Annotated in this window: 47 protein-coding genes and 1 tRNA gene (2 of these 48 only partly in view); 29 read left to right on the forward strand and 19 right to left on the reverse strand. The window is 76.0% G+C overall.

Annotated features, from left to right (window positions below; all coding sequences use genetic code 11):
* The 5 genes from tmk to KVT14_RS03865 form a co-directional block, all read left to right on the forward strand.
* Positions 1 to 649: the 3' portion of a dTMP kinase gene (tmk, locus tag KVT14_RS03845; protein ID WP_308160874.1), read on the forward strand. Its footprint begins 35 nt before the window's first position; the window shows 649 of its 684 coding nt (coding positions 36–684); the start codon falls outside the window, past its left edge; the stop codon is at positions 647 to 649.
* Complete coding sequence (locus KVT14_RS03850; RefSeq protein WP_217614448.1) at positions 646 to 1,782, forward strand: DNA polymerase III subunit delta'; 1,137 nt, start codon at positions 646 to 648, stop codon at positions 1,780 to 1,782. Before tmk ends, KVT14_RS03850 begins: the two co-directional genes overlap by 4 nt.
* Positions 1,783 to 1,850: 68 nt before the next feature.
* Positions 1,851 to 3,371, forward strand: coding sequence for an alpha/beta hydrolase (locus KVT14_RS03855; protein WP_217614449.1), 1,521 nt, complete (start codon positions 1,851 to 1,853; stop codon positions 3,369 to 3,371).
* Positions 3,372 to 3,484: 113 nt separating this feature from the next.
* A tRNA-Thr gene (locus tag KVT14_RS03860) sits at positions 3,485 to 3,557 on the forward strand.
* 453 nt (positions 3,558 to 4,010) lie between these two features.
* Complete coding sequence (locus tag KVT14_RS03865) at positions 4,011 to 4,214, forward strand: cold-shock protein (protein ID WP_147796946.1); 204 nt, start codon at positions 4,011 to 4,013, stop codon at positions 4,212 to 4,214.
* 62 nt (positions 4,215 to 4,276) lie between these two features.
* Here the strand turns inward: KVT14_RS03865 and KVT14_RS03870 are convergent, their stop codons facing one another.
* Positions 4,277 to 5,338 (reverse strand): acyl-CoA desaturase, encoded by a 1,062-nt coding sequence (locus KVT14_RS03870; protein ID WP_308160879.1) that lies wholly within the window; start codon positions 5,336 to 5,338, stop codon positions 4,277 to 4,279.
* Positions 5,339 to 5,533: 195 nt separating this feature from the next.
* On the opposite strand from KVT14_RS03870, the gene KVT14_RS03875 reads away from it, so the two are divergent.
* Both KVT14_RS03875 and KVT14_RS03880 read left to right on the forward strand, forming a co-directional pair.
* On the forward strand, positions 5,534 to 5,923 hold the full coding sequence (locus tag KVT14_RS03875; RefSeq protein WP_217614451.1) for a VOC family protein: 390 nt from the start codon (positions 5,534 to 5,536) through the stop codon (positions 5,921 to 5,923).
* Between the two features lie 85 nt (positions 5,924 to 6,008).
* Positions 6,009 to 6,308, forward strand: coding sequence for a hypothetical protein (locus KVT14_RS03880; RefSeq protein ID WP_217614452.1), 300 nt, complete (start codon positions 6,009 to 6,011; stop codon positions 6,306 to 6,308).
* 50 nt (positions 6,309 to 6,358) lie between these two features.
* Here the strand turns inward: KVT14_RS03880 and KVT14_RS03885 are convergent, their stop codons facing one another.
* Genes KVT14_RS03885 through KVT14_RS03895 form a run of 3 tightly spaced genes read right to left on the reverse strand, consistent with a single transcriptional unit; the run spans position 6,359 to position 11,060 of the window.
* Positions 6,359 to 7,351 (reverse strand): NAD(P)-dependent oxidoreductase, encoded by a 993-nt coding sequence (locus KVT14_RS03885; protein WP_217614453.1) that lies wholly within the window; start codon positions 7,349 to 7,351, stop codon positions 6,359 to 6,361.
* Positions 7,348 to 10,041, reverse strand: coding sequence for an alpha/beta fold hydrolase (locus tag KVT14_RS03890; RefSeq protein ID WP_217614454.1), 2,694 nt, complete (start codon positions 10,039 to 10,041; stop codon positions 7,348 to 7,350). The genes KVT14_RS03885 and KVT14_RS03890 overlap by 4 nt, the downstream gene beginning before the upstream one ends.
* On the reverse strand, positions 10,038 to 11,060 hold the full coding sequence (locus KVT14_RS03895) for a 3-oxoacyl-ACP synthase III (protein ID WP_217614455.1): 1,023 nt from the start codon (positions 11,058 to 11,060) through the stop codon (positions 10,038 to 10,040). Before KVT14_RS03895 ends, KVT14_RS03890 begins: the two co-directional genes overlap by 4 nt.
* 275 nt (positions 11,061 to 11,335) lie before the next feature.
* Between KVT14_RS03895 and KVT14_RS03900 the strand changes: the two genes are divergently transcribed.
* Complete coding sequence (locus KVT14_RS03900; protein WP_217614456.1) at positions 11,336 to 12,169, forward strand: sulfurtransferase; 834 nt, start codon at positions 11,336 to 11,338, stop codon at positions 12,167 to 12,169.
* 25 nt (positions 12,170 to 12,194) lie between these two features.
* Here KVT14_RS03900 and KVT14_RS03905 read toward each other — a convergent pair whose 3' ends face one another.
* From KVT14_RS03905 to tkt, 4 genes are all read right to left on the reverse strand, one after another.
* Complete coding sequence (locus KVT14_RS03905; RefSeq protein WP_217614457.1) at positions 12,195 to 12,911, reverse strand: DUF5701 family protein; 717 nt, start codon at positions 12,909 to 12,911, stop codon at positions 12,195 to 12,197.
* Positions 12,912 to 12,986: 75 nt separating this feature from the next.
* A complete protein-coding gene (gene ligD, locus KVT14_RS03910) occupies positions 12,987 to 14,096 on the reverse strand; it encodes a non-homologous end-joining DNA ligase (protein ID WP_217614458.1) in 1,110 nt (369 codons plus the stop codon).
* A 70-nt stretch (positions 14,097 to 14,166) separates the two neighbouring features.
* Positions 14,167 to 14,601, reverse strand: a complete 435-nt coding sequence (nrdI, locus tag KVT14_RS03915; RefSeq protein WP_217614492.1) for a class Ib ribonucleoside-diphosphate reductase assembly flavoprotein NrdI — start codon at positions 14,599 to 14,601, stop codon at positions 14,167 to 14,169.
* 224 nt (positions 14,602 to 14,825) lie between these two features.
* Positions 14,826 to 16,991, reverse strand: a complete 2,166-nt coding sequence (gene tkt / locus KVT14_RS03920) for a transketolase (protein WP_217614459.1) — start codon at positions 16,989 to 16,991, stop codon at positions 14,826 to 14,828.
* Between the two features lie 211 nt (positions 16,992 to 17,202).
* Between tkt and KVT14_RS03925 the strand changes: the two genes are divergently transcribed.
* Positions 17,203 to 19,878: a phosphoenolpyruvate carboxylase gene (locus tag KVT14_RS03925; protein WP_308160875.1), complete on the forward strand. Its 2,676-nt coding sequence runs from the start codon at positions 17,203 to 17,205 to the stop codon at positions 19,876 to 19,878.
* Between the two features lie 71 nt (positions 19,879 to 19,949).
* Here KVT14_RS03925 and KVT14_RS03930 read toward each other — a convergent pair whose 3' ends face one another.
* The 4 genes from KVT14_RS03930 to KVT14_RS03945 form a co-directional block, all read right to left on the reverse strand.
* Positions 19,950 to 21,158, reverse strand: coding sequence for a cobalamin-independent methionine synthase II family protein (locus KVT14_RS03930; protein WP_217614460.1), 1,209 nt, complete (start codon positions 21,156 to 21,158; stop codon positions 19,950 to 19,952).
* Positions 21,159 to 21,282: 124 nt separating this feature from the next.
* Entirely contained in the window at positions 21,283 to 22,977 is a 1,695-nt protein-coding gene (locus KVT14_RS03935; protein WP_217614461.1) for a long-chain-fatty-acid--CoA ligase, read from the reverse strand.
* Positions 22,978 to 22,995: 18 nt separating this feature from the next.
* Positions 22,996 to 23,682 (reverse strand): alpha/beta fold hydrolase, encoded by a 687-nt coding sequence (locus tag KVT14_RS03940; RefSeq protein ID WP_217614462.1) that lies wholly within the window; start codon positions 23,680 to 23,682, stop codon positions 22,996 to 22,998.
* Positions 23,683 to 23,854: 172 nt separating this feature from the next.
* Positions 23,855 to 26,848 carry an AAA family ATPase gene (locus KVT14_RS03945; RefSeq protein ID WP_308160876.1) on the reverse strand — a complete coding sequence of 998 codons (2,994 nt, stop codon included), beginning with the start codon at positions 26,846 to 26,848 and terminating at the stop codon, positions 23,855 to 23,857.
* Positions 26,849 to 27,234: 386 nt separating this feature from the next.
* Between KVT14_RS03945 and KVT14_RS03950 the strand changes: the two genes are divergently transcribed.
* Entirely contained in the window at positions 27,235 to 27,954 is a 720-nt protein-coding gene (locus KVT14_RS03950; RefSeq protein ID WP_217614463.1) for an HAD-IA family hydrolase, read from the forward strand.
* A gap of 157 nt (positions 27,955 to 28,111) precedes the next feature.
* Positions 28,112 to 28,561, forward strand: coding sequence for a PspC domain-containing protein (locus KVT14_RS03955; RefSeq protein ID WP_217614464.1), 450 nt, complete (start codon positions 28,112 to 28,114; stop codon positions 28,559 to 28,561).
* A 10-nt stretch (positions 28,562 to 28,571) separates the two neighbouring features.
* Here the strand turns inward: KVT14_RS03955 and KVT14_RS03960 are convergent, their stop codons facing one another.
* Positions 28,572 to 29,333, reverse strand: coding sequence for an amino acid deaminase (locus tag KVT14_RS03960; protein ID WP_217614465.1), 762 nt, complete (start codon positions 29,331 to 29,333; stop codon positions 28,572 to 28,574).
* A gap of 200 nt (positions 29,334 to 29,533) precedes the next feature.
* On the opposite strand from KVT14_RS03960, the gene KVT14_RS03965 reads away from it, so the two are divergent.
* The 6 genes from KVT14_RS03965 to KVT14_RS03990 all read left to right on the forward strand — a co-directional run bounded on the left by KVT14_RS03965 (position 29,534) and on the right by KVT14_RS03990 (position 34,699).
* Positions 29,534 to 30,340: a hydrolase gene (locus KVT14_RS03965; RefSeq protein WP_217614466.1), complete on the forward strand. Its 807-nt coding sequence runs from the start codon at positions 29,534 to 29,536 to the stop codon at positions 30,338 to 30,340.
* Complete coding sequence (gene phnD, locus KVT14_RS03970) at positions 30,337 to 31,317, forward strand: phosphate/phosphite/phosphonate ABC transporter substrate-binding protein (protein WP_217614467.1); 981 nt, start codon at positions 30,337 to 30,339, stop codon at positions 31,315 to 31,317. The genes KVT14_RS03965 and phnD overlap by 4 nt, the downstream gene beginning before the upstream one ends.
* 80 nt (positions 31,318 to 31,397) lie before the next feature.
* The gene (phnC, locus tag KVT14_RS03975) at positions 31,398 to 32,153 is read left to right on the forward strand and encodes a phosphonate ABC transporter ATP-binding protein (RefSeq protein ID WP_217614495.1); all 756 of its coding nucleotides are present in this window, start codon (positions 31,398 to 31,400) and stop codon (positions 32,151 to 32,153) included.
* A complete protein-coding gene (gene phnE, locus KVT14_RS03980; RefSeq protein WP_308160877.1) occupies positions 32,150 to 32,989 on the forward strand; it encodes a phosphonate ABC transporter, permease protein PhnE in 840 nt (279 codons plus the stop codon). Before phnC ends, phnE (KVT14_RS03980) begins: the two co-directional genes overlap by 4 nt.
* 98 nt (positions 32,990 to 33,087) lie before the next feature.
* Entirely contained in the window at positions 33,088 to 33,858 is a 771-nt protein-coding gene (gene phnE / locus KVT14_RS03985) for a phosphonate ABC transporter, permease protein PhnE (protein ID WP_254630369.1), read from the forward strand.
* Positions 33,842 to 34,699 carry a MurR/RpiR family transcriptional regulator gene (locus tag KVT14_RS03990; protein ID WP_217614469.1) on the forward strand — a complete coding sequence of 286 codons (858 nt, stop codon included), beginning with the start codon at positions 33,842 to 33,844 and terminating at the stop codon, positions 34,697 to 34,699. The genes phnE (KVT14_RS03985) and KVT14_RS03990 overlap by 17 nt, the downstream gene beginning before the upstream one ends.
* 56 nt (positions 34,700 to 34,755) lie before the next feature.
* Here KVT14_RS03990 and KVT14_RS03995 read toward each other — a convergent pair whose 3' ends face one another.
* The 3 genes from KVT14_RS03995 to KVT14_RS04005 all read right to left on the reverse strand — a co-directional run bounded on the left by KVT14_RS03995 (position 34,756) and on the right by KVT14_RS04005 (position 38,787).
* Positions 34,756 to 35,001: a hypothetical protein gene (locus KVT14_RS03995; protein WP_217614470.1), complete on the reverse strand. Its 246-nt coding sequence runs from the start codon at positions 34,999 to 35,001 to the stop codon at positions 34,756 to 34,758.
* A 99-nt stretch (positions 35,002 to 35,100) separates the two neighbouring features.
* Complete coding sequence (locus KVT14_RS04000; protein WP_217614471.1) at positions 35,101 to 37,062, reverse strand: HNH endonuclease signature motif containing protein; 1,962 nt, start codon at positions 37,060 to 37,062, stop codon at positions 35,101 to 35,103.
* A 141-nt stretch (positions 37,063 to 37,203) separates the two neighbouring features.
* Positions 37,204 to 38,787, reverse strand: coding sequence for a DHA2 family efflux MFS transporter permease subunit (locus KVT14_RS04005; RefSeq protein WP_217614472.1), 1,584 nt, complete (start codon positions 38,785 to 38,787; stop codon positions 37,204 to 37,206).
* A gap of 179 nt (positions 38,788 to 38,966) precedes the next feature.
* Here KVT14_RS04005 and KVT14_RS04010 point away from each other — a divergent pair, with 179 nt between their 5' ends.
* A complete protein-coding gene (locus KVT14_RS04010) occupies positions 38,967 to 39,413 on the forward strand; it encodes an ATP-binding protein (protein ID WP_239198962.1) in 447 nt (148 codons plus the stop codon).
* 64 nt (positions 39,414 to 39,477) lie between these two features.
* On the opposite strand, the gene KVT14_RS04015 is transcribed toward KVT14_RS04010, so the two are convergent.
* Positions 39,478 to 40,257: an endonuclease/exonuclease/phosphatase family protein gene (locus KVT14_RS04015; RefSeq protein ID WP_217614473.1), complete on the reverse strand. Its 780-nt coding sequence runs from the start codon at positions 40,255 to 40,257 to the stop codon at positions 39,478 to 39,480.
* A 59-nt stretch (positions 40,258 to 40,316) separates the two neighbouring features.
* On the opposite strand from KVT14_RS04015, the gene KVT14_RS04020 reads away from it, so the two are divergent.
* From KVT14_RS04020 to KVT14_RS04035, 4 genes are all read left to right on the forward strand, one after another.
* Complete coding sequence (locus tag KVT14_RS04020; RefSeq protein WP_147794384.1) at positions 40,317 to 40,946, forward strand: nucleotidyltransferase family protein; 630 nt, start codon at positions 40,317 to 40,319, stop codon at positions 40,944 to 40,946.
* A 239-nt stretch (positions 40,947 to 41,185) separates the two neighbouring features.
* Positions 41,186 to 41,632 (forward strand): RNA polymerase sigma factor, encoded by a 447-nt coding sequence (locus tag KVT14_RS04025; RefSeq protein WP_254630374.1) that lies wholly within the window; start codon positions 41,186 to 41,188, stop codon positions 41,630 to 41,632.
* 124 nt (positions 41,633 to 41,756) lie between these two features.
* The gene (locus tag KVT14_RS04030) at positions 41,757 to 43,226 is read left to right on the forward strand and encodes a hypothetical protein (protein WP_217614475.1); all 1,470 of its coding nucleotides are present in this window, start codon (positions 41,757 to 41,759) and stop codon (positions 43,224 to 43,226) included.
* Between the two features lie 172 nt (positions 43,227 to 43,398).
* Positions 43,399 to 43,938, forward strand: a complete 540-nt coding sequence (locus KVT14_RS04035; RefSeq protein ID WP_217614476.1) for a hypothetical protein — start codon at positions 43,399 to 43,401, stop codon at positions 43,936 to 43,938.
* A gap of 47 nt (positions 43,939 to 43,985) precedes the next feature.
* Here the strand turns inward: KVT14_RS04035 and KVT14_RS04040 are convergent, their stop codons facing one another.
* The gene (locus KVT14_RS04040; RefSeq protein ID WP_217614477.1) at positions 43,986 to 44,885 is read right to left on the reverse strand and encodes a glycosyltransferase family A protein; all 900 of its coding nucleotides are present in this window, start codon (positions 44,883 to 44,885) and stop codon (positions 43,986 to 43,988) included.
* 207 nt (positions 44,886 to 45,092) lie between these two features.
* On the opposite strand from KVT14_RS04040, the gene KVT14_RS04045 reads away from it, so the two are divergent.
* The 7 genes from KVT14_RS04045 (at position 45,093) to KVT14_RS04075 (ending at position 53,709) form a co-directional block, all read left to right on the forward strand.
* Entirely contained in the window at positions 45,093 to 47,111 is a 2,019-nt protein-coding gene (locus KVT14_RS04045; protein ID WP_217614478.1) for a beta-galactosidase, read from the forward strand.
* Between the two features lie 160 nt (positions 47,112 to 47,271).
* Positions 47,272 to 48,516, forward strand: coding sequence for a maltose ABC transporter substrate-binding protein (locus KVT14_RS04050; protein ID WP_217614479.1), 1,245 nt, complete (start codon positions 47,272 to 47,274; stop codon positions 48,514 to 48,516).
* A gap of 113 nt (positions 48,517 to 48,629) precedes the next feature.
* Positions 48,630 to 50,273 (forward strand): ABC transporter permease subunit, encoded by a 1,644-nt coding sequence (locus KVT14_RS04055; protein WP_217614480.1) that lies wholly within the window; start codon positions 48,630 to 48,632, stop codon positions 50,271 to 50,273.
* Between the two features lies 1 nt (position 50,274).
* Positions 50,275 to 51,183, forward strand: a complete 909-nt coding sequence (locus KVT14_RS04060) for a sugar ABC transporter permease (RefSeq protein WP_217614481.1) — start codon at positions 50,275 to 50,277, stop codon at positions 51,181 to 51,183.
* A gap of 22 nt (positions 51,184 to 51,205) precedes the next feature.
* Positions 51,206 to 52,216: a LacI family DNA-binding transcriptional regulator gene (locus KVT14_RS04065; protein WP_217614482.1), complete on the forward strand. Its 1,011-nt coding sequence runs from the start codon at positions 51,206 to 51,208 to the stop codon at positions 52,214 to 52,216.
* Between the two features lie 42 nt (positions 52,217 to 52,258).
* Positions 52,259 to 52,663 (forward strand): hypothetical protein, encoded by a 405-nt coding sequence (locus KVT14_RS04070; RefSeq protein ID WP_217614483.1) that lies wholly within the window; start codon positions 52,259 to 52,261, stop codon positions 52,661 to 52,663.
* A 41-nt stretch (positions 52,664 to 52,704) separates the two neighbouring features.
* Positions 52,705 to 53,709, forward strand: a complete 1,005-nt coding sequence (locus KVT14_RS04075; protein ID WP_217614484.1) for a 5'-3' exonuclease — start codon at positions 52,705 to 52,707, stop codon at positions 53,707 to 53,709.
* 298 nt (positions 53,710 to 54,007) lie between these two features.
* Here the strand turns inward: KVT14_RS04075 and KVT14_RS04080 are convergent, their stop codons facing one another.
* Positions 54,008 to 57,671, reverse strand: partial view of a S8 family serine peptidase gene (locus KVT14_RS04080; protein ID WP_217614485.1) — the 3' portion only. It continues 533 nt past the right edge of the window; only the last 3,664 of its 4,197 coding nucleotides appear in the window; its start codon lies off the right edge, out of view — the gene reads right to left on this strand; it ends in the stop codon at positions 54,008 to 54,010.

The raw sequence follows: 57,671 nt of genomic DNA on the forward strand, positions 1-57,671 counted from the left end.
CCCGACCGTGCCCGGCGGCCTGTTCGTGTCGTTCGAGGGCGGCGACGGCGCCGGGAAGTCCACGCAGTCCCGGCTGCTCGGCGACTGGCTGACGGGGCTCGGCCTCACCGTCGTGCTGACCCGCGAGCCCGGCGGGACCGAGCTCGGCCGGGTGCTGCGCCGCGAGGTGCTGCACGGCGGGCACGTCGACCCGCGCACCGAGGCCCTGCTGTACGCCGCGGATCGCGCGCACCACGTCGCGTCGCTGGTCCGGCCGGCGCTCGCGGCCGGGGCCGTCGTCGTGACCGACCGGTACCTGGACTCGTCCGTGGCGTACCAGGGGACCGGGCGCGACCTCGGCGCCCAGGAGGTGGAGGACCTGTCCCTCTGGGCCACCGGCGGGCTGCTGCCCGCCCTCACGGTGCTGCTCGACCTCGACCCCGCTGCGGGGCTGGGCCGGCTGTCCGCGCGGCCCGACCAGCCGGACCGGCTGGAGAGCGCGGGCGACGACTTCCACCGCCGCACCCGGGAGGCGTTCCTGGCGCGAGCCGCCGCCGACCCGGGCCGGTGGCTGGTGCTGGACGCCGCGCGCCCGGTCGAGGAGATCGCCGCCGACGTGCGGGCGCGGGTGGCGGCGCTCCTGGGGCTCGCCGCGGGCGGCGCGCGATGACGACCGTGTGGGACGACGTCGTCGGCCAGGAGCCGGCCGTCGCCGTGCTGCGCGAGGCCGTCGCGGACCCGTCGAAGATGACGCACGCCTGGCTGCTCACCGGCCCGCCGGGGTCCGGCCGGTCCAACGCCGCGCGCGCCTTCGCCGCAGCGCTCCAGGACCCGTCCGGCGACCCGCGGAGCCCCGGGTGCGCCACCGTGCTCGCCGGCACCCACCCCGACGTCACGTTCGTGTCGACCGAGGGCGTCGTGATCCGCGTGGACACCGTGCGGCCGCTGGTCGAGCTCGCGCAGCGCGCGCCCTCCCAGGGCCGGTGGCGGGTCATCGTGGTCGAGGACGCGGACCGGCTCAACGAGACCTCGGGCAACGTGCTGCTCAAGGCCATCGAGGAGCCGCCGCCGCGCACCGTGTGGCTGCTGTGCGCCCCCAGCCCCCAGGACGTGCTCGTCACCCTGCGGTCGCGCAGCCGCTCGGTGGCGCTCCGGGTGCCGCCCGTCGACGCCGTCGCGGACCTGCTCGTGCGCCGGGACGGCATCGACCCCGGCGTCGCCCTGGTCGCGGCCCGGGCGGCGCAGTCGCACGTGGGCGTCGCCCGCCGGCTCGCCCGGGACCCCGAGGCGCGCGCCCGCCGGTCCGCCGTGCTGCGGATCGCCCCGCGGCTGCGCGGCGTCGGGGACGCGGTGCTGGCGGCCGCCGAGCTCGTGGAGACCGCGCAGGCGGACGCGAAGGCCGCCACCGAGGAGCGCGACGCGGCCGAGCGGCAGCAGCTCCTGCACTCGCTCGGCGCGGAGGGCCTCACGACGATCCCGCCGGCGCTGCGCGGGCAGGTCAAGCAGCTCGAGGACGAGCAGAAGCGCCGCGCCACCCGCGCGCAGCGCGACGTGCTCGACCGGGCCATGGTCGACCTGCTGTCGTTCTACCGGGACGTGCTGGTGCTCCAGCTCGGCGCCGACGTGCACCTGGTCAACGCCGAGCACGAGGAGGCGGCGCGGTCGATCGCGGAGTCGTCGACGCCCGAGCAGACCGTCCGCCGGATGGACGCCGTGGGGGAGGCCCGCACCCGGCTGGAGGGCAACGTCGCGCCGCTCCTGGCGGTCGAGGCCATGCTCATCGCGCTGCGCCCGCAGGCCTGACCTCCGGCGGGTCGGCGGGCCGTTACCGTGGTCCGGTGACTCCCGCCTCGAGAGCCCTCAGCCGACCTGTGCCCGCGACCCGCCGCCGCGGGCTCGCGCGCGCCGCCGCCCTCGTCGCGGTCGCCGCCCTCGCGCTGGCGGGCTGCACGGCCCCGAAGGAGCAGACCCAGGTCACGACCGCGCCGACCGCGGCCGACGTCCGGGGCCTCGACGCGATCTACGCGCAGGAGCTCGACTGGCAGGCCTGCGGCGAGCTGGAGTGCGCCACGCTGGTCGTGCCGCTCGACTACGCCGAGCCCGACGGCGACACCGTCGAGATCGCCGTCAGCCGGCACCCGGCCGCCGGTGACCGGCTCGGGTCGCTGCTGATCAACCCGGGCGGGCCTGGGTCGTCCGGCATCGACGCGCTGTCCTCGATCGCGCTGCCGCGGTTCGGCCAGGAGGTCGTCGACCGCTACGACCTGATCGGCTTCGACCCGCGCGGCGTCGCGTCGTCCACCCCCGTGACCTGCGTCGACGGCCCGGCGATGGACGAGATCGTCTCGACCGACTTCGACTTCGGCACCGACGCCGGCATCCAGGCGGCCGAGGACGCGTACGGCGCGTTCGGCGCGGCGTGCCTGGAGAACACCGGCCCCGTGCTGGAGCACGTGGACACGGTGTCCGCCGCCAAGGACATGGACGTGCTGCGGGCGGTCCTCGGCGACGAGACGCTGAACTACGTCGGCTACTCCTACGGCACGCAGCTCGGCGCGACCTACGCGGCGCTGTTCCCGCAGCAGGTCGGGCGCCTGGTGCTCGACGGCGCCCTCGACCCGACGCTGTCCTCCCAGGAGCTCTCCGAGGGCCAGGCGCAGGGCTTCGAGAACGCGCTGCGCGCCTACGTCGCCGACTGCCAGGCCGGCGCGGACTGCCCGCTCTCCGGCTCCGTCGACGACGGCCTCGCCCAGGTCCGCTCGGTCCTCGACCGGGCGCGGAAGTCCCCGCTGCCGACCGGCACCGAGCGGCCCCTGACCGGCGCGCTCGCGTTCAGCGGCATCGCGCTCCCGCTGTACGACGAGAGCTCGTGGAGCTACCTCACGATGGGCCTGGACGCGGCGCTGTCCGGCGACGGCTCGATCCTGCTCCAGCTCGCCGACCTGTACTACGACCGGAACGCGGACGGCACGTACTCCTCGAACTCGACCCAGGCGTTCTGGGCCATCGGCTGCGCCGACGACCGCGGCACCACCGACGTCGCCGAGATGCGCGCCCAGGCGGCCGCGATCGAGGAGGTCGCGCCGACCGTCGGGTACTTCTTCGGCTACGGCGGCGTGATCTGCGCGCAGTGGCCCGTGCCCGAGGCGGGCGGCCTGGACGACTACTCCGCGGCCGGCGCCGCGCCGATCGTCGTCGTCGGCACGACCAACGACCCGGCGACGCCGTACGCCTGGGCCGAGAGCCTCGCGGGCACCCTCGACTCCGGGCACCTGCTCATGTACGAGGGCGAGGGCCACACGGCCTACGGCCGGTCGAACGCCTGCATCGCCGACGCCGTCGACGCGTACCTGCTCGAGGGGACCGTGCCCGCCGACGGCACCCGCTGCTGACCGCGGGCGGGCCCGCGGGGCCGGTCGTCGGCGGGGTGACGAGGCTCGCTTTGGTCGAGGCGCCGTCCGCCAGGTACAGTGTCCGTGCTCGTCCGCCGGATCGGTGGGCGCGCGCCGCCTTAGCTCAGTCGGCAGAGCGTCTCACTCGTAATGAGAAGGTCAAGAGTTCGATTCTCTTAGGCGGCTCAGCTGGAGGCCCGGGATTCCTCGCGGATTCCCGGGCCTCTTGCAGCAGTCCGGACGGCACCCCACCCGGTGCCGTCGCCCCCACCCTCCGCCGACGTCGTGCGGAGTGAGAGCAGTCGTCAGATCATCACCCTCAGTACCCGCACCACCACCCCCGCCGACACCGCGCCCGTCCAGTGGCGCCAGGCGGACGAGAACCTCTGGGCCGCCACCGCCGCCGGCGAGTACGCCGGCCTCATCGCCCGCGAGCCCGACGGCCACCACGTCAGCGACCACCTGTCGCGCCCCGTGGCCGTGACCCCGACCTGGGACCAGGCCGTCGCCGCGCTCGCCGCGGCCCGCCGTCCCGCTGCGCCCGCACGCTGCGTGCGCACCCACCACCGTCCGCGCCCCTCGGGGCGCGGCACCAGGATCCGCGTCCGCGGTTCCGGTCCTCGAACGAGAGAAGACATCATGACCACCGGCACCGTGAAGTGGTTCAACGCCGAGAAGGGCTTCGGCTTCATCGCTCCCGCCGAGGGCGGCCCGGACGTGTTCGCGCACTACAGCGCGATCGCCTCCTCCGGCTACCGCTCCCTCGAGGAGAACCAGCAGGTCGAGTTCGACGTCACCGAGGGCCCGAAGGGCCCGCAGGCGGCGAACATCCGCCCGCTCTGAGCTGACGCGCGAACGCCGGCCGCCCCCTCGGGGACGGCCGGCGTTCTGCTGCCCCGGGTCGCTCAGACCTGGCGGAAGCGCTGCACCATCGGGCAGTCGAACGGGTTGCGGGCCGCGAGCCCGACGTCGTTCAGGTACCGCACCACGATCGCGTAGGACCGCAGCAGCGTCGTCTCCGTGTACGGCACCCCGTTGCGGAGGCAGTGCTCGCGCACCAGCAGCCGGGCCCGGGCCAGGTGCGGGCGCGGCATGCTCGGGAACAGGTGGTGCTCCACCTGGTAGTTCAGGCCGCCCATGAGCGTGCTCATCGCGTGCCCGCCGGTGATGTTCCGGGACGTCAGCACCTGCTTGGACAGGAAGTCCAGCCGGCTGCCCTCCGGGATCACCGCCATGCCCTTGTGGTTCGGCGCGAACGACGCGCCCATGTAGACGCCGAACACCGCGAGCTGCACGCCGAGGAACGCGAAGCCGATCCCGAGCCCCAGGAACCACAGCACCGCGGCGGTGTACACGCTCAGCCGCACGACGAGCATCGTCAGCTCCAGCGTCCGGGCACGGGACCGCTCCTGCGCGAGCAGGCTGCGGAACGCCGTCACGTGCAGGTTGAGGCCCTCCAGCGTCAGCAGCGGGAAGAACGCCCAGCCCTGCACCCGGGTCAGCGCGGCCATCACCCGGTTCTGCTTCGCGGCGTCCGCGTGCAGGAACACGATGGTGTCCGGCGCGATGTCCGGGTCCTTGCCCACGTGGTTCGGGTTCGCGTGGTGCCGCGAGTGCTTGGTCATCCACCACGAGTGGCTGATGCCGACGACGCCGTTCGCCAGAATGCGCCCGAGGCGGTCGTTGGCCGGGCCCGACGCCAGCACCTGCCGGTGCGACGCCTCGTGCGCGACGAACGCGACCTGCGTCAGCACGATCCCCAGACCGCCCGCGATCAGCAGCTGGAACCAGGACCGGCCCAGCAGCACGGAGCCCGCCACGAGCGCCGCCAGGGCGACGCCCAGGCCGACCAGCAGCAGGACGTAGAAGCCCGGCGTGCGGTTCAGCAGGCCCGCGTCGCGGATCTGGCGGGAGAGCTCCTGGTAGGAGCCGGTCGACGCGGCCTGGTTCGGCCGGGCGGGGGCCACCGGCGCGGCGGCGGGTGCGGGGGGTGTCACGAAGCGCGCTCCGAACGTGGGGGGTGGTCGACTTCCCAGCCGCGGGCGTGAGCGCGGACGCTCGTCGTTCGGATGCGGCCACGCTACGTGACCGCGGGGCCCGCGACCCGGGGGCTGTCCCCCCGATCGCGGGTGGATCTCGTGGAGGCACGGTAGGAAGGTCGCATGGAGCCGCGGATCAGCGTGGTGACGCTCGGCGTCACGGACCTCGACCGGCAGTGCGCGTTCTACGAGGCGATGGGGTGGCCCGCGCCGCGCCGGCCCGACGGGGAGGTGGCGTTCTTCCAGGCGGGCGGGTTGGTGCTCGCGCTGTGGACCGGCGTCGAGGGGCGCGGGGCGCGGGGGCTCGAGCTCGCGTACAACGTGCGGGCGGCCGCGGAGGTCGCGCCGGTGCTCGACGCGGCCGCGGCGGCGGGCGGGTCCGTCGTGCGGCCGGCGGCCCTCGCGGAGTGGGGCGGGACGTCCGGGGCGTTCGCCGACCCCGAGGGGTACGTGTGGGAGGTCGCGCACAACCCGGAGTGGTCGATCGGGGAGGACGGGTCGGTCAGGATGTGAGGCGCCGGGGCGAGCGTGGGGGTCGGCGGGCCCGGCGGGCGGCCGGAGTCCGGCGTCGTGGCGTGCCGCCGGTACGCTCGCGGCCGTGCCGTCGTACCGCGTGACCCTGGGCGTCGGGCTGCTGCTCCCCGGCGTCGACCCCGCCGCCCTGCTGCCCGCCGCCGCCGATGCCGCCCGGGCGCTGACGAAGGTCGAGGCGCAGGACGTCGCCGTGGTCGCGGGCGAGGCGCGGGTGGTCGTGCGGTACCTCGCGGGGGACGACGACGGCGCCGCGCGGATCGGGCGGCGGGTGGCGCACCGTGCCCGCGAGCTCGCGCAGGTGCACCGCGCCGCAGTCGCCCGGCGCTCCGGCCCGCGCTGGCTGCCGGTGGTCGACGACCGCTGACGCGCCGCGCCCCACCGGTGTCGCGTCGGCGCCCTGCACGCCGCGCCGCCTCAGCCCCGCGCGCCGCCGTAGTGCGCCGCCAGCCGCGCGAACCCCTCGTCCAGGCTCACGGCCGGCGTCCACCGCAGGTCGGCGCGCGTGGCGCGCTGGTCGAACCAGTGCGCGGTCGACAGCTGCTCGGCGAGGAACCGGGTCATCGGCGGCTCGTCCGTCCCGGGGCGCAGCCGCCAGACGGCCTCGACCAGGCCGCCCGCCGCGCGGGCGAGGCCGGCGGGGACGCGCCACGCCGGGGGCTGCACCCCGCCCGCGCGGCAGATGCCGGCGAGCAGGTCGGCGACGGTCCGGGGCTCGCCATTGGTGAGCACGTAGGCGTGCCCGTGGACCTCGGGCGCGCCCGCCCGGTCGAGCGCCGCGACGATGCCGTCGGCCGCGTTGTCGACGTAGGTGGTGTCGATGAGCGCGGCGCCCTGGTCGAGCAGCGGCAGCCGGCCGCGAGCGGCGCGGTCGAGCACGCGCTCGACGAGCTGGGTGTCCCCGGGGCCCCAGACGAGGTGCGGGCGCACGGCCACGACGGCCATCCCGCCCTCGCCGCCGCGGTCGCGGTCGAGCGCCAGCAGCTCGGCCGCCGCCTTCGTGCGCGCGTAGTCGCCGCGGGCGTGGGCGGGGTCCGCGGGCTCGGCCCCGACGCCGACGAGCGACGAGCCGCCGTGCGCGACCGACGGCGACGACACCTGGACGAACCGCCGGACCCCGGCGCGCTCCGCGGCGTCGAGCAGGGTGGTGGTGCCGCCGATGTTCACGGCGTCGAACTCCTCGCGCGGGCCGGCGAGCGACACCCGGGCCGCCAGGTGCACGACCGCGTCGACGCCGTCGAGCGCCGCGGCGACGGCCGCGGGGTCGGTGACCGAGCCCGCGACGTCCCGGGCGCCGGGCACCCCCGAGGGCCGGCGCTGCAGCGTGCGGACGTCGTCGCCGCGGTCGGCCAGGACGCGCGCGACGGCGCCGCCGAGCAGCCCGGACGCCCCGGTCACCAGGACGGTCACGGGGTGCCCGCCGGGCCGCCGGACAGGACGCGCGCCGCCCAGGCCGCCAGCCGGGTGCGGTCGATCTTCGAGTTGTGCCGGACGTCGGTCGGCATCCGCGGCGCGACCAGGACCGCGGCGAGCGGGACCGGGGAGGCGGCGCGCGCGGCGTCCGCCAGGTCAGACGGGGCCAGGCCGGCGCGCCGGGGCGCCTCGTCGGCGGGCGGCTCGACGACGGCCACCGCCTGCTGCACGCCCGCGGGCCCGACGCCGACGACGGCCGCCCGGCGCACGCCGGCCACCCGCTCGACGTGCTGCTCCGGCCCCACCGGCGCCAGCGGGCCGTCGGCGGTGACGAGGACGTGCGCGAGCCGGCCCTCGATCCACAGCCGGCCCACGGCGTCGAGGTGGCCGACGTCGCCGGTGCGGTGCCAGCGGCCGTCGGGCACGTCGCGCTCCGCGGCGCGGTCGGTCAGCCACAGCCGGTCGTAGTGCTGCTTGAGGTGCGGGGCGCTGATCAGCACCTCGCCGAGCACGCCCGGGGCGTCCGACGGCGCACCGGTCGCGGCCCCGTCGGCGTCGAGCGCGCTGACGAGCACCCGCCCGGGTCCGACCGGCCGGCCGACGCACACGCCCGCGTCCGGCGCGGCCGCGGCGGACCGGATGCCGCCGAGGGTGATGTCGGTGACCAGCAGGCACTCGGTCATCCCGTAGGGCGTGTGCGCCTCGGCCGCGGGCATCAGCGCGGCCGCCGATCCCAGCAGGTCGGCGCTGATCGGCGCGCCGGTGGACAGGAACGTCCGGACCCGGGCGAGCGCGGCGCGGTCGTCGGCGTCGAGGTCGTCCGCGGTCGCGACCACGTTGAGGATCGCGGCGGGGGACAGGAACACGATCGAGCCGTCGGCGGCCCGCACCGCGTCGGCCACCGCGCGGGCGGTGAGCGTGCGGGGCGCGGACACGTCCATGTCGGGCGTCACCGAGCGCGTGCCGAGTGCCGGGCCGAGCAGGGCGAACGGGGCGAAGCCCGTCACCAGACCGGTCTCCGGCCCGACGTCGAAGTGCGTCGCGAGCACGTCCCGGAGCGCCGACAGCTGGGCGTGCGTGTAGACGACGCCCTTCGCGGGGCCGGTGGAGCCGGACGTGAACAGGATCGCCGCCTCGTCGGCCGGGCCGGGCTCGGCCGGCAGCACCTCGTCGCGGCCGAGGTCGGCGACGTCGACCAGCAGGTGCGCCACGTCGAGCGCGCGCCGGGCCGCGGGTCCGAGCGGGTCCGCCGCGATCCGCACGCCGGGCCAGCCGAGGGCGCGCGCGGCCAGCAGGCCCTTGGTCTGCCCGACCACCCAGTCGGGCTGGGCGCCGCGCTGCGCGCGGGTCAGGCCGCGCGGGCCGAGCCCGGCATCCGCGACCACCACGACCGCGCCGATCCGGAGGCAGGCGTAGACGAGGGCGGTGAGCGTCGGGCCGGGCTGGACCAGCAGCGAGACCCGGTCGCCGGGCTCGACGCCCACCCGCCGCAGCCCCGCGGCGATCCGGCGCACCTGACGGGCGAGCAGCCGCCAGGACACGGTCCGCGGGCCGCCGTCGGCGCCCATGTCGAGCACCGCCGGGCCCTGGTCGTCGGCGCGGGCGTCGAGCCGGTCCCACAGGGGGGTCCACGGGTCGGCGGCGTCGGGTGCGTCGTCGGCCGGCGTCGCCCGGGCCGGGGCGGCCGCGGCGGCCCCGGTGCCGTCGCCCGGCACCGCCTCCGTGAGCCAGTCGAGCAGCGGCGTCGCCCAGTCCACGTCCTCGGCGACGAGGTGCCCCGCACCCTCGTACCGGTGCACGCGCGCCTGCGGCAGCCGGTCGACCAGGTCGTCCAGGTACCGGTCGCGGAACACGGGGTCGCGCGGGCCCCACTGCAGGAGCGCGGGGACGTCGAGCCGGGCGACGCCCGCCGCGATCCGGCGCAGCTCCGGCGCGCTCGGGTGGTCGCGGTGGCCGGGGATGTCGGCGACGAAGCCCTCGACCCCGCCGCGGTCCTCGGCGTGCCGGTAGGGCGCCCGGTACGCGTCCGCGACCTCCCGGGCCAGGGGCGGGTGCGCCAGGGCGAGCGTGGTCTCGAGGAAGGCGGGCGTGGTCGACGTCGCCAGGCGGAGCACCGGCCCGGCGGTGGCCGCGCGCAGCGGCGCGGGGATCGGCTCGCCGTCCGGGTGGGCGATCGCGGTGTTGAGCAGCGCCAGGCCGGCCAGCAGGTCGGGGTGGTCGACCGCCCAGCCCATCGCGACGACGCCGCCCCAGTCGTGCCCGAGGACCACGACCGGCCCCGTCAGCCCGAGGGCCGTCGTGAACGCGTCGAGGTCCCGGACCCGCTCGGGCAGGGTACGGTGCCGGCCCGTGCGCGCGGAGAAGCCCATGTCGAGCTGGTCGACCGCCACGACGCGCCACGCCGGCCGGCCCGCGGCCGCGGCGTCGAGCGTCGCAGGGATCAGCGACCGCCACAGGTAGGACCACGTGGGGTTGCCGTGCACGGCGAGGACGGTGCCGACCGGGGTGATCCCGCGCGCGGCGAGCTCGGGCCCCGTGTCGAGGTGGTGCCAGGCGGGCTCGCCGACGCCGAGCCCGGTGTCGGGAGCGTCCTCGGGGAGCGGCAGCAGCCGGCTGAACCGGGGGTCCAGGCCGGGCAGCCCGGCGGGCGGGGCGGAGGCGGGACGGACGCGGAGCGCCGCGGTCACCAGGCGAGCTCCATCATCGCGGTGTTGATGCCCGAGCCGACGCCCATGAGCAGGACCCGGTCGCCCGACCGCAGGGAGTGCTGCTCCTCGACCAGCGTGATCGGGATCGACGCGGGGCCGACGTTGCCGAGGTGCGGGAAGGTCGTGGGGACGCGCTTCCGGTTCAGGCCGACCGCCTTGACGATGGCGTCGGTGTGCACCCGGGACACCTGGTGCGTGACGTACCGGTCCATCGACGACCAGTCCCAGTCCCGCTGCGCCTCGTGCCAGGCGTCGACCACGAGCTCCAGCCCGCCCTCGAGCAGCGCCCGGGCGTCGGTGAGCATCGCGTCGGCGCTGCCCACGCACAGGTCGTGGAACCGGGTGGCCGCGCGGGTCACCCCGCCGAGGACCCGGTGCCCGCCGGGGTTCTCGTCCGTCCGGCCGAGCACAGCCGCCGCCGAGCCCGAGCCGAGCGTCAGCGTCGCGAACTCCTCCATGAAGTCCTCGCGGCCGACCTCCGGCCGGAGCAGGCGCTCGACCGTGGTCCGCTGGATGTCGTCGGCGTCCTCGCCGTTCACCACGACCGCGTACCGCACCTGGCCGGACTCGATCATCGTCGCCGCCAGGCTCATGCCGTTGATGAACCCGAGGCAGGCGTTCGCCACGTCGAAGTTCACCGCGTGGCTGCCGAGCCCGAGCCCGTGGTGCAGCCGCACCGCGACGGACGGCTCCAAGTGCTTGCGGGTCACCGACGTGTTGATCAGCAGCCCGACGTCGCCGGGGTTCACGCCCGCCTCGCGGAGCGCCTCGGTGCCCGCGGCGATCGTCGCGGTGTCGGCGTCCTCGCCCGGCCCCCAGTTGCGACGCTCCTCCACCCCCGCGACGCGCTCCAGGACCGTCCGCGGCAGCCGCAGCCGGCGCAGCGCCGACCCGAGCCGCTCGGAGATCTCGGCGGACGTGGTGATGCGGCTGGGCAGCCGGCTCGCGACGGAGAGCAGCGAGACGTTGCCGAACCGGGTGGTGGCGTTACCGGACACACGGGCTCCAGACGGGCGACAGGACGAGCGGGGCTCGCGGCGTACTGAGGGAGCCAGCATGCTGCACCCGGCTCCAGCGCGCGCCACGAAGGTCCTGGTGCGACGGAGCGGACCTCCCTGCCGGGGGCCCGGGACGGGGCACCACGGGGGGAACGAGCGCGCGATCCCGCGGGTTCCGGGACGTGCGCGTGGTGTCGGACACGTCCCGCGCCCGCCCGCCCGCCGGAAGCGCCGTCCCTGGTCGCCGGGCCGCCCGCGCCCGTAGGTTGGGCGCCATGACCGACGTGCTCGTGACCGCCGCCGACCTCGCCCGCGAGCTCGGCGGGCCCACCCCGCCGCGGCTGCTCGACGTGCGCTGGGCGCTCGGCGGCCCGCCCGGGGTCGACGCGTACCGGGCCGGCCACCTGCCGGGCGCGGTCTTCGTCGACCTCGACACGGAGCTCGCCGCGCCGCCGAGCGCCGCCGAGGGCCGGCACCCGCTGCCCGACGTCGCGGACCTGCAGGCCGCGGCGCGCGGCTGGGGGCTGCGCGCCGGCGAGCCGGTCGTGGTCTACGACGACTCCGGCGCCACGTCGGCCGCGCGGGCGTGGTGGCTGCTGCGCTGGGCGGGCGTCGCCGACGTGCGGATCCTCGACGGCGGGCTGCCGGCCTGGGTCGCGGCGGGCGGGGCGCTCGACACCCCCGAGGCCGCGCCGGAGCCCGGCGACGTGACGCTGACCGGCGGGCAGCTGCCCGTGCTCGACGCCGACGGCGCCGGCCGGTGGGCCGAGGAGGGCGTGCTGCTCGACGCCCGCGCCGCCGAGCGGTTCCGCGGCGAGGTCGAGCCCGTCGACCCGCGCGCCGGGCACATCCCCGGCGCGGTGAGCGCGCCGACCGCGGACAACCTGGACGCCGACGGCCGGTTCCGCCCCGTCGACGACCTGACCGCGCGGTTCGCCGCCCTCGGGGTGGCCGAGGGCGGCGAGGTCGCGGTCTACTGCGGCTCCGGCGTGACCGCCGCGCACCAGGCGGCGGCGATCGTGCTGGCCGGGCGCACGCCGGTGCTGTACCCGGGCTCGTGGTCCCAGTGGTCGAACGATCCGGACCGCCCGGTCGCCGTCGGGGAGTGACGCCGGACCGCGAGCCGGGTCGGGGTCAGCCCGCCGTCCGGCCGCCCGCCGAGGCCGCGCCGAGCCAGGTGTGCGGGTTCCCGTCCCAGCACCAGCCGAGCTTGGGCCGGCGCTCGCTGATCCACACCGCCGGCACCCGCTGGTTCCCGGCCCGCGAGCCCATCAGCGAGAAGCACCGGTTCGGTCGCAGCATGTCCGGCCGGACCGCGACCAGCGCGATCCCCTCGGCGACGGTCAGCGGCGTGCGTCCGCGGCTCCGGACGGTCGTCAGCGCGTCCTCCGGCCGGGTGTTGCAGAACTCCGTCCCGGTGTCGACGTCGAGCAGCAGGTACGGCTCGGCGGGCAGGTCGAGGTCGGGCAGCGGGCGGTAGCCGGCCATCTCGTCGTCGTCGATCACGCTGACGCCGGGGCGCGTCCCGCGGCGCAGCGCCGGCACCGACGCGTTGGCCCGCGCGGTGCCGCCGTCGAGCACCAGGACGAACGGCACGTGGTCGTCGGGGTCGACGGACGACGGCCCGGCCGCGGCGCCGGCGGCGAGCGCGGCACGCAGCGGGGCGACCGCGGCGACGAGGTCGGCGGGGGACAGGCCGTGCACCGCCGCCAGGCCGAGGTCGAGGTGCGCGCGGACCTGCCGGTCGAGCTCGGCGGCCGCCGCGGCACCGGGGTCGTAAGGCTCGGGCGCGCGGTCGGCGGCGGCGACGGTGGGCCAGGTGGGGTCGGGGGCGATGACGGGGACGGGCACTCCGCGCTCCTCGGGGTCGTCGGTCCGGGAGGGGGTGAACGCCCGGCGCGCCCGGCGGGTTCCCGAGGCAGCGCCTCAGTCGTCCGCCGGCTCCTTCGGCCGGTCGCGGTCCTTGCTCGGCTGCACCCGCTTCGGCTCGCCGGGCATCTTCGGGTACTCCGGCGGATAGGGCAGGTCGCCGAGGTCGTGGTCCCGCTCGTCCTTCGCCGCGAGCTCCAGCAGCCCGTCGAGCGACCCCGGCGCGACGGCGTCGGTGCCCTCGGCCGGCGAGGTGCGCGCGACCAGCGGCGCGAACAGGTCGCCCACCTCCGCGAACCGGGCGGGCATGGTCGTCACGTCGAAGTCGTCCGGGTGCACGTCCGGCACCTCCTCCCAGCGCAGCGGCGCGGAGACGGTGGCGCGGCGGTTCGGGCGGACCGAGTAGGCGGAGGCGATCGTGCGGTCGCGGGCCATCTGGTTGTAGTCGACGAAGATGGTCTCGCCGCGCTCCTCCTTCCACCACTTCGTCGTGACCTGGCCCGGCAGCCGGCGCTCGAGCTCGCGGCCCAGCGCGATCGTCGCGCGACGGCACTGCGTGAACGACCAGCGCGGCTCGATCGGCACGAAGATGTGGAGGCCGCGGCCGCCCGACGTCTTGGGGAACCCGGTCAGCCCGTGCTCGGCGAGGATCTCGCGCACGTGCGGCGCGACCCGGGCTGCGTCGTCGAAGGTCGTGCCGGGCTGCGGGTCCAGGTCGATGCGGAGCTGGTCGGGCGCCTCGACGTCGGCGCGGGTCACCGGCCACGGGTGGAACGTCAGCGTGCCGAGGTTCGCGGCCCAGGCGACCACGGCCAGCTCGGTCGGGGTCACCTCGTCGGCGGTGCGGCCGGACGGGAACGTGATCGTCGTCGACTCGACGTAGTCCGGCGCGCCCTGCGGGACCCGCTTCTGGAAGAACGCGTCGCCCTTGTTGTCCATGCGGGTCGACAGCTTCGCGCCCTCGAACCAGCCGCGCGGCCAGCGCTCCAGCGTCGTCGGCCGGTCGCGCAGCGCGCCGAGGATGCCGTCGCCGACGCTCACGAAGTACCGGACGACGTCGATCTTGGTCAGGCCGCGGTCGGGGAAGTAGACCTTGTCGGGGTTGGAGACCCGCACGGTGCGGCCGCGCACCTCGATCTCCTCGGCGGGCACCTTCGACGGGCTCATGGAGGTCACGCTAGGGCCGACCGCCGACGCGCGCACCCACCCGGCCGAGATGAGCGCGCGCCCAAGGGTGTCAGGCGGCCGGCGCGTTCCCGCCCGCGGCGAGCGCGGCGTCCAGGTCCTCGAGGATCCGCCGGCACTCCTCGACGTCCCAGGGCGTGCCCGCGATCTCGAACTCGAACAGCACCGGCCGGCCCGACCGGGCCGCGATGTCACGAGCGGCGTGCTGGTAGTACCGGCCGAAGTTCCGGTTCCCGCTGCCCAGCACGCCGACCATGCGGCGGCGGTTCACCTCGGAGCGCAGGAACCGGCGGACCGCCTCGGGGATGGTGTCGTTGGCCTCGTTGCCCGTCTTGTACGACGGCGTGAGCAGCACCCACGGCCCGTCGGCCTCGCTCAGCCGCACCGCGCGCTCGGACAGGTCCCGCACGGGCCGGTCCAGCCGCAGCGCGAACGACCGCACGAGCCCGGAGCTCGACGAGTAGTAGTACACGGGGGTCTGCCGCACGCTCACGCCTCCGACCCTCCCCGCACGGCGCCCGCGGCGCCGGGGACCTACGTCCCGCGCTCCCATCGTCGGCCCCGGGGTCGCCGAGTCTGCACTTCTCGTCTGCGCGCGGCGGCGGGCTCGGAGTGCGGAAATGGAGACTCGGCGGGGTTCTCGGCGGGGAACGCAGGACGGCCGGGCACCCCCCGCAGGGGTGCCCGGCCGTTCTGCGCGTGAGCGCGAGATCAGAGCTGGTCGCCCGTGCCGCTCTCCGACGGGGCGCTCGCGTCCGAGGCCGGGGCGCTGCCGCCGCGGGCCGCCGCGATCGACTCGTGCGCCGCCGCCACGACGGCGTCCGCCGTGATGCCGAACTCCTCGTAGAGCGTCTCGTACGCGGCCGAGGCGCCGTAGTGCTCGAGCGACACGGCACGGCCGGCGTCGCCGAGGATCTTCCACCAGGACAGCGCGATGCCGGCCTCGACGGAGACGCGGGCCTTCACCGAGGACGGCAGGACCGACTCGCGGTAGGCCTCGTCCTGCTCGGCGAACCACTCCAGCGACGGCGCCGAGACCACGCGGGTCGGGACGCCGGCGGCCTCGAGCTGCTCGCGGGCGGCGACCGCCAGCTGCACCTCGGAGCCGGTGCCGATGAGGACGACCTCCGGCGTGCCGGTGGACGCCTCGAGCAGCACGTACGCGCCGCGGGCGACGCCCTCGGCGGACGCGAAGCCCTCCTCGCCGCGGGGGAACGTCGGGACGTTCTGCCGGGTGAGGATGAGCGCGGCGGGGCCGTCGGTGCGCTCGAGGATCGCCTTCCACGCCTGCGCCGTCTCGTTGGCGTCGGCGGGGCGGACGACCGCGAGGCCCGGGATGGCCCGGACGGCGGTGAGGTGCTCGACCGGCTGGTGGGTCGGGCCGTCCTCGCCGAGGCCGATCGAGTCGTGCGTCCACACGTAGATCGCCGGCACGCCCATGAGCGAGGCCAGGCGGACCGAGCCGCGCATGTAGTCGGAGAACGTGAAGAACGTCCCGCCGTACGGCCGGGTCAGGCCGTGCAGGGCGATGCCCGACAGGATCGCGCCCATGCCGTGCTCGCGGATGCCGAAGTGCAGCGTGCGGCCGTACTGGTCGCCCGCGAACTCGTGCGTGGAGCGCTCGGCCGGGATGAAGGACGGCTCGCCCTTCATGGTGGTGTTGTTCGAGCCGGCGAGGTCGGCCGAGCCGCCCCAGAGCTCGGGCAGCACCGGCGCGAGGGCGGAGAGCACCTCGCCGGAGGCGGCGCGGGTGGCGACGGCCTTGCCGGCGGGGAACGTCGGCAGCGCGTCGGCCCAGCCGGCCGGCAGCTTGCCGGCGCGCAGGCGCTCGAGCAGCTCGGCGCGCTCCGGGTTGGCCTCGCGCCAGGCGTCGAAGCCCTTGCTCCACTCGGCCTTGGCGGCGGCGCCGCGCTCGAGGGCCTTGCGGGTGTGCGCGATGACCTCGGGCGCCACGTCGAAGGACTTCTCGGGGTCGAAGCCGAGGACCTCCTTGAGGCCCTTGACCTCGTCGGCGCCCAGCTTGGAGCCGTGCGAGCCGTGGGTGTTCTGCTTGGTCGGCGACGGCCAGGCGATGATCGTGCGCAGGCCGATGAACGACGGGCGGTCGGTGACGGCCTTGGCGGCCTCGATCGCGGCGTGCAGCGCGTCCACGTTCTCCGTGTACTCGCCGCCGGAGGTCCAGTCCACGAACTGGACGTGCCAGCCGTAGGCCTCGTAGCGCTTGACGACGTCCTCGGTGAACGCGATCTCCGTGTCGCCCTCGATCGAGATGTGGTTGTCGTCCCAGATCGCGATGAGGTTGCCGAGCTTCTGCGTGCCGGCGATGGACGAGGCCTCGGAGGACACGCCCTCCTGCAGGTCGCCGTCCGAGCAGATCGTGTAGACGAAGTGGTCGAACGGGCTGGTGCCCGGCGCCGCCTCGGGGTCGAGCAGGCCGCGCTCGCGGCGGGCGGCCATGGCGAAGCCGACCGCGGAGGAGATGCCCTGGCCGAGCGGGCCGGTGGTGATCTCGACGCCGTCGGTGTGCTTGTACTCGGGGTGGCCGGGGGTCTTGGAGCCCCACGTGCGCAGCGCCTCGATGTCCTCGAGCTCCAGGCCGAAGCCGGCCAGGTAGAGCTGGATGTACTGCGTCAGCGAGGAGTGGCCCGCCGACAGGATGAACCGGTCGCGGCCCAGCCAGTGCGGGTCCGCCGGGTCGTGCCGCAGCACGTTCTGGTAGAGCAGGTACGCGGCCGGGGCCAGGCTGATCGCCGTGCCGGGGTGGCCGTTGCCGACCTTCTCCACCGCGTCCGCGGCCAGGACACGCACCGTGTCGACAGCCTTGACGTCGAGCTCGGTCCAACCGACCTGCTGGGCCACAGGAGCCTTCGCGTTCACCGCACCTCATTTCCGCCCGGACCTCGGCGGCCCGGATCTTCGGGGGTTTCTGCTCGCCCGGTCGCGACGGACCGGCCGCGGGCACTGCCTCCGAGCCTAGACTCCCGGGCGGTCACGCGGGACATCGGGCCCAGGGGGCCGGCCCGCGGACGAGGTAACCGACAGGCGGACACGCGTCTCGTGCGTCGGACGGTTGACCTACGCTTGACCGGTGACCGACCCCCAGCCCTCGCTCGAGGCCCGCCGCGGCCTCGCGCGCCACGAGGTCCCCGACCCGTTGCGCAACGACGTCCGGATGCTCGGCGAGTTCCTCGGCCGCGTCATCCGCGAGTCCGGCGGCGACGACCTGTTCGACGACGTGGAGCGCGTCCGCGCGCTGACCATCCGCGCGCACGACGAGCAGGACCTGTCCGCGCTCACGGAGGCGGAGGAGCTCGTCGGCTCCTTCTCCATCGGGCGCGCCCAGCAGGTCGCCCGCGCCTTCACCTGCTACTTCCACCTGGCGAACCTCGCCGAGGAGCACCACCGCGTCCGCGTGCTGCGCGCGCGCGAGGCGGAGCTGCCGGCCGGCGAGCTCATGCAGGACGACTCCCTGCCCGCCGCGATCGACGCGCTGGCGGGCGAGGTCGGCCGCGACGAGGCCGTGCGCCGGCTCCAGGAGCTCGAGTTCCGCCCGGTGCTCACCGCGCACCCGACGGAGGCCCGCCGCCGCTCGGTGTCCCGGGCGATCCGGCGCATCTCCGACCTGCTGGCCGAGCGCGACGCGCTCGCCGCGGGCGGCACCTCCCGCGCGGAGAACGACCGCCGCATCCTCGAGGAGATCGACACGCTGTGGCGCACCTCGCCGCTGCGGGCGCAGAAGCCCACGGTGCTGGACGAGGTCCGCACGGTGATGAACATCTTCGACACGACGCTGTTCGACACCTTCCCGACCGTGTACCGCCGCCTGGACGACTGGCTGTCTGGCGAGGGCGCGGGTCGCCGCGAGCCGGCGGTCCGCCCGTTCGTGCGGCTCGGGTCCTGGATCGGCGGCGACCGCGACGGCAACCCGAACGTCACCGCCGAGGTGACCCGGGCCGCCGCCGCGCTGGCGAGCGAGCACGTGCTGACCGCGCTGGAGGAGTCGGCGCGGAAGATCTCGGCGAAGCTCACGCTCGACGACACCGGCACCCCGGCCAGCGCGGAGCTCACCGCGCTGTGGCACCGGCAGCGGGACCTCTCCGAGGACGCCGCGACCAAGGCCGCCGCCGAGGTGAAGCACCAGCCGCACCGCCGCGCGCTGCGCATGGTCGCGGAGCGGCTCGCCGCCACCCGCCGCCGGGACGCGGACCTGTCCTACGCCGGCCCGGAGGAGGTGCTGGCCGACCTCGACGTCGTGCAGCGCTCCCTGGAGGCCGCGGGCGCGACCCGCGTCGCGTTCGGCGACCTGCAGAAGCTCATCTGGCAGGTGCAGACCTTCGGGTTCCACCTCGCCGAGCTCGAGGTGCGCCAGCACTCGCAGGTGCACGCCGCGGCGCTCGCGGACATCGAGGCCAAGGGCCTGGACGGCGACCTGGAGCCGCGCACGGTCGAGGTCCTCGACACCTACCGCGCGATCGGCGCCGTGCAGCGCCGGTACGGCGTCGCCGCCGCCCGCCGGTACATCGTGTCGTTCACGCAGGCGCCGGAGCACCTGGCCGCGGTCTACCAGCTCGCCGAGCTGGTGTTCCCGGACCCGGCCACCCGCCCGGTGATCGACGCGATCCCGCTGTTCGAGACCTTCGCGGACCTCGAGGCCAGCGTCGACATCCTCGAGTCGATGCTCACGCTGCCCGCCGTGCAGGCCCGGCTCGCGGAGAACGGCCGGCGCGTCGAGGTCATGCTCGGCTACTCCGACTCGTCCAAGGACGTCGGCCCGGTGGCCGCGACCCTCGCGCTCGACGTGGCGCAGAGCCGGATCGCCGCGTGGGCCGCGAAGCACGAGATCAGCCTCACGCTGTTCCACGGCCGCGGCGGCGCCCTCGGGCGCGGCGGCGGCCCGGCCAACCGCGCCGTGCTGGCCCAGCCCCCGGGCTCGGTCGACGGCCGGTTCAAGCTCACCGAGCAGGGCGAGGTCATCTTCGCCCGGTACGGGAACCCGACGATCGGCGCCCGGCACATCGAGCAGGTCGCCGCGGCGACCCTGCTGGCGGGCGCCCCGTCGACCGAGCAGCGGAACGCGGCCGCCACCGCGCGGTTCGCCGACCTGGCCTCCGCGCTGGACGCGTCGTCCCGCACCCGGTTCTACGAGCTGGTGCGCGCGGAGGGCTTCCCGCAGTGGTTCGCCCAGGTCACCCCGCTGGAGGAGATCGGCCTGCTGCCGATCGGCTCCCGCCCGGCGCGCCGGGGCCTGTCCGTCGAGTCGCTGGACGACCTGCGGGCGATCCCGTGGGTGTTCTCCTGGTCGCAGGCCCGGACCAACCTGGCCGGCTGGTTCGGCCTCGGCACCGCGCTGGAGTCGGTCGGCGACCTCGCCGAGCTCCAGGCCGCGTACGCGGAGTGGCCGCTGTTCAGCACGATGATCGACAACGTCGAGATGTCGCTGGCGAAGACGGACGAGCGGCTGGCCGAGCGGTACCTCGCGCTGGGCGACCGGGACGACCTGGCGCAGCTCGTGCTCGAGGAGATGGCGCTCACCCGCCGCTGGGTGCTGACGATCACCGGGTCGGACCGCATCCTGTCCCGCCGCCGGATCCTCGGCCGGGCCGTCCAGCTGCGCAGCCCCTACGTGGACGCGCTGTCGCTGCTGCAGATCCGGGCGCTGCGCGCGCTGCGGACCGGCGAGTCCGAGGACCTGGTCGAGGAGAACAAGCGACTGCTGCTGCTGAGCGTCAACGGCGTCGCCGCCGGCCTGCAGAACACCGGCTGACCGGACCGGCCCCGCACGCGCGACGGCCCGGCACCCCGCGAGGGGTGCCGGGCCGTCGGCGTTCCGGGGCGTCAGGCCCAGAGGCGCTTCGTGGCGATCTGCGCGCCCTCGACCAGGGTCCCGAGCTTGGCCCACGCGATCTGGTGGTGGATGCGTCCGCCCAGGCCGCAGTCGGTCGCCGCGACGACGTTCTCCCGGCCGACCAGCCGCGCGAACCGCTCGATGCGGTCGGCGACGAGCTCGGGGTGCTCGACGACGTTGGTCGCGTGCGACACCACGCCCGGGAGGATCAGCTTGCCCTCGGGCAGCTGGACGTCCTCCCAGACCCGCCACTCGTGCTCGTGCCGGACGTTGGCGGCCTCGAACGAGTAGGCACCCGCGTTGACCTTGAGCATCGACCGGACGATGTCCTTCATCGGCAGGTCGGTGGTGTGCGGGCCGTGCCAGGAGCCCCAGCACAGGTGGTACCGGATCCGGTCCTCGGGCAGCCCGCGCAGCGCGTGGTTGAGCGCCTCGACCCGGAGCTCCGTGAACTTCACGTAGTCCTCGACGGTCGGCTCCGGGGTGATCTGGTCCCAGTTCTCCGCCATCGACGGGTCGTCGATCTGCAGCACCAGGCCGGCGTCGATGATCGCGACGTACTCCTCGCGCAGCGCGTCGGCGAGCGCCCAGACGTACTCCTCGTCCGTGGCGTAGTACTCGTTGTCCATCCGCGCGGCCGACGCCGGGGCGATGGAGGTGATGAAGCCCTCCCGCGCGCCGGTGGCGTCGAGCGCCGCGCGCAGGTTGGCGACGTCCTCGGCCACCGCGTCCTGGCCGGTGTAGGTCACCGGGGCCACGGCGGTCGGGAACGGCTTGGGGTCGCCGCCGTGGAACACGCCGCTGGTCGGGTCGGCGTACGCCTCCTCGAACGCGGCGCGGTCGCGGCGGCGGCCGAACCCGGTCACCTTGACGTCGCCGGGGCCGGACTGGACGTCCTTGAAGATCCAGGACGCGCCGTCGCGCAGCTCCAGGCCGCCGAGCCGCTGGAACGAGTACGACCACCAGGCGCCGTAGTCGATCGCGCTGGTCATGGCCTTGCCGAACTCGCCGTCGCCGGGCACGTCGAGGCCGAGGTCGACCTGGCGGCGCACCAGGTCCGTGACGGTGTCCCGGAGCAGGCCGGCGTGGTCCCCGGCGTCCTGGCCGGCCTCGCGGGCGGCGTTGGCGGCGATCAGCTCCGGCGTGCGCGGGAGGCTGCCGGCCTGGCTCGTGAGGATGTGGTCGGTGCTGCGGATCATCGGGTCTCCCGGCTCGGGGCGGACGTGCGGGCCCATCGTCGCACCGCGTCCGGACCCGGGTGCTGCCCGTCCAGGGGTCGGGCCGCGGCTGCGTGCGCGTCCGCGCCGGCCGGGCCGTCGCCGGTCAGAGCCGCGGGAGCACCTGCTCGCGCACCTGCTTGCGCAGCACCTTGCCGAGCATCGACCGCGGCGTGTCCTCGATCGCGACCACCCGCTGCGGCACCTTGTACGCCGCGAGGTGCTCGCGGCAGTACGCGCGCAGCGCCGCCTCGTCCAGCGCTGCGCCCGGCTCGAGCTCGACCGCGGCGACCACCATCTCGCCGCCGCGCTCCAGCGGCTTGCCGATCACGGCGGCGTCGGCGACCGACGGGTGCCCGCGGAGCACGGCCTCGACCTCCGACGGGGAGACGTTGAACCCGCCGGTGATGATGAGCTCCTTGGCGCGGTCCACGATCGTGGTGAACCCGTCGGGGTCGACGGTCACGATGTCGCCGGTGCGCAGCCAGCCGCCCGGGAGCAGCGTCGCGGCCGTCTCGTCCGGGTTGTTCCAGTAGCCGGCGAACACCTGCGGGCCGTGCAGCAGCAGCTCGCCGGGCTCGCCCGCCGGGACGTCCGTCGTCGGGTCGTCCGGGTCCACGACGCGCATCCGCGTGGACGGGAACGGGACGCCGATCGTGCCGGTGCGCCGGGTCGGGTGGAACGGGTTGCCCAGCGCGACGGGGGACGACTCGGTCATGCCGTAGCCCTCGACGAGCAGCCCGCCCGACATCGACTCCCACAGCTCGACGGTGGCGTCCGGGAGGTTCATCGCGCCCGAGATGCAGAACCGGCAGGACGCCAGGGACACCCCGCGCTCCTTTGCGGCCATCGCGGTGCGCTCGTAGATCGGCGGCACGGCGCAGTACACGGTCGCCGGGGACTTCGTCATCGCGTCCAGCACGAGGCCCGTGTCGAACTTCGGGAACAGCACGAGCAGCCCCTGCTTGAGCACGCCGTACGTGAGGTAGAGCGTCATGCCGAACGCGTGGAACATCGGCAGGATCGCGTAGAACACCTCCTTGCGGTACTCCGCCCCGTGCATCCACGCCTCGCCCTGCAGCGCGTTGGCGTACAGGTTCAGGTGCGTCAGCATCGCGCCCTTGGGGCGGCCGGTGGTGCCGGAGGTGTACTGGATCGCGGCCAGGTCGGTCACGGCGGGGCGCGGGTGCGCCGGGTCGAGCGGGCCGTGGGAGAGCAGGTTCTCCCACGGGATCGTGCCCGGCGCGGGCGCGGGCGCGGTGAGCGACCGGCGGGTCGCGCGCAGGCTCGGCACGGGCAGGGCCAGCGCCGCGCGCTTCACCGCGGGGAACGCGCGGAGCAGGTTCACCGACACGACGTGCTCGACGCCGACGTCGGCGGGGAACTGCTTCACCTGCTCGACGGCCTTGTCCCACGCGATGACGACCCGCGCGCGGTGGTCCTCGAACTGGTGCCGCAGCTCGCGCGACGTGTAGAGGGGGTTGTGCTCGACGACGACGGCGCCCAGCCGGAGCACCGCGTAGTACGCGACCACGTGCTGCGGGCAGTTCGGCAGCAGCAGCGCGACCCGGTCCCGCGGCTGCACGCCCAGCCGGCGCAGGCCCTCGGCGGCGCGCTCGACCTGCGCGCCGAGCTCGGCGTACGAGGTGCGGCGGCCGAAGAACTCCAGCGCCGGCGCGTCGCCCGCCTCGGCGACGGAACGCTCGAGCATCGCCACCAGCGACTCGGTGGGGAGCTCGATGTCGGCGGGGACGCCGGGCTGGTACTGCGCGAGCCAGGGACGGTCGTCGGTCGAGGTCATGCCGCTATTGTGGCGGGATCAGCCCAGGCGCGGGGCGGCGAACGGCACGCGCTGCGCCAGGTCGCGGAGCACGTGCAGCAGGATCCGGTTGAACGCGACCGGCGCGTGGCTGTTCACGTCGTGCCCGGCGTTCGGCACCACCCACTGCCGCGCGCCCGGGTGCGCCCCGAGGTAGCGCCGTGCGCCGAACCGCAGGGGGTCCCGCGCGCCGTTGACCAACCACACCGGCAGCGCGAGCCGGCGCAGGTCCTGCACCGGCGTGTAGCCGTGCAGCGCGCTCAGCATGTCCGTGACGACGTGCCAGGTGCCGCCGCCCAGGCCGAGCGCGCCGACCACCCGGCGGGACGCGCGGCGGTAGGCGCCGAGCGGCTTGCCCTTCAGGTCGGTCGAGCAGCCGGCGAGCACGACGCCGGCGAGCCGGTCCTCGTGCCGCGCCGCGTAGGCGAGCGACATGTACCCGCCGAGCGACAGGCCGACCAGGAGCGGCGGCTCGGCGCAGGCGCGCACGGCGGCGTCGATGGCGTCGAGGCCGCCCTCGAACGTCAGGCGCTCGTGCGCGCGGCTGCCGTGGCCGGGCAGGTCGATCGCGATCGTCGGGTGGCCGCCCTCGGTGAGCGCGCGGACCTGGTCGTCCCAGATCTTCGACGAGGTGCGGGTGCCGTGCACGAGCACGATGGGGTGCGGCTGGTTCTCAGGGGTGGACATGTGCCGTTCCGGGGGGAGGTGCGGCCGGCCGTCTGCGGCCGGTCGTCGCATCGCCGCGGCGATGGTCCGGACCGCGGGATCTGCCTCCACGGTAAGCCCGGAACCTGGGACGCACCTGGGTCGCCCGGGATTCACCCGGGTGACCCGCGTCACGGGTCCGCGGGCCCGCAGGTCAGACGCCGAGCAGCCCCCGGCGGTGCGCGATCGCGACCGCCTCGGCCCGTCCGCCGGCGCCCAGCTTGTCCAGCACCCGGGACATGTGGACGGAGACGGTCTTGCCGCTGATGTAGAGCCGCTCGCCGATCTGGCGGTTGCTCAGGCCCTCGGCGGCGAGCGCCAGCACCTCGGACTCGCGGCCCGTGAGGACGTCCGTGCCCCAGGCGACGACGCCCGGGACGTCGAGCCGACCGCGGCGCGCGAGGTCGGTGACGGCGGTGACCAGGGGAGCGGCGCCGATCGCCCGCGCCTCGGCCAGCGCGGCGGCCGCCTCCGCGCCCGCACCGGCGCGGTCCCCGGCACCGAGCAGCGCCTCCGCAAGCCGCCACCGGGTGCGCGCGAGCTCGTACCGGTAGCCGTAGTCGAACTCGGTCACCGCGGCGGCCCAGGCGTCCGGGTCGGCGACGCCGAGCAGCCGGGCGTGCTCGGCGTGCGCACGGGCCAGCCACGCGCGACCCTCCGGCCCGAGCTGCCCGCCGCGCGGCCGGCCGCGGTCGGCGGTGACGACCGCGCGGTTGAGCAGCCGCGCGCCGAGGTCGAGCCGCGCCTCGGGGTCCCGGCCGGCGAGCCGGTCGGCGGCGGCCTGGTCGGCGAGCGCGGCGATGCCGAGCGCCGACAGCCAGATGCCGCCGAGGAAGTAGTCGGACCACACGCGGCTGATCTCGTCGATGAGCTCGTGCGCGAGGGCCACGGCCTCGTCCAGGCGTCCGGCCCAGGTGAGGGCGTCGACGGCGCAGCCGCCCGCGATGAGCGTGATCATCGTGTCGTCGTGCTGGCCGTGCAGCAGGGACAGCCCGCGGTCGGCCGCGTCCGCGTCGCCCCGCGCGACGGCGGCGTACATCTGCACCCCGTCGACCGCGGACGCGGCGCGCGGCGGGCCGGGGTCGGCGGCGGGCGCCGGCGGCGTGAGGTCGCCGCGTGCGTACCGGACGATCTCGGCGAACAGCCGCAGCTCGACGCCGTACGCGCTCCAGGTCAGGCCGGACCGCGCGGCGAGCTCCAGCCCGGCCGCGGTGGTCGCGGCGGCCTCGTCCAGCCGGCCCGCGTAGTACCGGTTCGCGGCGAGGTTGTAGGTGCACCGCAGCTCGGTGGTGGTGTCGCCGGCGTCCCGCGCGCGGTGCAGGGCCACGGTGAGCAGGTCGGCGGCGCGGTCCCGGTCGTCGACGACGAGCACGGCCAGCGAGATGAGCGCGTCGGCCTCGGCGTCCACGGCGCCCGCGGCGCGCGCCTCGTCCACCGCGGCGGCGGCCGAGACCTCGGCCTGGTCGTCCAGGTCGGAGTTGAGCGCCGCGCGGGCGTGCGTCGCGAGGGCCCACGCCCGCGCCGCGTCGGGGGTGCCGTCGAGGTCGGCGAGCGCCTCGAGCGCGCGGTCGGTCTCGCGCAGCGCCTCGTCGACCCGCTCCGCCCCGAGAAGGTGCCGGGCGAGCGTGGTGCGCAGCGCCGCGACCCGGCGTGCCCCGGCGTCGTCGCCCGCGCCGCTCGCCGGGCGGTCGACCGCCGCGACGGCCTCGCGCGCCATCGCCACCGCGCGGTCCCCGAGCCCGGCCCGCCCGCCGGCCGCCGCGGCCGCGAGCAGCACGTCGACCCGCTCCTCCCCGAGGTCCTCGGCGGCGGTGGGCACGCCCGGCCACAGCCGGAGCACGGTCTCCAGGTGCCGCAGCTCCTCCGCCGGCGCGAGCACCCGGCCGGCCTCGCGCGCGGCGTCCCGGGACGCGAGGAGGGCGAGCCGGTTGTCGTGGGAGAGCAGCGCGTGGTGCGCGCGCTCCGCCGGGGTGGCGAGCGTCGGGTCGGCCGCGGAGGCCAGCAGGTAGTCCCGGTGCAGCGCGACCTGCTCGCCCGGGAGCAGGTCGGCGTACACCGCCTCCGCCAGCAGCGCGTGCCGGAACGCGATCCGGCGGTCCTCGCCGACCAGCACGTGGTGGGCGACCGCGTCCCGCAGCGCCGCGTCGAACGCCGCGTGCCGGGCCGGGTCGTCGGAGGTGCCCGCGACGACCGCCCGCAGCAGCGGCTCGGCCACCCGGCGGCCCGCGGCGGACGCCGCCCGCACCAGGCGCTGCACGTCCGGGTCGAGCGACTCCAGCCGGGCCCGGAGGACGTCGGCGAGCGTGCCCGGGAGGTCGGCGTCGGTGCCGCGGGCCTCGGTCAGCTCCTCGGCGAAGTAGGCGTTGCCCTCCGACCGGCGCTGGATGCGGCGCAGCGCGGCCTCGGGCAGGGGCTGCCCCGCGAGCCCCGTGGTGAAGGCGCGCAGCTCGTCCGGGGTGAACGGCGGCAGGTCGATCCGCTCGACCCGCGGGTGCCGCCCCAGCTCGGCCAGCACCGGCCGCAGCGGGTGCCGGCGGTGCAGGTCGTCCGCGCGGTAGGAGCCGACGAGCAGCACCGGCTCCGCGCGCAGCCGCGCCACCAGGAACCGCAGCAGGTCGCGGCTGGACGAGTCGGCCCAGTGCAGGTCCTCGAGCACCAGGACGAGCGGTCGCCCGGGCGAGCCCGCCGCGGCGAGCGCCGCGGCCACGCCGTCGAACAGCTGCAGCCGCTCGGCCTGCTCGTCGGCGCCCGTGCGGACCGGGTCCGCCGACCCGGCGGCGCCCGACGGCAGCAGCCGGCGCAGCGCCGGGCGGGCGGCCACGACGTCGGCGACGCCGGGGCAGTCCGCGTCGACGACCTGGTGCAGGGCGTCCGCGAACGGCAGGTACGGCAGGCCGATCTCGCCCAGGTCCACGCAGTGGCTGATCACGACGGTGGCGCCGCGGGCCGTCGCGAGCCGGGCGGTGTGGGTGAGCAGCCGGGTCTTGCCGACGCCCGCGTCCGCGCCGAGCAGCACCAGGCCCGGCTCACCGGCCCCCGCGCGCTCGACGGCCGCGAGCAGCGCCGCGACCTCCTCGTCGCGGGCGACGAAGGGCGCGCGTCCCACCGACCGGCTCATGAGGTCGATGGTGGCAGCCTCCACCGACACGCGTCCCCTCCTTCTGCCGTCGGCGGATCAGCGGCGTCCGCGCCGCCAGCGCCAGCCCAGGTCCGACCCGCGCACCGCGGCGCGGACGACCTCCTGGCGGTAGGCCACCTCGGCGTCGAGCGCCGGGCCCCAGATGGTGTCCATGTCCGTCTCCTCGGTGGTGCGTGCCCCGCCGGTCCGGCGGTGGCGTGCCGGGCCCCTCCCGGCAGGAACCACCCTGGTGCTGAGGCCGGGGGCGCCGGATCGGTCGATCGGCCAGTCCCCGCGACCGGGATGGGACGGCCGCGCGCCTGAGGTGCCCCTGAGGCGGCCGGTCGTCGGCTGAGGCGGCCGGTGAGGTGGGCCTGAGGCGGCCGCCGGCGGGCGGGTCGTGCGAGGCTCGAGGCATGACGACCGCCACCACCGAACCCCGCCCCGCCCCCGCGCGCGACGTGCTCGACGAGGTGTTCGACGCCGTCCTGTTCGACATGGACGGCACGCTCATCTCGTCCACGCGCTCCGTCGAGCGGTGCTGGCTGCGGCTCGCCGGCGAGTTCGGGATGCCCACCGACGACCTGTCGCCGTTCCGGTACCACGGCGTGCCGGCGCGGGACATCCTCGACCTGCTGCTCGCCGACCGGGACGCGGCGGAGCGGGCGGCGGCCCTGGCCCGGGTCGTCGAGCTGGAGGTGTCCGACACCGAGGGCATCGAGGTGCTGCCCGGCGCGGTCGAGGCGCTCGCGGCGCTCGGCGCGTCCGGTGGCGCCGCCGGCCGCGCGGCGGTGGTGACCTCCTGCGGCGGCCGCCTGGCCGCCGCACGCATCGCGGCGGTGGCGCTGCCGGTCCCGGCGACGGTCGTCACCGCCGACGACGTCGAGCGCGGCAAGCCCGACCCGGAGCCGTACCGCGTGGGCGCGGACCGCCTCGGCGTGGACGTCCGGCGCTGCCTGGTGGTCGAGGACGCGGAGTCCGGGATCCGGTCCGGGCGCGCGGCGGGGGCGGCCGTGCTCGCGCTGCGCACGACCGAGGCCGAGGGGCCGGGCGGCGGGGCGGACCTGGTGGTCGACGACCTGTCGGCGGTGCGGTTCGAGGTGACGGGCGCGGGCGTGCGGGTGCGGCGGGCCTGACCTCCCGCGGCCTCCGGGGCGGGCACGGAGCCGGTCAGGGTGCGGTTCAGGGTCCGGCCAGGGTCCGCCCCGGATGTGCCGCGCGAGCGGGACCGGCACCGTAGGGGGTGTCGCGGAGCACCGCGGCGCACGCGCAGCACGACGGGAGAGAACCACGATGACCGGCATCTACGAGTCCCTGTGGCGGAGCGGCCTGGTCCGGCCGCTGGACGGCCGGGTCCTGGGCGGCGTCTGCGCCGGCCTCGCGCGGCGGTTCGGCATCGACGCCTGGCCCATGCGGTGGCTGTTCCTGATCGTGCTGATCGTGCTGCCGGGGAGCCCGCTGCTGATCTACCCGCTGCTGTGGATCTTCATGCCGGGCGAGGACTGGGTCGCCCGGGTGCACGGTCCGAACGCGTACGCGCAGGCGTTCCCCGGCGCGCGCCCGCAGGGCTACCCGGCGCCGCAGCAGGCGCCGTACGCGCAGCCGTACCCGTACGACGAGCAGCCGCCGGCCGCGCCGCCGGCCCCGCCCACGACCCCGCCCACGACCCCGCCCACGACCCCGCCGACGACCCCGCCCACGACCCCGCAGCCGCCGGCCGACCCCGCCGACGGCCCGCGCTGACGCTCGGCCCTCAGGGGACCAGCACGTTGTACCGCGGGACCGGGGGGAGGGACCCGGTCTCGCGGAGCCACCGCGGGGACGCGTCGACGGGGAACGCGGTGACCGGGCGCACGCCGCCCGGCCCGACCCACCCGTAGACCAGCGCCCCGCCCCCGACGCCCTGCGCACGGACCACCACCGTGCGCAGGGCGTCGGCCGTCCCCGGGACGGCGTCGTCCCGGACCAGGAGCGCTCCGGGGCCCGGGGCGGCGAGCACCGGCAGCACCGCGTCGGTGACCCGCTCCAGCAGCGTGCGCCCGTCGGGCCGGTGCCACGGCAGCAGGTGCCGCGGGTCGAGCCCGAGCGCGCCCGCCAGCGCCCCGCCGGTCCACCGGTCCCGCTTGAGCCCGAACGGCGTCGCGGCCGTCGAGAGCAGGTAGCCGTACACGTGCGCCAGGCCGGCGTCCGCGCCGGGGAACTCGACCGGCAGCCCGGCTCGGCGCTGCAGCCAGGCGAGCACCGGCCCGGGGACGACGGGCGCGCCGGTCAGCTCGTCGACCACCGAGGACCGCCCCCAGCGGCCGAAGGTCTCGCGCTCGCGGTCGGCGTCGACCTGCGCGGCGAGCCAGCCGACGGGGCCTGAAGGGTGCAGCGCGCCGTCGGGGTCGTCGGCCGCGGCCCGGGCGGCGGCGTCCAGGGCGCGCAGGGCCTCGGCGTCGAGCGCGCGGACCGCGACGGCGTCGAGCGGCGCGGGACCGGAGGGCGTGGGGGAGGGGCGGGCGACGCGAGGCACGGCCGCACGCTAGCCCCGCGGGTGCGCCCGGCCGGCGGTCGGGCGGCGGCCACGTCCCCGCTCCCCACGAGTGTTCACCCGCCGTTCGCCGTTGTTCACGCGGCCGTGGTCATCTCGTCCAGAACGCACCCCTAGCGTGGACGGTGCGTCCAGACGGGCGTGACCCACCGGGCGATCCGCCCCCGCACGTCAGGCGACCCGTGAGCCGTACCGACACCCTCCTCCTGCTCGACTTCGACGGCACCGTCGCCGTCGGGCACGGGCCGGTGCACGCCTACGCCCGCGCCGCGGCGTCCAGCCTCGACCCCGACGCCCGGCGGGCGTTCCTGGCCGAGGCGACCGCCGCGGTCGAGGGGCTCGGCGACCCCGTCCCCGCCGGCCGCGGCGCGGGGAGGTCCGACGCGCGCGGCGCCTCCGCCGACGGCCTGCTGCCGCTCGACGGCTACGACCTGGTCCGCGTGCTCGCGGAGAAGCACGGCGTCGGCCCGCTCGCGCTGTCCGCCGCCTACCTCGCGAGCCGGCACGCGCTCGGCACCGACGACGCCCCGGTGTCCGCGCCGCTCGGGCTGGCCGCGGTGCTGGCCGAGGTGCGGACCGAGGCGACCGTCGTCCTCGCCACCAACGCCCCCGCCATCCGGCTCCCCGAGACGCTCGCCGCGCTCGGCCTGGCCGGCCTGCTCGACGGCGTGCTGACCGAGGTCGGCAAGCCCGCCGGCATGGCCGGAGTGCTCGACCGGCTCGGCGTCGCCCCGGCCGGCCCGGTGCGCGCGCTCAGCGTCGGCGACGTCTGGGCCAACGACCTGGCGCCCGTCGCCGCCCGCGGTCACGCGACCGCCCTCATCTCCCGGCGCCCGCCGCCGGAGGCCCGCCCCACGTGGACCGTCCCCGACCTGCCGGCGCTGTACCCGGCGCTCCGGGAGTGGGTCCGCGCGGACGGGCGCACCGCACCGTCCCAGCCCCAGCCCCAGCCCGCCCGGGTCCCCGCCCGGGTCACGACCGAAGGATGACCATGTCGAAGCACGTCCTGCCCGGCGCCGCCCTGCTGGCCGTCGCCGCGCTCGCCCTCTCGGCCTGCTCCGGCGACGCCGAGGCCACGCCGTCCGCCGGCGAGACCGCCGCCGACCCCACGTCGCTCACCCTCGCGCTGGTCCCCTCGCAGGACCAGGACGGCCTCGTCGACACCGCGAAGCCCCTCACCGACTACCTCACCGAGGAGCTCGGCATCGAGGTCACCGGCGTCGTGTCGAAGGACTACCAGGCCGCCGTCGAGGCGATGGGCGCCGACCAGGCGCAGATCGGCTTCCTGCCGTCGCTGCAGCTCTGGCAGGCCTCGGACATGTACGACGCCAGCGTCGTGCTGCAGACCGAGCGCAACGGCAACATCTCCTACCCCGCGCAGTTCATGACGAACGACCCCGACAAGTACTGCGAGGACGAGCCGGTCGAGCGCGACGGCATGCTGTTCTGCAACGGTGCCGACGCGCTGCAGGGCCCCGCGGGGCTCGACTCGATCACGAAGGTCGAGGGCGCCAAGGTCGCGCTGCTCGGACCGGCCTCCCCGGCCGGCTACATCTACCCCGTCCTCGCGCTGCAGGAGGCCGGCCTCGACACCGACGCCGACATCGAGCAGCTGCCCGTCACCGCGAACGACGCCTCCGTGCTGGCCGTCTACAACGGCGACGCCGAGGTGGGCTTCTCGTTCTGGGACGCCCGCACGATCGTCGCCAAGGACACCCCGGACGTCGGCCAGAAGGTCGTCGTGTTCGCCCTGACCGAGGAGATCCCGAACGACGGCGTCGCGCTCGCGGCCTCGCTGTCGCCCGAGCTCCAGGACCGCATCACCACGGCGCTCGAGGACTTCTCGAACACCGAGGAGGGCTCGCAGGTGCTCACCGACATCTACTCGATCTCCAAGCTCGCCCCGGCCGACCCGGCGTCGCTCGACGTCGTCGCCCGCGCGGCGGAGAAGCTCGGCCTGCAGTGAGCGCAGGCCTCCGGGCCGTTCCGGGCACCGCTGCCGTGGCCTCGGCCGCGGCAGCGGTGCCCGCGCCGTGGCCCGTCCGGATGCGCGACGTCGTCGTGCGGTACCCGAACGGCGTGACCGCGCTCGACGGCGTCTCGCTCGACCTGGAGCCGGGGGAGATGGTGGCCGTCGTCGGCCTGTCCGGCTCCGGCAAGTCGTCGATGATCCGCACGCTCAACGGGCTGGTGCCGGTCACCTCCGGCACCGTCGAGGTCGGTGGTCACGACGTGACCGCCGCCCGCGGCCGGGCGCTGCGCGCGCTGCGCGGCGAGGTCGGGATGATCTTCCAGAGCTTCAACCTGGCCGGCCGCGCGACCGTGCTGCAGAACGTCCTGGTCGGCCGGGTCGCGCACGCGCCGACGTGGCGCACGCTGCTCGGCGCGCACACCCCGCAGGACAAGGCCGTCGCGTACGAGGCGCTCGACCGGGTCGGCATGCTCGACCGGGCCTGGCACCGCGCATCGCACCTGTCCGGCGGGCAGCAGCAGCGCGTCGCGATCGCCCGGGCCCTGGCCCAGCAGCCGCGCGCCGTCCTCGCCGACGAGCCGGTCGCGAGCCTCGACCCGCCCACCGCGCACGGGGTGATGGCGGACCTGCGCCGGGTGAACCGCGAGCTCGGCATCACGGTCGTCGTGAACCTGCACCTGCTCGACCTCGCCCGCGAGTACGGGACGCGGCTGATCGGGCTGCGGGCCGGTCAGGTCGTCTACGACGGCCCCGCAGCCGACGCCAGCGACCGGGTGTTCGAGGACATCTACGGCCGGTCGATCCGCCCCGACGACGTGCTCGGCTCGTGAGCGCCGCCGACGTCGCCGCGCCGGCCGGGGTCCGCGCCGCGCGCCCCGCCCCCGTGCCGCCCCGGCGCCCCGCCGGGCGGTGGAAGGCCGCCGCCGGCTGGGCGGGAGTGCTCGCCGTCACCGCGCTCACGCTCGCCCCCGGGATCGGCGTCGAGGTCGACCTCGGCGCGCTCGCCCGGAACTGGCGGAACGGCGCGGACAAGATCGTCGCGCTGCTCCAGCCGGACTGGTCGTTCTTCCCGCGCACCGTCGAGCCGCTGCTCGAGACGCTGCAGATGGCCGTCATCGCCACGGCGGTCGCCGGCCTCGTCTCGCTGCCGCTCAGCCTGTGGGCCGCGCGCACCACCAACCCGCACCCGGTCCTGCGCGGCACCGTGCGCGGCGTGCTGAACGTCGTGCGGGCCGTGCCCGACCTGCTCTACGCGTCCGTGCTCGTCGCCATGGTGGGCGTCGGCGCGCTGCCCGGCATCCTCGCCCTGGTGCTGTTCGACGTCGGCATCGTCGTCAAGCTCGTCTCCGAGCAGCTGGAGGCCGCCGACACCGGCGCGCTCGAGGCGGCGCGCGCGGCGGGCGGCACCCAGCTGCAGGTGAACCGCTCCGTCGCGGTGCCGGACATGATGCCCGGCTTCTGGAACCAGCTGCTCTACGTCCTGGAGCTCAACGTCCGCGCGTCGTCGGTGCTCGGCCTGGTCGGCGCGGGCGGCATGGGCCTGCTCATCGACGCCGTGCGGTCGTTCTACCGGTACGACCAGCTCTCGCTCATCATCCTGGAGATCCTCGTCGTGGTGCTCGTCCTCGAGGCCGTCAGCAGCGCCGCCCGCCGGAGGCTGCTGTGACCGCCCCCGCCCCGGCGCCCGCGCCCGCCGCCGACCGTCGCGCCCGGGGCGTCCTGGCCGGCGCCGTCGTCCCGCCGCCCCGCCCGGCACGGCTCGCGCTGCGCGCGCTGTCGGCGACCGTCGTGGTGGTCGTCGTCGCCGCGTTCTGGTCGGTCGACATCTCCTGGGGCCGGCTCGCCGACCTGCCGTCCGAGGTCGTCCGCTACCTGTGGCTCATGTTCAGCGCGCCCGACTGGTCGGCGCTGCCCGAGGCCCTGTGGCAGACCTGGCGGTCCGTCGCGATGGCCTGGCTCGGCACGGTGCTCGGCATCCTGATCGCCACGCCGCTCAGCCTGCTCGCCGCCCGGGGCCACGGCCCGGCGCCCGTGCGCGGGGCGCTGCGGCTGGTGTTCGCGGTGATCCGAGCGGTGCCGGAGATCATCATCGCCATCGTCATCCTGTCGGTCACCGGCCTGACCCCGCTGACCGGCGCCCTGGCGCTCGCGGTCAACGGCGTCGGCACCCTCGGCAAGTGGGGTTACGAGGCGATCGAGGGCATCGGCCGCGGTCCCGTCGAGGCGGTCCGCGCCGCCGGTGGGTCCGGCGCCCACGTGCTCCGCTGGGGCGTCTGGCCCGAGGTGCTGCCCGCGTTCGGGTCCTTCTGGCTCTACCGGTTCGAGATCAACGTCCGCTCGTCCGCCGTGCTCGGCCTCATCGGCGTCGGCGGCATCGGTGACATGCTCACCTCCTACACGCAGTACCGGCAGTGGTCGACGGTCGGCGTGCTGCTCGTCGTGGTCGTGGTCGTCACGGTGGCGATCGACGCCGCGTCCGGGGCCCTGCGCCGCCGGATCATGGAGGGAGCCCGTGCCCGTGCCGTCCAGCCCTGACGTCGTCGCGCACCCCACGGTGCGGATCGCCACCGCGCTGCCCACCGTGCTCGCCAGCGAGCGCCGGGTCCTCGAGGAGGTGCTGCACCAGCCCGAGCGGGTCGTGGAGAGCACCGCCCAGGAGGTCGCCGACCGCGTCGGCGTCGGGCGGTCGACCGTCGTCCGCGCCTGCCAGGCCATCGGCTACAAGGGCTACCCGCAGCTGCGCGTGGCGCTCGCGGCCGAGCTCGCCCACCGGGACGAGGAGGTCGACTACGGGTCGAGCGCCCTCGGCCGGCTGCGGGCGGACATCGCGGCGCTCGCGGCTGCCCTGCCGCAGGTGACGGCGGTCCTCGACGAGGACACCGTCGAGCGGGCCGTCGGTGTGCTCACCGGGTCCCGGCGGCTGCTCGTCCTGGCCAACGGCCTGTCCGCGCCGCTCGCCACCGACATGGCCATGCGGCTCACCGCCGTCGGGCGGCCCGCGGATTTCGTCGCCGACTCCATCGGCCAGCAGATCGCCGCGCGCGGCCTCGCGCCGGGCGACGGCTGCGTGGTGCTCAGCGGGTCCGGCGCCAGCGAGGCGACGCTCAAGGTCGCGCGGGCGGCGCGGCAGGGGGGTGCCGCCGTCGTCGCCGTGACGTCGTTCCGCGGGTCGCCGCTGGGCGAGCTGGCGGACGTGGAGCTCGTCGTCGCGCCCGCCGCCACCACCTTCCAGCACGAGCTCGAGCGGACCTCGCGGATCGCGCTCGCCGTGCTGGTGGAGTCGCTGGTGGGCGTCGTGGCGGCGCGGTCCGGGGCGGTCGCGCAGGCGACGCACGACCGGGTGCTCGACATCCTCAGCGACAACCTGGCGGACTGAGCCTGCGCGGCGCCGCGCGGCTGCGCGGCGAGGGGCGCGGCGGTACGGCGAGGGCGTCAGCCCAGGACCTCGACCTCGACCTCCCATGCGAGGTCGTCGAGGATCTCGGCTGCGTGCGTGTTCGCGGCACGAACCGCCGTCTCGAGGTCCGGCGCCTCGCCCCGCAGGTCGAACGTCACCCGCCCGCCGACGAACCCGTCCGGGGCGTCGTCGCGCAGCGCGCCGAGGGCGTCGGCCATGCCGGCGCGGGTCTCGTCGTCGGGCACGTCGGGAACGGTGAGGTGGGCGACGTAGTCGGGCATGGGGGACATGGTGCCCGACGGCACCGACACGGGCCGTGGCTGTGACCTGTGCGGTCGACACCTGGTGGTCCTGGCCCGAGCCGCGCGCGGGAACCCGGATCAGAACGGGGGTGGCGCGTCGTAGGGGTCGGCGGTGGCGTCGTGGCTCTGCCCGGTGCCCGGCCGGGTGAGGTAGCGGTGCCCCGTGGGGGTGATCCACTCGTAGAGACCGGGTTCGATCTGCCGTAGTCGGAACCCGCCGTCGGTCTTGAGGCGGTGGTGCCGGTGGCACAGGGGTCCCAGGTTGTCGGCGTCGGTTCCGCCCAGGGGTGCGTCGGGATCGCCGCCGGGTTGAGGGTGGAACTCCTGGGTGTGGTCGAGCTCGCAGGCGCAGGCCGGGACCCTGCACCCGGGTGCGGCGCAGGTTCGGTCGCGGGTGCGGATCAGGTCGGCCAGGGCGGCAGGTGGTCGGTACCGTTCGCGCCCGACGTCCAGGACCCGGTCGGTGAGCGGGTCGGTGACGACCCGCTGCCAGACCCCGCCGATCGCCAGCGCGCGGGCCTGGACGGCGTCGATGGGGCCGTGGCCGTCGAGGTGGGCTGGCTGGTCGTCCAGGCCGAGCAGGGTGGAGGCGGGGATGGTGATCCGGACCTCGGCGCCGGGGCGGCCGGAGCAGCGGGTGCAGCCGCGGCGCACGGGCCCGGGCGCGGTCGCGGGCGCGGTCGCGGTCGCGACAGCGCTCGGCGCCGGCGCGGTACCGGCGACGACGGGTGCGGCGGTCCCGTTCGGTGTGCCCGATGACGTGGCTCCGAACGGTGCGCTCGGCGCGGTGGCGCCGTAGCTGGCCCGGGTCGCGGGGACGGTCCCGCCCTCGGTGTCGCTCGCGACGGAGGTGTCGGTCGCGACCTCAGCGGCAGTCTCTGCCTCGGCGTCGGTCACGGTCCTGGTCGGGACGTCCGGAACGCCGGGCGGCGAGGCCGGGTGCTCCTGGTCGGGTGCGGGACTTGCGGCGGTGTCGTCGAGCGGGGTCAGGGTCGCGATCGGGATCGGCTCGACCGGGCGGGTGAGCAGCGCACCGTCCCGGTCGATGAAGGTCTCCCCGTTCCATGCCCGCTTCGGCTCCGGCGGCACCGGCAGACCCGGGGACAGGTGGACCTCGAACGCCGGACCATCCGACACGGGGACGTCGCCCACCACCAGGTCGCGCAGGCCGTCGGCGCGCAGCTGATCCAACGTGCGGTCGTCGCCGAGGGCCTTGGCGGTCTTGGCGGCGTGCGTGAGGACCCCGTCGACCCGGAGCGCGTCGGCGGCGTCCAGCACCAGCCACATCGAGGCCATGCCGTCCGCCTGAGGGCGGGGGTGGGAGACCTTCCGGGTGCACCGGGCCCGCTCCCGGCGTGCGGCGGCGCCCTCGGGGTCGACCAACCGGATCTCCCGCGCCACCCGCTGCCGCAGCTCGGCAACGGAGCACTGGTGCGCGTCCGGCAGCACCGCGTCCTCCACCGCGTGCGCGACCTGGAACGGCAGGTCCGCCAACTCTGCGGTCAGGACCTGGGCCTTGGCGGGGTCGAGGTGCCCGACCTCCAGGGCTTCCCGGGTGGCACCGAGCATCCCGTCCAGGACCAGGGCCCGGTGCACGGTCTTCGTCGCGGTCACCAGCGGCCAGCCCAGCCGCATCGCCAGCTCGTCGCCCGCGACGCACGCCTGTGTCGGCGGGGCACCCGCCAGTGGCGACCACTGCGGGCTCATCTCCTCCCGGGAGGCGAGCTCGGCGATCAGGCCGAGGGTCCGGGCGTGCTGGTAGGACTCGATCCGGGTCTGCGCGGCGACCACCTCGACCAGGACCTTCGAGGTCAGCACGCTCGGGTCCAGGTCCCGCAGCCACGCGTCCAGCTCGGGTCCCGGCTCGCAGGAACGGATCGCCTCGACCTGCCGCTGCTCACCGGTCCGCGGCGCTCCACCGGCCGCCACGGCCGGGTCCGGACCGAAGTCGGTCAGGCACGTCCCGTCAGGCCCGTAGACCGGCAGCACGACGGCGGCGACCGGGTCGCCTTCGGGGTGTTCCTGCAGGTCAGATGCCATGGAACGACACTACCGACGGCCACCGACACGACCCCGGCGACCGACGCCCGCCGTGGGGACGACGCACGACCACCGCACCTGTGGACGACTCGGCGCCCGCACGACGCCCGCGCCCGAGCACGCGATCTCCGCACCGAGCGGTCAGCCGCGGGCGTCTCCGCCGACCGGCCCAGCGGGCGCGCTAGGCGGCTCCTCCGAGCCCCGCTTCTCCGTCACTGCCGCGTCCCTCGCCGCCGTGCCCGCCGCCGTCCCCGCTGCATTCTCCGTCCCCGTCGCCTTCTCCGTCCCCGCCGACACCGGCGGCGCCACCTCCGCCGCTGACCCCGGGATCGCGATCGCCGACACCACCGCCCCCGCCGCCATGAGCCCGGCGCACGCCAGCATCGCCACGGGGTGCGCGTCGGCGAGCACGTCCGGGTCGGACAGCCCCGCGCCGACCCCCGCCACCAGGGGCAGCACCGCGACGGCGAGCAGCCCCGCGACGCGCGCGACGGCGTTGTTGGTCGCGGACGCCACCCCGGCCAGGTGGTCGGGCGCCGCGGCGAGCGCGGTGGCGGTGAGCGGCGCGACGGTGAGCACGAGGCCCACGCCGACCAGCAGGACGCCCGGGAGCACGTCGAGCAGGTAGTGCGCGTCCCGCCCGATGCCGCCGAGCAGCACGGCCCCGGCGCCGGCGAGGAGCGGCCCCACCGTCATCGGGATCCGCGGGCCGATCCGGGCGCCGAGGGCCCCGCCCTGCGCCGACAGCAGCAGCATGAGGAGGGTGACCGGCAGCGACGCGATGCCGGCGGCCAGCGGCGACCAGCCCGTCACCACCTGCAGCGTGACCGGGAGGAAGAAGAAGATGCCGGTGAGCGCGGCGTAGACCAGCAGGGTCGCGAGGTTCACCGCGGCGAACGGCCGCCAGCGGAACAGCCGCAGCGGCAGCGCCGGGTGGTCGGAGCGCGCCTCGGCGACGAGGAACCCGGCCAGTGCGAGCACTCCGACCCCGCCCACGGCCAGGACCGGGCCGGTCGGTGTCCCCGCCTCGGACCACGCCGTGAGCGACCAGGTCAGGGCGCCGAGCCCGATCCCCGCGAGCACGGTGCCCAGGACGTCGAGCCGCCCGGAGGCCTCGGGGTCCGCGGACTCGGGGACGAACCGCACGGCGACGACGACCACGAGCGCCGCGAGCGGGATGTTGATGCCGAACACCCAGCGCCAGCCGACCTGCTCGACGATCCAGCCCCCGAGGAAGGGCGCCACCGCCCCGGCGGCCCCGCTCAGCCCCGACCACGCGCCGATGGCCTTCGCCCGGTCGCCGGCCACGAACGTGGCCTGCAGGATCGCCAGCGACCCCGGGGTGAGCAGCGCGCCGCCGACTCCCTGCAGCGCGCGCGCCGCGACCAGCAGCCCGACGGTCGGGGCGACGGCGCAGAGCACCGAGGCGGCGGCGAACGCGACGGTGCCGATGAGGAACACCCGCCGTCGGCCGAACCGGTCGCCGAGCGACCCGCCGAGCAGCAGCAGCGCCGCGAGGGTGAGCGCGTAGCCGTTCACGGTCCACTGCAGCCCGGCGGTCGTGGCGCCCAGGTCGTCGGCGATGGCGGGCAGGGCGATCCCGACGACGGTGCCGTCGAGGAAGACGAGCGCGGACCCGAGGACGGTCGCGAGCAGCGTCCCGCGACCGGCGGGGGACCGCAGCACCAGGCCGGCGGGCGCGCGGTCGGGGGCGTCGGCGGGCACGGGACCTCCCTGCGGCTCGGGCCGTCGGTGCCACCCCCGGAAGACCCGTCGGGCGCCCGCCGTGCCCTGCGACAGTACGACCGACGACCCCCGACGGGCACCCCCGCGCGGGGTGCGGAACCCCTACCCGGCGTGTCGTTCGGTCAGCGGACACGCGCCGCGTCGGGCACAGTAGGCGGGTGGGTGACGTCAGGGACCTTCGTTCGGCGCCGGGTGCGAGGCGTGCTGACGCGCGCGCGGAGCACGACGAGCTGGTCCTCGACGCCCGTCGGTCGGCCCCGCGCGCGGCGCGGCACTGGATCATGCACCGGGTGGCCGCGTCGGGTGTGTCGGGGTCGGCGAACCAGGTGATCGAGCTGCTGACCGGCGAGGTCGTGGCCAACGCCGTCGTGCACGGGCCCGAGCACGGGCGCGTCCGCGTGGCCGTGCGGATCGACCACCGCGGCGTGCGCGTCGCGGTGACGGACGAGAGCCCCGCGCGCCCGCAGGTGCAGCACCCCGCGCCGACCGCGGTCAGCGGCCGCGGCATGGCCCTGGTCGAGGCGCTGTCCCGCACCTGGGGCGTCGACGAGCACGGCGCCGACGGCAAGACCGTCTGGTTCCTGGTCGACCCCGAGGCCGACTGACCCCGGGGCCGTCCACCCCCCCGGCGCCTCCCGCGGCGGCGCGACCGGGACGGGTGCGCCCCGGTCAGCCCGCGCGACCCCCGCCGAGCGCCAGGTCCACGACCAGCGCGCGGTGGTCCGACATGCCGGTGTCGACGGCGACCGGCTCGCTCGACGGCACGACCGGCCCGTCGAGCAGCACGTGGTCGATCTGCCGGTCCGGGACCTCGACGGGGAACGTGTTCACCCGCCCGACGGACCGCCAGCCCGAGACCCGGGCCGGCGTCGCGCCCTCGAGGTTGAGGTCGCCCGTGACGGCCAGCGGCCTCGGCAGGCCGCGGCACGCCCGCACGAGGTGCCTCAGCTGGACGACGTTCCACGCGGTGATGAACGTCAGGTGGGTCGCGACGACGGTGATCGGGCCGTCCGGGGTCTCGACGACCGCGGCGAGCGCGGCCCGCTGCTCGTCCTGCACCAGCGACGGGCGCCGGTTCCCGCGGTGCACCATCGGCACCCGGCGGCGGAGCGTCGGCAGGGTCAGCACCCGCCAGGCGCTGACCGGGTGCCGGCTGAGCAGTGCGATGCCGTAGGCGGCGATCGCCGGCTGGTCCTCGCCGGTGGCGGCGGTCCAGGTGCCGGGGTGGCCGTGCAGCGTGGCGACGAACCGGTGCGCCTGCGCGCCCATCGCCTCCGCCGCGACGGCCGTCAGGTCGGCGCCGTGCGACCGTGGCTGGTCGCGGTCGACCTCCTGGAGCGCCAGGACCTCGGCGTCGAGCCCTCGGACGGCCGAGGCGAACCTGTCCAGGTCCACCTTGCCGTCGGTCAGGCTCCGCCCGTGCAGGATGTTGAACGTCGCGAGTCGCACGTCGGCGATTCTTCCCGTCGCCCTGCGGACGCGCGCGTCGTCGTGCAGACTCCGGGGGCATGACCTCCGACGCCGCGACCGCAGCCGCCGTGGGTGCCGAGGTGGGCCCCGGCGCCGCGGACCCGCCCGACCCGCGCACCGCGCTGCAGGACGCCCTCCGGATGGCGGCCGTCGCGCTGGAGGAGGCGGGGATCCCGTTCGCCCTGGTCGGCGGGTACGCCGCCTGGGCCCGCGGTGCGCCGGAGCCCGACCACGACGCGGACTTCGCCATCTCGGAGGAGGACGTGCCGCAGGCGCGGGCCGCGCTCGCCGCCGCCGGCCTCGACGTCCAGGACCCGCCCGAGAACTGGCTGTTCAAGGCGTTCCACCACGGGGCGCTGGTCGACATCCTGTTCCGGATGGTCGGCGAGCCGATCACGCGGGAGATGCTCGCGCGCTCGGACGTGATGGAGGTGCTGGCGGTCCGGATGCCGGTGCTCGACGCCACGGACATCATCTCGGCGAAGATGCGGGTGCTCGGGGAGCACTACTGCGACTTCACGCGGATGATCGCGATGGTCCGGGCGCTGCGCGAGCAGATCGACTGGGACCGGGTGCGGGCGGAGACCGCGGGGACCCCGTACGGGCGGGCGTTCCTGCTGCTGGTGCACGAGCTGGGCGTGTCGCCGGTGGGGCCCGCCGACCGCTGACGCGAGCGCGTCCGAGAGCCGGGTGCAAGAACCGGCCCCGACGCGACACAGTGGTGGCACAGGCGCGCGCCGACGCGCGCGCCTCGCCACCGACGCGAGGGGAACGCGTGCACAGCGCTCAGCAGCCGGCCGCCGGGACGGACGCCGCCGAGGGGTCGGACGACGTCGCCGGGACGGACGCGCCCGCGCCGTCCCCCGACGTCGCGACCGGGCCGCGCGACGAGCCGTGGTTCGAGGACCTGTTCAGCCGGCACGCGACGGCCGTGCACCGGTACCTCCTGCGCCGCGGTGCGGCGGACGACGCCGAGGACCTCGCGGCGGACGTGCTGACCGTCGCCTGGCGCCGGCGCGCGGAGGTGCCGGACGGCCACGAGCTGCCGTGGCTCTACCGGACGGCGGGCTTCGTGCTCGCCAACCACCGCCGCAAGGGCCGCCCGGTACCGGTGGAGACCGTGCCCGACGAGCCCGACCCGGACGACCCCGCGGTCCTGGCCGTGCGCGACGAGCGGGTGCGCGAGGCGCTCGCCCGGCTCAGCGCCCGGGACCGCCAGGTGCTGCTGCTCACCGCCTGGGAGGGCCTGACGGGCGACGACCTCGCGCTCGTGCTCGGGGTGTCCCGCGGCGGGGCGGACGCCGCGCTGTCCCGCGCCCGGTCGCGACTCCGGGAGGCGTGGGCGGCGGACTGACCGCCCGCGGCCCCGTGGGTCCGCCGGCGCCGCCCGTGCAAGGCCCGCCGGGCCGGCGACACAGAGGGGGTGGACGCGCCCCGCGCCGCACCGGCGGAGGGCGCACGGACCCGAGGAGACCACCGTGGACGAGCACCGCGACCAGCACCCGGACCCGGCCGACGCCGCGGGCCGCGCGGAGGACGAGGCCCTGGCGCGGCTGCGCGCCGCCGACCCCGCCGCGGACGCCCACCTGGACTCGGCGGCGCTGCGGGCCGAGGTCGCGCGCCGGACCGCGGCCGGCGCGACGACGGCCGACCCCGCCTCCGGCCCCGACGGCGACACCGTGGTCGAGCTCGCCCCGCGCCGCCGCTCCCGGTGGCTGCAGGTCGCCGCGGTGGCCGCGGCGGCCGCCGTCGTCGCGGGTGCGGGCGGCTACGCGGTCGGTGCGACCGGCGGCGACGGGGACGCGGTCACGGCCGACGCGCCGATCACCCTGCAGGGCGCCGGCCCCGAGGCGGCGACGGCGATGTCGGGGGCCGCCGACACCGCGGACATGCGGATCGCGCCCTGGTTCGGCGGCCGGGCGGTGTTCACCGCCTCGGGGCTCGCCGACGACGCGGGCTCCGGCCACGCGTGGGCCTTCGACGCCGCGTCGGTGTTCTCCGCGGAGACCGCGGCGCGCGTCGCCGGGGTCCTGGGCGTCGCCGGCGACCCGGTGCAGCAGTACGGCGCGTGGACGGTCGGCCCGCAGGACGGCTCGGGCCCGACCGTGTCCCTGCAGCCCGACGGCACCGCCGGCGTGAGCTACTACGACCCGACGCGCGACCCGTGGTCGTGCACCGCGTCGGCTACCGACCAGCCGGACGGCGCGGCGACGTCGGACGGCTCGGCGGGGACGGCGTCCGAGGGCCTCGCCGCCGGCGAGTCGTCCCCGGAGCCCGGGACCCTGGACCCGGCGCTCGTCGACCCGGCGCTCCCGACGGTCGTCGGCCCGTCCTGCGAGCCGACGGGCGGCCCGGCCCCGGCGGGCGACGCCGCGACCTCGGCCGTGCGGGATCTGCTCGGCTCCCTCGGCGTCGACCCGGACGGCTACCAGTACGAGGTCGTCGACACCGGCGACGCCCGCTCGTCGTCGGTCACGGCCTACCAGGTGCTCGACGGGCAGCAGACGGGCCTGACCTGGTCGGTGACGCTGGTCGCCGACGGGGTGCAGTCGCTCTACGGGTCGCTGGCCCCGCTCGTCGACCTGGGGGAGTACCCGGTCGTCGGCGCGGCGACCGCGGTCGAGCGGCTGAACGACCCGCGGTTCGGCTCCGGCTCCGGCGGCGTCATGCCGCTGGCGCGGGCGGAGGCCACCGACGGCGCCGCGGGGGCCGACGCGTCGTCGTCGGCGTCCGCCGACCCGACGGTGCCGCCGACCGCCACCCCCGGCGCGGCGATCCCCTGGTCGGTGCAGCAGGTCACGATCACCGGGGCCCGGCTCGGCGTCACCCAGGTGTCCGGCGCCGACGGCGCGGCGCTGCTGGTGCCGGCCTACGAGCTCTCCGACGCCGACGGCGCCACCTGGAGCGTCATCGCCGTGGACGAGGGCTCGCTCGATCTCGCCGGGTGACCGGCGACGCGCCCGGCCGCGGAGGGCGGCCGGGCGCGCAGGGGGCGCTGCAGCCCTGACGCGGGCGGGGAGCCGGGAGGGACGGCTCCCCGCCCGCGGTGCGTCCGGGCGTCGGCACCCCGGACCCGGCCCTGCGGTTGCCGACCGGCGCGGGGCACGGGACCGTCGGTGGATGGGACGACGACACGACCGCACCGTGCACCGCACCCACCACCGCGCCGGCCCGGGCCCCGTGCCCGGTGACCCGACCGTCGCGCTCGCGCTGCCCCGCCGCCGCGGGACCGCCGCCGGGCTGCTGCTGCGCAGCGCCGTGCTCGGCGTCGCCGCGGGCAGCCGGGCGTCGCTGGCGCTCGCGGCCCCGGCGCTGGCCGACCCCGCGACCGGGGGGCTCAAGCGCCTGGGCGCCCGGCTGGGCGTCCTCGTCGAGCTCACCGGCGACAAGCTCCCGAGCACCCCGAGCCGGTTGAACCCGCCCGGGCCGCAGAGCCGGGCTGTGGCGGCGGCGCTCGGCGGCGTGGCGCTGGCCCGGCAGCGCGGCCGCTCGGTCGTCCTGCCGGCGGCGACGGCGGCGCTGTTCTCGACCGCGGGCACCTGGGGCGGCGCCGCGTGGCGCGCCTGGGCGGCGCAGCGGGGCCCGGACTACCGCGGGGCGTTCGCCGAGGACGCGGTGGCGCTCACCCTGGCGACCCTGGCCTCGTACACCCGCCGCTGACTCGTCCGCCGAGAGGGCATCCGCCGCGTCGAGCGAGCAGTCGCCGGCTACTCGCTCGACGCGTCGGGTACTCGCTCGGCGGGGGCCTCGCGGGCCCCGCGGGCCGAGCGGGCCCCGCGGGCCGTCGCCACGCGGACGTGCGCCGCCATGCCGCCGTCGCCGAACGTGGGCTCCACCAGCGGCAGCGCCGGGTCCGCCGCCACCAGCGACTCCCAGTCGCCGAGCCGGCGCACCGCGGTCGCCTCCTGCGCGACCAGCACGTCGGCCAGGTGCGCCACGTACGCCGCGCGGTGCTTGTCGACGATCCCCCGGAACAGCGCGAGCCGCCGGGTCATGCTCCGCACGTTCGCGGACGCAGGCGCGGTCCGGTACTCCAGCAGCGGCTCCGGCGCGATCGCGACCCGCCCGCCGCCCGCGAGCATCCCCAGGTACAGGTCCCAGTCCTCGAACCCGGAGCGCATCGCCGCGTCGTACCCGCCGGCCCGGTCCCACGCCGCGCGCCGCAGCACCGCCGAGCCGGGGCAGGCGTTCCGGTGCAGGAAGTCGACGAGCGTCCCGCCGTCCGGCCGCACGATCCCCGACGCCACCCCGAACAGCGCCAGCCAGGACGACGCCGCGACCACGTCGGGGTCGGCGAGCAGCGGCGCGACGCGCGCGAGGAACGTCGGCGCCACCCGGTCGTCGCCGTCGAGCACCAGCACCAGCGGCGCCTGCGTCGCCGCGATCCCGGCGTTCCGCGCCGCGCTCACCCCCGCGTTGTCCTGGCGGAGCACCCGGACGCCGTCGGCACGCAGCCGGTCGAGCACGGCCAGCGACGCGGCGTCCGTCGACCCGTCGTCGACCACCACGAGCTCGGCGCACGGCGCGGTCTGCGCGCGCACCGAGGCGACGGCCTCGGCGACCTGCTCGCGCTGGTCGTGGGCGGTGACGACGACGGCGACCTCCATGCCGGGCACGCTAGCGCGGCGGGCAGCGGCGAGCAGCGGCGAGCAGCCGCGAGCCCCGCCGCCGCGCACAGGCGGATGCGACGCGCCGTGGGATGCGTGGCCCGTGCACGGTCACAGTTGCGTAACAGAGCCCGGGCCGGGCTGGGCTTCCGCGTCGGTGTCTGCCTACTGTGACCGTGCACAGCGAGGTGAGGGAGCAGGAGTGGGATGACGGAGTTCGGCTGGCCGACGCGGGGGATCTCCTACGGCGGCGACTACAACCCGGAGCAGTGGCCGCGCCACGTCTGGGACGAGGACGTCGCGCTGATGCGCGAGGCCGGGGTCACCCTGGTGAGCGTCGGCATCTTCTCCTGGGCGCTGCTCGAGCCGCGCGAGGGGGAGTACGACTTCGCCTGGCTCGACGACGTGCTCGACCTGCTGCACGCGAACGGCATCGCCGTCGACCTCGGCACCCCGACCGCCGCGCCGCCGGCCTGGTTCTACGCGACCTACCCGGACTCGCGCGTCGTCACCCGCGACGGCACCGCGCTCGGCCCGGGCTCGCGCGGCATGGTCTCGCCGTCGTCGCCGGAGTACCGCGCGGCGGCGACGCGGATGGCGGGCGAGCTCGCCCGCCGGTACGCCGACCACCCGGCGGTCGTGATGTGGCACGTCCACAACGAGTACGGCGCCCCCGTCGGCGAGGACTTCTCCCCGGCCTCGGTCGCGGCGTTCCGCGACTGGCTGCGCGCGCGCTACGGCACCCTCGACGGGCTGAACGCCGCGTGGGGCACCGCGTTCTGGGGCCAGGTGTACGGCGAGTGGGAGCACGTCGGTGCGCCGGCCGCGACCGCCTCCACCCCGAACCCGGCGCAGCGGCTCGACTTCGCGCGGTTCACCGACGAGCAGCTGCGCGCGTGCTTCCGCGCCGAGCGGGACGCGATCCGCGCCCACGCCGCCCAGCCGGTGACCACGAACTTCATGGCGCACCAGTCGTACAACACCGACCTCTGGCGCTGGGCCCGCGAGGTCGACGTCGTGTCCGACGACCACTACCTGTGGTCCCCGGACGAGGACGCGCACGTCGGCCTGGCCCTGTCCGCGGACCTGACCCGCTCCGTCGCGCACGGCAAGCCGTGGATCCTCATGGAGCACTCGACGTCGGCGGTGAACTGGCAGGGCCACAACATCGCCAAGCGCCCGGGGGAGATGCACCGCAACGCGTTCACCCACCTGGGGCGCGGCGCCGACGGCATCCTGTTCTTCCAGTGGCGTGCCTCCCGCTCCGGCGCGGAGAAGTTCCACTCGGCGATGCTGCCGCACGCCGGCACCGGGTCCCGGGTGTTCCGCGAGGTCGTCGAGCTGGGCGCGAAGCTCGGCCGGCTCGACGAGGTCCGCGGCTCACGGGTGCAGGCCGACGTCGCCGTGCTCTACGACTGGGAGTCGCTCTGGGCGCAGGACCTCGAGTGGCGGCCCTCGGACGAGCTCGGGTTCCGCGAGCGGGTCCGCGCGTACTACGAGCGGCTGTGGCGGGACGGCGTGACCGTCGACTTCGCGCACCCCGAGGACGACCTGTCCGGGTACCGCCTGGTCGTCGCGCCGTCGTCGTACCTGGTGACCCAGGCGGCGGGGAAGAACCTCGCCGACTACGTCGCCCAGGGCGGCACCCTGCTGGTGTCCTGCTTCGCGGGCGTCGTCGACGAGCACGACGCGGTGCACGAGGGCGGCTTCGGCGCGCCTCTGCGCACCGCGCTCGGGCTGACGGTCGAGGAGTTCCTGCCCGTCCGGCCGCAGCACGAGGTCGCGGTGGACCTGGACGGCACGACGATCCCGACCGCGGCGTGGAGCGAGCACCTGGCGCTGGACGGCGCCGAGGTCCGCGGGACCTACCGCGGCGGCCCGGCGGACGGCCTGCCCGCGATCACCCGGCACGCGCACGGCGCCGGCGCCGGCTGGTACGTGAGCACGAAGCTGGGCGTCGACGCGCTCGCCCCCGTGCTCGCCGCGGTGTACGCGGACGCCGGGATCACGCCGCCGGGGCTGCCCGAGGGCGTCGAGGTCACGGTCCGGCGCGGCGACGCGCACGACTACGTGGTCGCGGTGAACCACCGCGACGAGCCGGTCACCCTCGCGGTGCCCGGCACCGAGCTGCTCTCCGGCACCGACGCCGGGGAGTCGTACGAGGTCGGCGCGGGCGAGGTGGCGGTGCTGCGCACCGCCGCGCGCCCGCAGGGGGGTGGTCGCTGACCGCACGACCGCGGCTGCCGCCCGCCCCGCCGGACCCCTCCGGCGGCCGGGGCGGACGGCAGCCCGTACCGCGGCGGCGCACCGAGCGCCCCCGCACACACCACGGGTCGCGACGACGCGATCGACGCGCGAGCGGCGGCCCTCCTGGAAAGGACGACACATGCGCAGGCACTTCGCAGCCGGCGTCGCCGCAGCGGCGACCGTGGCCCTCCTCGCCGCGTGCAGCGGCGACCCCGCCCCCGCCACGACGGCCGACAGCGGCGCACCCGCGGCCGGGTCGGGCGGCGAGCTCGTGATCTGGTCGGACGCCGAGCGCGCCGAGGCGATCAAGAACGCCGCCGCGGACTTCGAGGCCGACAGCGGCGCGACCGTCACGGTCGTGCAGAAGAACTTCGAGGACCTCCGGGCCGACTTCCTCGCCCAGGTCCCCACGGGCGAGGGCCCGGACATCACCGTCGGCGCGCACGACTGGCTGGGCGAGTTCGTCGAGTCCGGCGTGGTCGACACGATCAGCCTCGGCTCCCGCGCCGACGACTTCGAGCAGGTCACGCTCGACGCCTTCACGTACGACGGCCAGCTGTACGCGCTGCCGTACGCGCAGGAGTCCGTCGCGCTGATCCAGAACACCGCGCTGGTGGGCGACACCGCCCCGCAGACGTTCGACGAGATGATCCAGATGGCGACCGACGCCGGCTTCGCCGACCGGCCGTTCATCCTCTACACGAACGGCGCCGAGGGTGACATGTACACCTCGTACGCCTTCCAGACGTCGTTCGGCGCCCCCGTGTTCGTCCAGGACGAGGACGGCTCGTACACCTCCGAGGTCGGCATGGGCGGCGACGCCGGCCTGGCCTACGCCCGGTGGATCCACGAGAACGGCTCGGCCGGCACCGGCTACTTCACCGACACCGTCGACTACGACATCGGCAACGAGCTGTTCGCGACCGGCCAGTCGCCGTTCATCATCCAGGGCCCGTGGACCATCCCCACGTACCAGGACGCGGGCGTCGAGGTCGCGGTCAGCCCGATCCCGTCGGCCGGCGGCGGCACCGCGGCGCCGTTCGTGGGCGTGCAGGGCTTCTACCTGTCGGCGCAGTCGTCCAACGCGCTGCTCGCGAACGACTTCCTCGCGAACTACGTCGCCACCGACGAGGCGCAGCAGGCGCTGTACGACGCCGACCCGCGCATCCCGGCGCTCACCGCCGTGGCCGAGCAGGTCAGCGACGACCCGGTCATCGCCGGCTTCCTCGCGTCGGCGCAGAACGGCGTGCCGATGCCGAACATCCCCGAGATGGGCGCCGTCTGGGACTTCTGGAACGCCGCGCAGATCGCGCTGATCACCGGCCAGGACCCCGACAGCACCTGGACCTCCATGGTCACCAGCGTCGAGTCCGCGATCGGCTGACCCCCCGGGTGCGGGCGGGGCGTGCGCGCCCCGCCCGCACCACCGGCACCACCCCGGGCCGCGCGCCCGCCCCCCGGGACCCGCGCCCGCCACCACCCGCACGAGGAGCAACGATGTCCGTCGGCACGAGCACCGCCGAGCACCCGCCCGGGACCCCGCCCGACCGCTCCGGCGAGCCGGGCTCCCCGGAGCCCCGCGAGTCGCACGCCCGCGCCTGGCGCGGCCTCGGCTGGGGCTTCGCCGTGAAGCTCCTGCTGATGATGGTGGTCAACGCGGGCGGCGTGCTGGCGATCCTGTCGGCCTACCGGGCGGGCGCCTGGGTGGTGCTCGCCGCGCTGGTCGTGCTGCTCGCCGCGGCCGACTGGATCTACTTCGCCCGCCGCGCGCTGCCGCTGAAGTACCTGTTCCCCGGCCTGGTGTTCCTCGCCGTGTTCCAGATGTTCACGCTGCTCTACACGGGCTACGTGGCCTTCACCAACTACGGCACCGGCCACCTGGGCAGCATGCAGCAGGCCGTCGACGCCGCCCTGATCCAGGACGAGCGCCAGGTGGAGGGCTCGCCGGAGTACCCGCTCGCGGTCGTGCGGGACGGCGACGCGCTCGGGTTCGCGGTCAACGACGACGGCACCGTCCGGGTCGGCACCGCCGAGGAGCCGCTGGACGCGGTCGGCGGCGCGCAGGTCGACGACCGCGGCACGCCCGTCGCGGTGCCCGGCTGGGAGGTCGTGCCGCGGGCCCAGCTGTACTCCGACACGGACCTGCAGGCCGAGGTCGTCGCGCTGCGCGTCCCGGTCTCCGACGACGCCGAGGACGGCTCGCTGCGCACCCGCGAGGGCACGACCGCCGCGGTGTACACCTCGCGGCTGGTCTGGGACCCCGACGCGCAGACGATCACCAACACCGAGACCGGCGCCGTCTACAGCCCGAGCGACCGCGGGCAGTTCGTCGCCGAGGACGGCGAGCGGCTGGCCGCCGGCTGGTACGTCAACGTCGGGTTCGACAACTTCGTCCGGGCCTTCACCGACGCGAGCTACGCGGGGCCGCTGCTCAAGGTGGCCGTGTGGACGTTCGCCTTCGCGATCCTCACGGTGCTCACCAGCTTCGGGCTCGGCCTGCTGTTCGCGCTGATCTACAACGACCCGCGCATCCGCGGCCGCAAGGTGCTCCGGACGCTGTTCATCCTCCCGTACGCGTTCCCGGCGTTCATGTCCGCCCTGCTGTGGCGCGGCATGCTGAACTCCGAGTTCGGCGTCATCAACGACTGGTTCTTCTTCGGCGCGGACATCGGCTGGCTCTCCGACCCGTGGCTGGCGAAGGCCGCGATCCTCTGGGTCAACCTCTGGCTCAGCTACCCGTACTGGTTCCTGGTCACCACGGGCGCGCTGCAGGCGCTGCCGGGCGACGTCATGGAGGCCGCCCGGGTCGACGGCGCCGGGCGCTGGCGGCAGTTCCGGTCGATCACGCTGCCGATGCTGCTCGTGTCGACCGCCCCGCTCGCGATCGCGTCGTTCGCCTTCAACTTCAACAACTTCACGATCATCTACATGCTCACCGGCGGCGGACCGGCCTTCCCCGGCGCCAGCACGCCGATGGGGTCGACCGACATCCTGATCTCCGCGATCTACCAGATCTCCGGGGTCTCGGGCGGCCGGGCCGACTACGGCCTCGCCAGCGCCCTGTCCATCGTGGTGTTCGTCGTGATCGGCGTCGTCTCCGGCCTGGCGTTCCGCCGGACCCGCAAGCTCGAGGAGATCTGAGATGGCTCTCGCGAACCCCGCGCAGCGGACCGCCGCCCCGGCCGCCGGCCGCCCGACCCGCGCCCGCCGCACGCGGTGGTGGGCGGAGATCGGCTGGAAGTACCCCGTCGGACTCGTCATCGTGTTCTACGCGGTCTTCCCGCTGGTCTACGCGCTGTCCGCCGCGCTCGACCCGTCCGGCTCGCTCGCCGGGTCCAGCTCGCTGTTCCGCACCGTCGGCCTGGACAACTTCGTCGCGCTCGGCGACACCCTCTACTGGACCTGGGTCGGCAACACCCTGCTGATCGGCGGCGTCGCGTCGTTCGGCGCGGTGCTCATGGGCGCCGCCGCGGCCTACGCGTTCTCCCGGTTCCGGTTCCAGGGGCGGCGCGCGTCGCTCACCTCGCTGCTGATCATCCAGATGTTCCCGCAGACCGTGGCGTTCGTCGCCGTGTTCCTGCTGCTGATCTCGCTGGGGAACGTGATCCCCGCGCTGGGCGTGAACTCGCGGGTCGCGCTGATCTGCGTCTACCTGGGCGGCGCGCTCGGGGCCAACACGTTCCTCATGTACGGGTTCTTCAACTCAGTGCCCCGGGAGATCGACGAGGCCGCGCGCATCGACGGCGCGACGCACTCGCAGATCTACTGGCGGCTGATCATGCCGCTCGTGACGCCGATCCTCGCCGTCGTGGCGCTGCTCGCGTTCATCTCCGCGTTCGGCGACTTCATCCTGGCGCGCATCGTGCTGACGAGCGAGGAGAACTGGACGCTCGCGGTCGGGATGTACCAGTGGGTGTCCAACCAGCTGACCTCGCGGTGGGGGCTGTTCGCGGCCGGCGCGGTCGTCGGCTCGATCCCGGTGCTCGCGCTGTTCCTGTCGCTGCAGCGGTACATCGTCGGCGGCCTGTCCGCCGGCTCCGTGAAGGGTTGACGTGCCCGTAAGGTCAGGGGTCGTGGACACGACCGCGCGCCGACGCCCGACGATCCGCGACGTCGCCGCGGCCGCCGGCGTCTCACGCGGGACCGTGTCCCGGGTGCTCAACGGCGGGCACTGGGTGTCGCCCGAGGCGCTCGCGGCGGTGCAGGAGGCCATCCGCTCGACCGGGTACTCCGCGAACCAGCACGCGCGCAGCCTCGTCACCGGCCGGTCCAACTCGGTGGCGTTCCTGCTGACCGAGCCGCAGCACCTGCTGTTCGAGGACCCGACGTTCTCGATCCTGCTGCGCGCGGCCGCCGAGGCGCTGGCCGCGCGGGAGATGCCGCTGCTGCTCATGGTCGCCGGCAGCCAGCAGGAGCGGCGGCGGATCACCGACTACGTCGCCGCCGGGCACGTCGACGGCGTGCTGCTCATCTCGTCGCACCGGGGCAACCCCGTCGTCGGCGAGCTGCTGCGCCAGGGCGTCCCGACGATCGCCTGCGGCGAGCCGCTGGGGTACGAGGACCGGATCGGCTGGGTGTCCGCGGACGACGCGGGCGGCGCGCGCCGGATGACCGAGCACCTGCTGTCCCGCGGCCGGACCCGGGTCGCGACGATCACCGGGCCGATGGACACCCCGGGCGGGTTCCGGCGGCTCGCGGGGTACCGGTCCGCGCTCGGGGACCTGTACGAGGACGACCTGGTCGCGCACGGCGACTACACGCGCGCCTCCGGGCAGGCGGCCATGCGCGAGCTGCTGGAGCGGCGGCCCGACCTCGACGCCGTGTTCGTGGCCTCCGACCTCATGGCCGCGGGCGCGCTCGTCGCGCTCCGCGAGGCCGGGCGGTCCGTGCCGGGCGACGTGGCGGTCGGCGGCTTCGACGACTCCGGGCTCGCCGCGACGCTGGAGCCGGGCCTGACCACGATGCGGCAGCCGTTCGAGCGGATCGCGTCCGAGATGGTGCGGCTGCTGCTCGAGGTCGTCGAGGGGGCGGAGCCCGCCCGGATCACGCTGCCGACCTCGCTGGTGGAGCGGGCCTCGGCCTGACGGCGCGCCGCGAAGGGCGCCGCCCGCTGCCACACTCGGGAGATGGCCGCTGTCTCCGACGCCGAGCTCGCCGCACACCTCCGCGCCGCCCTCGACTGCCCGCTGACCACCGCGGGGTTCGCGGCCGCGCAGGTCGGTGCCGAGGCCGGCGGGGTGTCGTCGATCCACTGCGCCGACGCCCGGCGACTCCTCGCGCGGTACCCGTTCACCGCCGTTGCCGAGGACAGCCCGGACGACGGCGCGTGCACCGACCTGTACGTCGTCGTGGAACGGGGCGACGTCCCGCGCGTGACCGAGGCCCGGCTCAACGGTGTCGACGTCCCGGACCTGTTCCGCGCCGCGGGGCGGGACGACCTCGCCCACGCGGCCGCGGACCTCACCGCCCGCGACGCCCGCGACGCGCTCACCCGGCTCGGCGCGTGGCTGGCCGACGTGTTCGCCTCCTGACGCGGTGCCCGCCGCGGGGCCGCGCCTGCCACACTCGGGGAATGGCCGACCGTCACGCGCTGATGCTGCTCGACTCCGCGTCCCTGTACTTCCGGGCGTTCTACGGCGTCCCCGACTCCGTGAAGGCGCCCGACGGCACGCCGGTGAACGCGGTGCGCGGCCTGCTCGACATGATCGCCCGGCTGGTCACCGACCACCGGCCGGACCGGCTCGTGGCCTGCTGGGACGAGGACTGGCGACCGGCGTTCCGGGTCGCGGCCATCCCGTCGTACAAGGCGCACCGGGCGGTCGGCGGGGCCGAGGCCGCGGCGGCCGCGTCGTCCGACGGCGTGGCGGTGGCCGAGGAGGTCCCGGACGCGCTGGCGCCGCAGGTGCCGGTCATCGCCGAGGTGCTCGCCGCCCTCGGCATCGCCCGCGCGGGCGCCGAGGGCTACGAGGCCGACGACGTGATCGGCACCCTCACCGCGCGCGAGGTGGCGCGCCTGGCGGGGGAGCGGTCGCCGGTGCTCGTCGTGACGGGCGACCGGGACCTGTTCCAGCTCGTCGACGACGAGGCGCCCGTGCGGGTGCTCTACACGATCCGCGGGATCAAGGACATCGAGGTCGTCGACGCCGCGCGGCTGCGCGAGAAGTACGCCGTGGCGTCGGGGAGCGCCTACGCCGACATGGCGGTGCTGCGCGGCGACCCGAGCGACGGCCTGCCCGGCGTGGCCGGCATCGGGGAGAAGACCGCCGCCGCGATGCTCGCGAAGTACGACGACCTGCCAGGGCTGCTGGCCGCGCGCGACGCCGGCGACCGCGGGCTCACCGCGACCCAGCGGCAGCGCCTCGTCGCCGCCGACGACTACCTGGCGGTCGCGCCCGGGGTCGTGCGCGTCGCCGCGGACGCGCCGGTGCGGCTGGCGGACGGCGCGCCGCCGGCGGGCCCGGACGCGTTCGCGCTGCCGCGCGAGCCCGTCGACGGCGCGGCCCTGGTCGACCTCACGGCCCGCTGGGGCCTGGAGTCGAGCGTCCGCCGGGTGCTGACGGCCCTGGCCAACCGCTGACGCGCGGCCCTGCCGCTCCACCTACGGTTTCCTGCGCGGCCGCACGCGATCGTCGATGGGCGGGCAGGGAAGCGTAGGCCGCGTGCTGCGTCGCCCCGGGCGCAGGAGAAGGGGGGTCACCGCCCCCCGGTGACCCCCCTCGCGGTGCGGCCGGCCCTGGATCCCCCCGGCCCGTCCGCACCGCCCTCCCGCGCCGGGCTGCGGCGCCCCAGGGAGCGGACGACCCCCGCGTCCGCACCGCCGCCGCGCGCCCTGCGCGCCGACCCGTCGCGCCCGGTCCGGGCGCGACGGGCGCGTCTCAGCGCACCTTCAGCACTCCGATCGTCAGCGTCGGGGTGTACCCGCCGTCGCCGGTGTACAGCGCGGTCACCGTGGTGGTCCGGCTGACGGCCGGCAGGGTGACCGTGGCGGAGCCGTCGGTCAGCGCGACGGTGGCGACGGGCTTGATGCCCGCCAGGACCGTCACCTTGCCGCCGGCGGCCGGGGCGCCCTCGGGCCCCGCGACCGTGACCGTCACCGCGGGCGTGGCGCCCCGGGAGACGGTCCACGACGGCGTGTCCAGGCTGATCGTCGGGACGGTCGCGAGCACCCGGTAGGAGCGCTGGGTCTGCGAGCCGTCGACGTCCGCGCTGCCCGTGTACACCGCGGTGAGGGTGTGCGACCCGGACTTCAGGTCGCGGGGCAGGGCGATCGTGGCGGTCGCCTGGTTCCCCTCACCGGCGGTGAGCTCGCCGGTGGCCAGGACCGTGCCGCGCTCGCGGATCTCCACGGTGCCGGCCGGGACCGCGCCCTGGCCCGTGACGGTCACCGTCGCGCTGACCTCGGAGCCGTACCGGCCCGAGTTCTGCGACAGCGTGACCTTCGTGGTGGAGCCCGCCTTCTTCACGTCGACCGTCACCGGCGCCGACTCCGACCCCGCGAACGCCGCGGTGTCCGGCGTGAACACCGCCGTCAGCGCGTGCGCCCCGCCGCCGAGCCGGACGGTCGCCGTGGCGGTCCCGCCCGAGACGGCCGCTGTCGCGACCTCGGTGCCGTCCGCGCGGAACGACACGGTGCCGGTGGCCTCGGCCGGCGCCACGGTCGCGGTCAGCGTCAGGTCCTTGCCGACCTTCGCCGGCCCGGTGACCTTCAGCGTGGTGGTGGTCGCCACGGCCTCCGGCACGGCCACGTCGAGCACCTGGGCCCGCGTCGTCGGGGCGGCGTTGTGGCTGTGCAGCACCAGGAGCTGGTCCGCCGGGGCGGCCGTGGTGGCCGAGCGGTGCACCGTGAGCTCGGTGGCGTCGGACGCCGCGAACCACAGGGCGTCGGTCACGCCGCCGTCGAACCAGTACGGCGGGTCGAACGGGTCCACCGTGAACGGCTCAGTTGCGTCGACCTGGCCGCTCGGGTCGGCCGCGTAGTCCGAGGACGTCCAGACCGTGACGGCCGGGGTGGCCCCGGGCTCGAGGCCGAGCGCGGCGATCCCGACCGGCGCGACCAGCACCGAGTTGTCGAACACCGTGGTGTCCACGTCGCCGAACGCGCCGTTCACGCCCTGGACGTCGAGCACCTCGCCGGTGTCGTAGTCGAAGGTCGCGGCGACGGTGACGTCGGCGGCGTCGCTCAGCTTCTGCACGACGGTCTGGGCCTCGGGCGTGCCGTCCCGGTCGACGTCCCAGTCGATGACGGGGAGCACGGCCTGGCCGAGCGTCGCCCAGTCGCCGTCCACCGCGATGCCGACGCCGAGGTAGCCCTCGGCCGGGTCCCCGCCCGCGGCCGCCTGCTGCGGCGCGGTGGAGGTCCAGCCGACCCAGCGCAGGTCTCCCGAGGCCACCGCGGAGTCCGAGGTGACGAAGCCGGGCACGTCCTCGAGCTTCGGGCTGGTGGCCCCGAGGGCCAGCGGCGCGACCAGCGAGGTCCAGCCGCCCGAGTCGACGCCCCGGCCCGAGAGGGTCAGCGCGGCGGTGCCGGCACCGGCGTCGGCGAACGACACCGGGTCGGCGGTCAGCTCGGAGACGAGCCGCGGCGCGGCCTGCACCGGCACCCGGAGCTCGGCGTCGCCCGAGGTCAGGACGAGCCGGCCGGACAGCGACGCCACGTACTCGCGCGGCACGCCGCCCTGGGTGGTCGCCTGCGTCGGGTCGATCTCCCGCTCCAGGGTCGCCGGGTCGGCGGTGAGCGTCAGCGTGACCAGCCCCTGCTGGCCGGCGGGCACCGTCAGCGTCGCGGGGGAGGTGGTGATCGTCGCGCCGCCGGTGGTGGTGGCCGCGGCGAACGCGGTGTCGTAGGTGACCGGCTCGGTGCCGGTGTTCTGCACCGTGACGGTCTTCTTCAGCGTGACGGCCTCGGCGCCCACGTCCACGACGCCGAAGGTCACGGACACCTGGTCCGGGTCCTCCGAGCCGTAGGCGAGCACGGTGTCCGCGACCGCGGCGCGCGCGTCGACCCGGCCGGAACCGACCCGCTGCGGGCCGTAGGCCGTGCCGGACTGGTTCGCGCCGGTCCACACGTCGTGCGTGGCGGTGTTCATCACCGCGGCCTTGACCTGCGCGGGCGTCCAGCCGGGCTGGGTCGCCCGGACCAGCGCCGCGATGCCGGCCACGTGCGGCGAGGACATCGAGGTGCCGGACAGCGACTGCGCGTCGGCGCCGGTGCCGGAGGCCGCCGAGAAGATCAGCGTGCCGGGCGCCGCGACGTCGGGCTTGATGATGCCGAGCGAGCCGTGCGCGCCGCGGGACGAGCCCGGGTTGAGGGCGTCGCCGATCTCGTCGGACGTGACCGAGGCCGCGAGCGACGGGCCGATGTGCGCGACGACGCCGCCGGCCTGGATCAACGGGAGCAGCGCGTCGGTGGACGACGCGGTGAGCTGGGCGCCCGGGATGGTCGCGTTGCCCGCGATGCCCGCCGAGAACACGGTCGACTCGGTGCCGATCAGCACGCCGACCGCACCGGCGGCCTCGGCGTTGTTCCACCGCGCGCCGGAGCCGCACGCCCGGGTGGCGTCGTCGTCGTCCCACCACAGGTAGACGATGTTCCCGGTGATCTCCGCCGCGCGGTCCGTCAGCGGGGTGCAGCCGTCCACGCCGTCGCCCAGGTAGACGACCGGGGCGGTGACGTCCTCGGTCCCGGCGTAGGAGATGGAGTTCTGCGCGGCCCAGGTGCCGACGGCGGCCGGGTCGGGCGCCTCCGTGACCTCGACGCCGTCGTAGGTCTGCGGGCTGCCGACGGAGTTCGCGACGGTCAGGCCGGAGGCCGCCGAGCCGGGCGAGCCGCCGACGTCCGTGATGTCGGACGAGTTGCCGGCGGACAGCACCGCGAGGGTGCCGAGGTCGGACAGCCGGTCGATCAGCAGGTTGTCCGGGTCGTCGGACGGGGTCGCGGAGGCACCGAGCGACAGGTTGACCACGTCGAGGTGGTCGCCGAAGTCGCCGTCGCCGTCGGGGTCGGCCGCCCAGTCGAGGGCGAGGCCGGTGAGGTCGGTGGACCCGCCGATGTCGCCGAACACCTTGAGGGCGTAGATCCCCGCGCCGGGCGCCGAGCCCGGGCCGACCTGCCAGTCGGACAGGTCGGTGAGCGTGGCGTAGTCGCCGGTGAAGGTCGTGCCGTCCGGCTGGACGCCGTAGCCGGCGGCGGTGCCGGCGACGTGCGTGCCGTGACCCGAGTTGTCCGACGTGTACAGGCTGTCGATCGGGTTGTCGTCCGGCGTCGGCGTCAGCGTGGCGCCCGGGAGCTCGGAGTTCGGGTCCGCGTCGTACAGCGGGCCGGCGAAGTCGTACCCGCCCAGGTACTTGGCCGGGTCGAACAGGCCCTCGGGGACCGGCTGCGTGCCGTCCTCGCCGTACGCCTGCTGGTAGGCCTCGACCGTGCCGGGGCCGCCGAAGTCGGCGTGCGTGTAGTCCAGGCCGGTGTCGATGACGCCGATCCGGACGCCCTCGCCCGTCTGGCCGGTGTCCTGCCACACCTGCAGCGCGCGGGTGAACGCG

It is taken from the genome of Cellulomonas sp. GbtcB1 (assembly GCF_019091725.1).
Classification (GTDB): Bacteria; Actinomycetota; Actinomycetes; order Actinomycetales; family Cellulomonadaceae; genus Cellulomonas.

Bases quoted from the DNA above. Each gene is read 5' to 3' on its own strand.
- KVT14_RS04045 (WP_217614478.1), top strand. From the start codon at position 45,093: ATGACGGAGTTCGGCTGGCCGACGCGGGGGATCTCCTACGGCGGCGAC.
- KVT14_RS03900 (WP_217614456.1), top strand. From the start codon at position 11,336: ATGACCGACGTGCTCGTGACCGCCGCCGACCTCGCCCGCGAGCTCGGC.
- KVT14_RS04035 (WP_217614476.1), top strand. From the start codon at position 43,399: ATGGGACGACGACACGACCGCACCGTGCACCGCACCCACCACCGCGCC.
- KVT14_RS04020 (WP_147794384.1), top strand. From the start codon at position 40,317: ATGACCTCCGACGCCGCGACCGCAGCCGCCGTGGGTGCCGAGGTGGGC.
- phnD (WP_217614467.1), top strand. From the start codon at position 30,337: ATGACCATGTCGAAGCACGTCCTGCCCGGCGCCGCCCTGCTGGCCGTC.
- KVT14_RS03950 (WP_217614463.1), top strand. From the start codon at position 27,235: ATGACGACCGCCACCACCGAACCCCGCCCCGCCCCCGCGCGCGACGTG.
- KVT14_RS04075 (WP_217614484.1), top strand. From the start codon at position 52,705: ATGGCCGACCGTCACGCGCTGATGCTGCTCGACTCCGCGTCCCTGTAC.
- KVT14_RS03955 (WP_217614464.1), top strand. From the start codon at position 28,112: ATGACCGGCATCTACGAGTCCCTGTGGCGGAGCGGCCTGGTCCGGCCG.
- KVT14_RS04060 (WP_217614481.1), top strand. From the start codon at position 50,275: ATGGCTCTCGCGAACCCCGCGCAGCGGACCGCCGCCCCGGCCGCCGGC.
- KVT14_RS03930 (WP_217614460.1), bottom strand. From the start codon at position 21,158: ATGATCCGCAGCACCGACCACATCCTCACGAGCCAGGCCGGCAGCCTC.
- KVT14_RS03875 (WP_217614451.1), top strand. From the start codon at position 5,534: ATGGAGCCGCGGATCAGCGTGGTGACGCTCGGCGTCACGGACCTCGAC.
- KVT14_RS04055 (WP_217614480.1), top strand. From the start codon at position 48,630: ATGTCCGTCGGCACGAGCACCGCCGAGCACCCGCCCGGGACCCCGCCC.
- KVT14_RS03935 (WP_217614461.1), bottom strand. From the start codon at position 22,977: ATGACCTCGACCGACGACCGTCCCTGGCTCGCGCAGTACCAGCCCGGC.
- KVT14_RS03865 (WP_147796946.1), top strand. From the start codon at position 4,011: ATGACCACCGGCACCGTGAAGTGGTTCAACGCCGAGAAGGGCTTCGGC.
- KVT14_RS03995 (WP_217614470.1), bottom strand. From the start codon at position 35,001: ATGCCCGACTACGTCGCCCACCTCACCGTTCCCGACGTGCCCGACGAC.
- KVT14_RS03940 (WP_217614462.1), bottom strand. From the start codon at position 23,682: ATGTCCACCCCTGAGAACCAGCCGCACCCCATCGTGCTCGTGCACGGC.
- KVT14_RS04070 (WP_217614483.1), top strand. From the start codon at position 52,259: ATGGCCGCTGTCTCCGACGCCGAGCTCGCCGCACACCTCCGCGCCGCC.
- KVT14_RS04040 (WP_217614477.1), bottom strand. From the start codon at position 44,885: ATGGAGGTCGCCGTCGTCGTCACCGCCCACGACCAGCGCGAGCAGGTC.
- KVT14_RS04000 (WP_217614471.1), bottom strand. From the start codon at position 37,062: ATGGCATCTGACCTGCAGGAACACCCCGAAGGCGACCCGGTCGCCGCC.
- phnC (WP_217614495.1), top strand. From the start codon at position 31,398: ATGCGCGACGTCGTCGTGCGGTACCCGAACGGCGTGACCGCGCTCGAC.
- ligD (WP_217614458.1), bottom strand. From the start codon at position 14,096: ATGAGCCCGTCGAAGGTGCCCGCCGAGGAGATCGAGGTGCGCGGCCGC.
- KVT14_RS04050 (WP_217614479.1), top strand. From the start codon at position 47,272: ATGCGCAGGCACTTCGCAGCCGGCGTCGCCGCAGCGGCGACCGTGGCC.
- KVT14_RS03850 (WP_217614448.1), top strand. From the start codon at position 646: ATGACGACCGTGTGGGACGACGTCGTCGGCCAGGAGCCGGCCGTCGCC.